This window comes from Paenarthrobacter sp. MSM-2-10-13, from assembly GCF_011605365.1.
Taxonomy (GTDB): domain Bacteria; phylum Actinomycetota; class Actinomycetes; order Actinomycetales; family Micrococcaceae; genus Arthrobacter.
Map to the genome: position 1 here is coordinate 57,105 of NZ_JAAOXO010000015.1, position 56,625 is coordinate 113,729.

The 56,625-nt window shown below is 63.3% G+C and carries 56 protein-coding genes, 1 pseudogene and 1 riboswitch (2 of these 58 running past the window's edge); of the genes and pseudogenes, 25 read left to right on the top strand and 32 right to left on the bottom strand.

Translation table 11 applies throughout. The annotated features are described in order from the left end of the window. Positions 1–619: the 3' portion of an ATP-binding protein gene (locus tag HAV21_RS20625; protein WP_166842971.1), read on the top strand. 551 nt of this gene lie to the left of the window's left edge; the window shows 619 of its 1,170 coding nt (coding positions 552–1,170); the start codon falls outside the window, past its left edge; its stop codon occupies positions 617–619. After that, a complete protein-coding gene (locus tag HAV21_RS20630) occupies positions 612–1,658 on the top strand; it encodes a hypothetical protein (RefSeq protein WP_166842972.1) in 1,047 nt (348 codons plus the stop codon). The genes HAV21_RS20625 and HAV21_RS20630 overlap by 8 nt, the downstream gene beginning before the upstream one ends. A 61-nt stretch (positions 1,659–1,719) precedes the next feature. On the opposite strand, the gene HAV21_RS20635 is transcribed toward HAV21_RS20630, so the two are convergent. Next, complete coding sequence (locus HAV21_RS20635) at positions 1,720–6,627, bottom strand: DUF4082 domain-containing protein (protein ID WP_166842973.1); 4,908 nt, start codon at positions 6,625–6,627, stop codon at positions 1,720–1,722. A gap of 518 nt (positions 6,628–7,145) precedes the next feature. On the opposite strand from HAV21_RS20635, the gene HAV21_RS20640 reads away from it, so the two are divergent. After that, a complete protein-coding gene (locus HAV21_RS20640; RefSeq protein WP_243753408.1) occupies positions 7,146–7,595 on the top strand; it encodes a hypothetical protein in 450 nt (149 codons plus the stop codon). 74 nt (positions 7,596–7,669) lie between these two features. Here HAV21_RS20640 and HAV21_RS20645 read toward each other — a convergent pair whose 3' ends face one another. The 6 genes from HAV21_RS20645 to HAV21_RS20670 form a co-directional block, all read right to left on the bottom strand. Further along, a complete protein-coding gene (locus HAV21_RS20645; protein WP_166842974.1) occupies positions 7,670–8,281 on the bottom strand; it encodes a copper resistance CopC family protein in 612 nt (203 codons plus the stop codon). A 71-nt stretch (positions 8,282–8,352) separates the two neighbouring features. Beyond that, positions 8,353–8,961, bottom strand: a complete 609-nt coding sequence (locus HAV21_RS20650; protein ID WP_166842975.1) for a hypothetical protein — start codon at positions 8,959–8,961, stop codon at positions 8,353–8,355. Positions 8,962–9,057: 96 nt separating this feature from the next. Further along, positions 9,058–9,753 carry a thioredoxin domain-containing protein gene (locus HAV21_RS20655; RefSeq protein ID WP_166842976.1) on the bottom strand — a complete coding sequence of 232 codons (696 nt, stop codon included), beginning with the start codon at positions 9,751–9,753 and terminating at the stop codon, positions 9,058–9,060. Next, complete coding sequence (locus HAV21_RS20660; RefSeq protein ID WP_166842977.1) at positions 9,753–10,670, bottom strand: cation diffusion facilitator family transporter; 918 nt, start codon at positions 10,668–10,670, stop codon at positions 9,753–9,755. Before HAV21_RS20660 ends, HAV21_RS20655 begins: the two co-directional genes overlap by 1 nt. Beyond that, entirely contained in the window at positions 10,667–11,035 is a 369-nt protein-coding gene (locus tag HAV21_RS20665) for a metalloregulator ArsR/SmtB family transcription factor (RefSeq protein WP_166842978.1), read from the bottom strand. The genes HAV21_RS20660 and HAV21_RS20665 overlap by 4 nt, the downstream gene beginning before the upstream one ends. A 70-nt stretch (positions 11,036–11,105) precedes the next feature. After that, positions 11,106–13,214 (bottom strand): cytochrome c oxidase assembly protein, encoded by a 2,109-nt coding sequence (locus HAV21_RS20670; protein WP_166842979.1) that lies wholly within the window; start codon positions 13,212–13,214, stop codon positions 11,106–11,108. 221 nt (positions 13,215–13,435) lie between these two features. Here HAV21_RS20670 and HAV21_RS20675 point away from each other — a divergent pair, with 221 nt between their 5' ends. From HAV21_RS20675 to HAV21_RS20695, 5 genes are all read left to right on the top strand, one after another. Next, positions 13,436–13,858, top strand: a complete 423-nt coding sequence (locus HAV21_RS20675; protein WP_166842980.1) for a metalloregulator ArsR/SmtB family transcription factor — start codon at positions 13,436–13,438, stop codon at positions 13,856–13,858. A gap of 45 nt (positions 13,859–13,903) precedes the next feature. Beyond that, a complete protein-coding gene (locus HAV21_RS20680; protein ID WP_166842981.1) occupies positions 13,904–14,872 on the top strand; it encodes a cytochrome c oxidase assembly protein in 969 nt (322 codons plus the stop codon). Further along, complete coding sequence (locus HAV21_RS20685; protein WP_166842982.1) at positions 14,869–16,497, top strand: cytochrome c biogenesis protein ResB; 1,629 nt, start codon at positions 14,869–14,871, stop codon at positions 16,495–16,497. The genes HAV21_RS20680 and HAV21_RS20685 overlap by 4 nt, the downstream gene beginning before the upstream one ends. Further along, positions 16,487–17,344 (top strand): SURF1 family protein, encoded by an 858-nt coding sequence (locus HAV21_RS20690; RefSeq protein ID WP_166842983.1) that lies wholly within the window; start codon positions 16,487–16,489, stop codon positions 17,342–17,344. The genes HAV21_RS20685 and HAV21_RS20690 overlap by 11 nt, the downstream gene beginning before the upstream one ends. A gap of 278 nt (positions 17,345–17,622) precedes the next feature. Further along, a riboswitch (cyclic di-AMP (ydaO/yuaA leader) is annotated at positions 17,623–17,796 on the top strand. An 82-nt stretch (positions 17,797–17,878) separates the two neighbouring features. Beyond that, complete coding sequence (locus HAV21_RS20695) at positions 17,879–18,628, top strand: M23 family metallopeptidase (RefSeq protein WP_166842984.1); 750 nt, start codon at positions 17,879–17,881, stop codon at positions 18,626–18,628. A gap of 34 nt (positions 18,629–18,662) precedes the next feature. Here HAV21_RS20695 and HAV21_RS20700 read toward each other — a convergent pair whose 3' ends face one another. The 6 genes from HAV21_RS20700 to HAV21_RS20725 are packed head-to-tail and all read right to left on the bottom strand — an operon-like array spanning position 18,663 to position 23,615. Then, the gene (locus tag HAV21_RS20700; protein WP_166842985.1) at positions 18,663–19,334 is read right to left on the bottom strand and encodes a vitamin K epoxide reductase family protein; all 672 of its coding nucleotides are present in this window, start codon (positions 19,332–19,334) and stop codon (positions 18,663–18,665) included. A 40-nt stretch (positions 19,335–19,374) separates the two neighbouring features. After that, positions 19,375–19,986: a TlpA disulfide reductase family protein gene (locus HAV21_RS20705; protein ID WP_166842986.1), complete on the bottom strand. Its 612-nt coding sequence runs from the start codon at positions 19,984–19,986 to the stop codon at positions 19,375–19,377. A 45-nt stretch (positions 19,987–20,031) separates the two neighbouring features. Continuing rightward, positions 20,032–20,781, bottom strand: coding sequence for a cytochrome c biogenesis protein CcdA (locus tag HAV21_RS20710; RefSeq protein WP_166842987.1), 750 nt, complete (start codon positions 20,779–20,781; stop codon positions 20,032–20,034). A 4-nt stretch (positions 20,782–20,785) separates the two neighbouring features. Further along, complete coding sequence (gene lspA / locus HAV21_RS20715) at positions 20,786–21,277, bottom strand: signal peptidase II (protein WP_166842988.1); 492 nt, start codon at positions 21,275–21,277, stop codon at positions 20,786–20,788. Continuing rightward, entirely contained in the window at positions 21,274–23,226 is a 1,953-nt protein-coding gene (locus HAV21_RS20720) for a cation-translocating P-type ATPase (protein ID WP_166842989.1), read from the bottom strand. Before HAV21_RS20720 ends, lspA begins: the two co-directional genes overlap by 4 nt. Then, on the bottom strand, positions 23,223–23,615 hold the full coding sequence (locus HAV21_RS20725) for a metalloregulator ArsR/SmtB family transcription factor (RefSeq protein ID WP_166842990.1): 393 nt from the start codon (positions 23,613–23,615) through the stop codon (positions 23,223–23,225). Before HAV21_RS20725 ends, HAV21_RS20720 begins: the two co-directional genes overlap by 4 nt. 196 nt (positions 23,616–23,811) lie before the next feature. On the opposite strand from HAV21_RS20725, the gene HAV21_RS20730 reads away from it, so the two are divergent. Both HAV21_RS20730 and HAV21_RS20735 read left to right on the top strand, forming a co-directional pair. Then, positions 23,812–24,123 carry a thioredoxin family protein gene (locus tag HAV21_RS20730; protein WP_166842991.1) on the top strand — a complete coding sequence of 104 codons (312 nt, stop codon included), beginning with the start codon at positions 23,812–23,814 and terminating at the stop codon, positions 24,121–24,123. Positions 24,124–24,303: 180 nt separating this feature from the next. Continuing rightward, complete coding sequence (locus HAV21_RS20735; protein ID WP_166842992.1) at positions 24,304–25,041, top strand: metal-dependent transcriptional regulator; 738 nt, start codon at positions 24,304–24,306, stop codon at positions 25,039–25,041. A gap of 11 nt (positions 25,042–25,052) precedes the next feature. Here the strand turns inward: HAV21_RS20735 and HAV21_RS20740 are convergent, their stop codons facing one another. Further along, a complete protein-coding gene (locus HAV21_RS20740; protein ID WP_166843024.1) occupies positions 25,053–26,303 on the bottom strand; it encodes an Nramp family divalent metal transporter in 1,251 nt (416 codons plus the stop codon). A gap of 113 nt (positions 26,304–26,416) precedes the next feature. Between HAV21_RS20740 and HAV21_RS20745 the strand changes: the two genes are divergently transcribed. From HAV21_RS20745 to HAV21_RS20760, 4 genes are all read left to right on the top strand, one after another. Then, complete coding sequence (locus HAV21_RS20745; protein WP_243753409.1) at positions 26,417–26,875, top strand: SOS response-associated peptidase family protein; 459 nt, start codon at positions 26,417–26,419, stop codon at positions 26,873–26,875. A gap of 71 nt (positions 26,876–26,946) precedes the next feature. Beyond that, entirely contained in the window at positions 26,947–27,129 is a 183-nt protein-coding gene (locus tag HAV21_RS20750; protein ID WP_166842993.1) for a DUF1508 domain-containing protein, read from the top strand. A 1,050-nt stretch (positions 27,130–28,179) separates the two neighbouring features. Next, the gene (locus HAV21_RS20755; protein ID WP_166842994.1) at positions 28,180–28,707 is read left to right on the top strand and encodes a hypothetical protein; all 528 of its coding nucleotides are present in this window, start codon (positions 28,180–28,182) and stop codon (positions 28,705–28,707) included. Positions 28,708–29,102: 395 nt separating this feature from the next. Next, positions 29,103–29,468, top strand: a complete 366-nt coding sequence (locus HAV21_RS20760; RefSeq protein WP_166842995.1) for a hypothetical protein — start codon at positions 29,103–29,105, stop codon at positions 29,466–29,468. Positions 29,469–29,768: 300 nt separating this feature from the next. Here HAV21_RS20760 and HAV21_RS20765 read toward each other — a convergent pair whose 3' ends face one another. From HAV21_RS20765 to HAV21_RS20795, 7 genes are all read right to left on the bottom strand, one after another. Then, the gene (locus HAV21_RS20765) at positions 29,769–30,167 is read right to left on the bottom strand and encodes a hypothetical protein (protein ID WP_166842996.1); all 399 of its coding nucleotides are present in this window, start codon (positions 30,165–30,167) and stop codon (positions 29,769–29,771) included. Then, positions 30,167–30,481 (bottom strand): hypothetical protein, encoded by a 315-nt coding sequence (locus HAV21_RS20770; RefSeq protein ID WP_166842997.1) that lies wholly within the window; start codon positions 30,479–30,481, stop codon positions 30,167–30,169. The genes HAV21_RS20765 and HAV21_RS20770 overlap by 1 nt, the downstream gene beginning before the upstream one ends. 29 nt (positions 30,482–30,510) lie before the next feature. After that, positions 30,511–31,809, bottom strand: a complete 1,299-nt coding sequence (locus HAV21_RS20775; RefSeq protein WP_208097294.1) for a Y-family DNA polymerase — start codon at positions 31,807–31,809, stop codon at positions 30,511–30,513. Then, positions 31,802–32,233: a translesion error-prone DNA polymerase V autoproteolytic subunit gene (umuD, locus tag HAV21_RS20780; RefSeq protein WP_166842998.1), complete on the bottom strand. Its 432-nt coding sequence runs from the start codon at positions 32,231–32,233 to the stop codon at positions 31,802–31,804. The genes HAV21_RS20775 and umuD overlap by 8 nt, the downstream gene beginning before the upstream one ends. Before the next feature lie 1,109 nt (positions 32,234–33,342). After that, complete coding sequence (locus HAV21_RS22405; protein WP_243753410.1) at positions 33,343–33,744, bottom strand: hypothetical protein; 402 nt, start codon at positions 33,742–33,744, stop codon at positions 33,343–33,345. A 132-nt stretch (positions 33,745–33,876) separates the two neighbouring features. Beyond that, the gene (locus tag HAV21_RS22080; RefSeq protein ID WP_208097296.1) at positions 33,877–34,194 is read right to left on the bottom strand and encodes a hypothetical protein; all 318 of its coding nucleotides are present in this window, start codon (positions 34,192–34,194) and stop codon (positions 33,877–33,879) included. A gap of 45 nt (positions 34,195–34,239) precedes the next feature. Then, complete coding sequence (locus tag HAV21_RS20795; RefSeq protein ID WP_071416464.1) at positions 34,240–34,590, bottom strand: metalloregulator ArsR/SmtB family transcription factor; 351 nt, start codon at positions 34,588–34,590, stop codon at positions 34,240–34,242. A 97-nt stretch (positions 34,591–34,687) separates the two neighbouring features. Here HAV21_RS20795 and arsB point away from each other — a divergent pair, with 97 nt between their 5' ends. The 7 genes from arsB (at position 34,688) to HAV21_RS20830 (ending at position 40,790) form a co-directional block, all read left to right on the top strand. Then, a complete protein-coding gene (gene arsB, locus HAV21_RS20800) occupies positions 34,688–35,788 on the top strand; it encodes an ACR3 family arsenite efflux transporter (RefSeq protein WP_071416465.1) in 1,101 nt (366 codons plus the stop codon). Positions 35,789–35,833: 45 nt separating this feature from the next. Continuing rightward, positions 35,834–36,508: a metalloregulator ArsR/SmtB family transcription factor gene (locus HAV21_RS20805; protein WP_071416466.1), complete on the top strand. Its 675-nt coding sequence runs from the start codon at positions 35,834–35,836 to the stop codon at positions 36,506–36,508. Between the two features lie 136 nt (positions 36,509–36,644). After that, entirely contained in the window at positions 36,645–37,067 is a 423-nt protein-coding gene (locus tag HAV21_RS20810) for an arsenate reductase ArsC (protein ID WP_079941747.1), read from the top strand. Between the two features lie 32 nt (positions 37,068–37,099). Further along, positions 37,100–38,101, top strand: a complete 1,002-nt coding sequence (gene trxB / locus HAV21_RS20815; protein WP_079941746.1) for a thioredoxin-disulfide reductase — start codon at positions 37,100–37,102, stop codon at positions 38,099–38,101. A gap of 180 nt (positions 38,102–38,281) precedes the next feature. Next, positions 38,282–39,664, top strand: coding sequence for an FAD-dependent oxidoreductase (locus HAV21_RS20820; protein ID WP_079941745.1), 1,383 nt, complete (start codon positions 38,282–38,284; stop codon positions 39,662–39,664). Positions 39,665–39,717: 53 nt separating this feature from the next. Beyond that, positions 39,718–40,374: an arsenate reductase ArsC gene (locus HAV21_RS20825; RefSeq protein WP_071416470.1), complete on the top strand. Its 657-nt coding sequence runs from the start codon at positions 39,718–39,720 to the stop codon at positions 40,372–40,374. After that, entirely contained in the window at positions 40,374–40,790 is a 417-nt protein-coding gene (locus HAV21_RS20830; RefSeq protein WP_071416471.1) for a low molecular weight phosphatase family protein, read from the top strand. The genes HAV21_RS20825 and HAV21_RS20830 overlap by 1 nt, the downstream gene beginning before the upstream one ends. Positions 40,791–41,105: 315 nt before the next feature. Here HAV21_RS20830 and HAV21_RS20835 read toward each other — a convergent pair whose 3' ends face one another. Further along, complete coding sequence (locus tag HAV21_RS20835; RefSeq protein ID WP_071416472.1) at positions 41,106–42,629, bottom strand: SulP family inorganic anion transporter; 1,524 nt, start codon at positions 42,627–42,629, stop codon at positions 41,106–41,108. 178 nt (positions 42,630–42,807) lie between these two features. Here HAV21_RS20835 and HAV21_RS20840 point away from each other — a divergent pair, with 178 nt between their 5' ends. Next, a complete protein-coding gene (locus tag HAV21_RS20840) occupies positions 42,808–43,188 on the top strand; it encodes a MerR family transcriptional regulator (protein ID WP_071416473.1) in 381 nt (126 codons plus the stop codon). A gap of 270 nt (positions 43,189–43,458) precedes the next feature. On the opposite strand, the gene HAV21_RS20845 is transcribed toward HAV21_RS20840, so the two are convergent. From HAV21_RS20845 to HAV21_RS20865, 5 genes are all read right to left on the bottom strand, one after another. Continuing rightward, entirely contained in the window at positions 43,459–43,860 is a 402-nt protein-coding gene (locus HAV21_RS20845; RefSeq protein WP_071416474.1) for a hypothetical protein, read from the bottom strand. Further along, on the bottom strand, positions 43,857–45,902 hold the full coding sequence (locus tag HAV21_RS20850) for a hypothetical protein (protein WP_079941738.1): 2,046 nt from the start codon (positions 45,900–45,902) through the stop codon (positions 43,857–43,859). Before HAV21_RS20850 ends, HAV21_RS20845 begins: the two co-directional genes overlap by 4 nt. Then, positions 45,899–47,524: a hypothetical protein gene (locus HAV21_RS20855; RefSeq protein ID WP_079941737.1), complete on the bottom strand. Its 1,626-nt coding sequence runs from the start codon at positions 47,522–47,524 to the stop codon at positions 45,899–45,901. Before HAV21_RS20855 ends, HAV21_RS20850 begins: the two co-directional genes overlap by 4 nt. A 104-nt stretch (positions 47,525–47,628) precedes the next feature. After that, positions 47,629–49,056: a site-specific integrase gene (locus tag HAV21_RS20860; RefSeq protein WP_197521583.1), complete on the bottom strand. Its 1,428-nt coding sequence runs from the start codon at positions 49,054–49,056 to the stop codon at positions 47,629–47,631. 143 nt (positions 49,057–49,199) lie between these two features. Next, the gene (locus HAV21_RS20865; RefSeq protein WP_166842999.1) at positions 49,200–49,670 is read right to left on the bottom strand and encodes a hypothetical protein; all 471 of its coding nucleotides are present in this window, start codon (positions 49,668–49,670) and stop codon (positions 49,200–49,202) included. A 98-nt stretch (positions 49,671–49,768) separates the two neighbouring features. Here HAV21_RS20865 and HAV21_RS20870 point away from each other — a divergent pair, with 98 nt between their 5' ends. Both HAV21_RS20870 and HAV21_RS20875 read left to right on the top strand, forming a co-directional pair. Beyond that, the gene (locus HAV21_RS20870) at positions 49,769–50,875 is read left to right on the top strand and encodes a site-specific integrase (protein ID WP_279539031.1); all 1,107 of its coding nucleotides are present in this window, start codon (positions 49,769–49,771) and stop codon (positions 50,873–50,875) included. Continuing rightward, positions 50,872–53,367, top strand: coding sequence for a tyrosine-type recombinase/integrase (locus HAV21_RS20875; protein WP_166843001.1), 2,496 nt, complete (start codon positions 50,872–50,874; stop codon positions 53,365–53,367). The genes HAV21_RS20870 and HAV21_RS20875 overlap by 4 nt, the downstream gene beginning before the upstream one ends. Positions 53,368–53,378: 11 nt before the next feature. On the opposite strand, the gene HAV21_RS20880 is transcribed toward HAV21_RS20875, so the two are convergent. Together HAV21_RS20880 and HAV21_RS20885 are read right to left on the bottom strand one after the other, a co-directional pair. After that, complete coding sequence (locus HAV21_RS20880; protein ID WP_166843002.1) at positions 53,379–53,894, bottom strand: DUF2269 domain-containing protein; 516 nt, start codon at positions 53,892–53,894, stop codon at positions 53,379–53,381. 7 nt (positions 53,895–53,901) lie between these two features. Then, on the bottom strand, positions 53,902–54,159 hold the full coding sequence (locus HAV21_RS20885) for a hypothetical protein (RefSeq protein WP_166843003.1): 258 nt from the start codon (positions 54,157–54,159) through the stop codon (positions 53,902–53,904). Between the two features lie 105 nt (positions 54,160–54,264). Between HAV21_RS20885 and HAV21_RS20890 the strand changes: the two genes are divergently transcribed. After that, entirely contained in the window at positions 54,265–54,849 is a 585-nt protein-coding gene (locus HAV21_RS20890; RefSeq protein ID WP_166843004.1) for a TetR/AcrR family transcriptional regulator, read from the top strand. 2 nt (positions 54,850–54,851) lie between these two features. Here HAV21_RS20890 and HAV21_RS20895 read toward each other — a convergent pair. The 3 genes and pseudogenes from HAV21_RS20895 to HAV21_RS20905 all read right to left on the bottom strand — a co-directional run. Further along, a pseudogene (locus HAV21_RS20895) lies at positions 54,852–55,262 on the bottom strand (four-helix bundle copper-binding protein). Between the two features lie 127 nt (positions 55,263–55,389). Continuing rightward, positions 55,390–56,268 (bottom strand): F510_1955 family glycosylhydrolase, encoded by an 879-nt coding sequence (locus tag HAV21_RS20900; protein ID WP_166843005.1) that lies wholly within the window; start codon positions 56,266–56,268, stop codon positions 55,390–55,392. 71 nt (positions 56,269–56,339) lie between these two features. Next, positions 56,340–56,625 carry the final stretch of a DUF305 domain-containing protein gene (locus tag HAV21_RS20905; RefSeq protein WP_166843006.1) on the bottom strand. The gene runs 338 nt beyond the window's last position, so only the last 286 of its 624 coding nucleotides appear in the window; the start codon falls outside the window, past its right edge; it ends in the stop codon at positions 56,340–56,342.

Genomic DNA, 56,625 nt, shown 5'->3' on the forward strand with positions numbered 1-56,625 from the left:
CGCCGCTCTCCTGAGCGCCCAGCACCTGGCCGGCCAACGCGAATGGCCTTTCTACATCGCGGGGGCAGGGCTGCCCAATCTGCCCTCGGTACTCAGCGAAGCACGCTCCTACGCCGAAAGGATCTTCAACTACCGCAGCATCGGAGCTCTGTCGAGGGAAGCTGCCGAGGCGGCACTGGTCGTCCCGGCCCGAAGGTTTGGGGCATCGTTCGTACCCGAGGCCCAAGACCTCCTCCTGAGCGCCTCGGGCGCCTACCCGTACTTCCTGCAGGAGTACGGCTACGCGGCCTGGGAAACAGCACCAGAGAAGACCGTGACCTTCGACGACGCCAAAATCGCGGTGGAAATCGGCCGCGCGCAACTGGACCAAGGGTTCTTCCCGTCACGCTGGAAACGGGCCTCGAAGGCTGAGAAGGAATTCCTCCGCCTGATGGCGATCGACGGTGATGAAGGATCCAGCACCGCTGAACTTGCCGAACGGGCGCACAAGAAGCAAAGCTCCATGACCATGACCCGCGCATCCTTGATCGACAAGGGGATCATCTACGCACCAGCACTCGGTGTCGTGGCGTTCACCGTTCCGGGCATGGCTGACTACGTCAAACGCCTACATGAATAAGACGAGCGCAGGAACCGGGACCATTGCAGGTGGGAGGTTGCGGTGGGGAATTCTCTTGGCTGTTACCGCGCTGGTCCTTGCCGGGGCCGGGATCTACGCGGTGGGAGCGTACCAGCGCTTCGAGGAGAGCCGCAGGGCGGCCTCGTCGGTAGAGGTCACTGCAGGCCAGCCCCAACCGGGGGTCCCTTTCGTTCTTTTCAGGAACACAGCCGATGGGCAGGGGTATGGCAATGCGGCCACGGTGCCTCTTTCTGCCCCTGGCGGCACGCGTGCCGTCAGTGACCAGGCCTGCGACCGGGTCTATGGCGCTGCCGCCACGGTGGTCTGTCTCAGATCCAACCGTGGTTTGGTGACTACTTACGAAGCATCTGTCCTGAACCGGGAATGGCAGCAGGAGCGTTCGTGGCCTGTGCCCGGCATTCCGAGCCGGGCGCGTGTTAGTGCGGACGGGTCCCTGATCGCCACCACGGTGTTTGTCTCCGGTCACTCCTACACTCAAGCGGGGTTCTCCACAGCAACCGAGATCACGTTGCCCGGCGGCGGTACAGGAAACCTCGAAGACTTCGGCCTCATCGTGAACGGCGACCGGCTGATTGCCAGTGACAGGAACATTTGGGGTGTGACGTTTGCACCCGGTCGGAGTGATGTCTTCTACGCCACGGCCGCGTCGTCAGGGCGGATCTGGCTGGTCCGGGGGAGTGTCGCGGCTAGGACGCTGACGGCCATCCATGACAACGTTGAGTGCCCGTCGGTGTCGCCGGACGGCACCAGGATCGCGTATAAGAAGAACGTCGGCGGGCCCTTGGCCGCGCATTGGAACGTGGCGCTGCTTGACCTTGCAACCGGCACTGAAACGGTGCTGTCGGAGAAACGCAGCGTCGATGACCAGATTGAGTGGCTGGATGATCAGACTCTGTTGTATGGTCTGGCGGACGACACCACAGAAGGTGACAGCAACATCTGGAAACTGCCAACCGATCCCGCGTCCCAGCCGAGCCTGTTCATTGAGCACGCGTGGTCGCCGAGTGTGGTCCGCTGACGTCCGGCCCGGAAACCGGGGGAGTGGCCGGACGTCAGCGGTCTGAATGTCCTTCCACGCCTCAGCAGGTTCCCAGCAGGCCGCACAGCAGGCCGCCGGACTGAGTGGGGCTCGGCGAGGGGCTGGGTGAGGGGGTGGCGGTCGGACTGGGTGAGGGTGTCGCTGTCGCCGTTGCGGATGGGGCCGGCGTTGCGGTCGGGGTAGGCGTGGGCGTTGGGCCGGGCGTCGCCTGTGCCTGTGCCGGTGCCGTAGCCGAGTAGAGGACGTCGACGAAGTAGTTCGTGGAGTTCCACGAGTTCGTTGGGGCAGCACCGCCGGAACCGTACAGGTAGCGGCCGTTGTTGGGACCGGCGGCGGTGAACACGCCGCTGGCCCAGGTTTGGGCGAAGAACGCAGGCGTGTAGGCGTAGCGGCCGTTGGGAGCCAGGTATGAAACAACGTATGTTTCCCCCGGAATTACGGCTACCGGGGAGGACAGCATCGCGGTTTGCCAGCCGTTCGCTGTTTCATTCGCGAAGGTCACTTGGGCCAGCCGCGTTCCCGCGGCGTTCCACAGGGAGCCAACATGGGTTCCGGTGTTTCCGGTTCCCTTGTAGAACCGGATGCCGGTGACATTGCCGGCTTCGGAGACCGTGAACGCCGTTCCCAGTTCAACCGATGACGCATCATCGGAAGCTGCTGTCTGGGGTTGGAGTTCCCCGAACATGGAGGTTTGCGCGGCATCAGGGTCGGCAGTGGTGAATTGCCAGGTCGTGGTCGGCAGCGTCTGGCCCTGACGGGATTCGACGTTGCTGACGTTCACGGAGATGGCGGTGGTGCCCGGCAGGACGGCCGCCGGGGTGAACGTCAGGGTGCGGCCGTCGGTGGACAGTGCAGCACTGCCGTCAACAGGTGCCCCGTTCGCTCCCAGCGTGAACGAGGCACCCGGCTTGATGGCGGAGGAGAGCGTCAGCGCTGGTCTGACATCAACAGAGACTCCCGTGGCGTCCGGTGCAGGGGACCGGTCGGTTATCGTCAGCGGGGGCACGGCGGCCATGAAGACCAGGTCCACCAGGTAACTCGCCGTCGAGGCCGTGCCGGGGAAGTCTGCGCTGTAGCTGAACGCGCCGGAATCCGGGGCCGTGCGCAGCGGCCCGCTGGCGAATCCGTCCCCGAAACCAGCCGGAGTGTAGGAGTAGGTTCCGGCGGGAGCTTTGTACGCCACGACGTATTCGGTGTTGGCCGTGATCTCGACCGGTTGGCTGAACGTTGCTGTCTGCCAGCCAACACTGGTTTCGTTGGTGAAGGTGACGGTGGCCAGAAGCTGCCCGCCGGCCGTGTACAGGGAGCCGGTGTGCGTTCCGGTGTTGCCGGCGGCCTTGTAGAACCGTACGCCGGTGACTTGGCCTGCGGTGTCGCTGGCGAACCGGACGCCCAGGGTCAGGGGCATGCCGTCGTTGACCTCCGCGACGGTGGGCGTAACGGAGTCCTGGTAGAGCGTGCAGGGGCACGTCCCGGGCGTCCTTGGGGCAGGGACAGTGGCAAACGTCCAGGAAGCGTTGCTCAGTGGTTGCCGGGACACGGCGGTTGCCGTGACGGTGGATGTGTACGACGTCCCTGCCGCCAGCGGCGCTGCCGGGCTGAACGTGACCTTCCGTGTCTGGGTGTCGTAGCTGGTGGACCCGGGAACGGTTGCACCGTCGGCGTCTTTTACCGTCAGACTGACGGAGGATGCCTCAGCCGGTTCGGACAGTACCGCACTGAGCTGGCTGTCCAGCGGAACGCTGGACGCGCCCGGATGCGGGGACTGGCCCGTCGGGGTGAATGCCGGTGGTGGGACCATCACGATGACATCCACCAGGTAGCTTGCTGTTGATCGTGCTCCAGGAAAGTCGCCGCTGTACGTGTAGGCGCCCGCATCCGAGGCAGCCCGCAACGGACCAACGCTCATGCCGGAACCGAATCCATTGGCCGTAGCAGAATAGGTGCCTGTCAGTGACTTGTAGGAGACGATGTAGTCCGTGTTCGCAGCCATCTGGACCGGTTGGCTGAACATCGCTGTCTGCCACCCCGAGGCGCTTTCATTGGTGAACGCCACCGTGGCCAGTTGCTGCCCGGCCGCCGTGTAGAGGGCACCGTTGTGGGTGCCGGTGTTTCCTGCCGATTTGTAGAAGCGCATACCGACTACTTCACCGGCGGAAACGCTGGAGAACCGTACGCCCAGCGTCAAGGGAACGCCGTCCTGAATCTGAGCGATGCCCGGCGTGACGGAGTCGTCAAAGAGGCTGCACGGGCAAGATCCCGGAACCGGCACTGTTGCCCCTGTCGTGAATGCCCAGGTCCCGCCTGCTGTCACCGGACCACCGAGGGTGTCTGTTCCGGCGAGCGTTGCGGTGTACTGAGTGCTGAACGCCAAAGCGTTCGCCGGGGAGAAGGTTGCCCGCCGGGTGGCAGGATCGTATGCCGTCGTGCCGCTGACAGGGCCGTCGGGGGACTGCAGGGTCAGCTGGATGCTGGAGGTGGTGACGGGTTTGGAGAACACGGCACTGACCTTGGTATCCACCGGAACGCTGGATGAGGAGGGGAACGGTGTGTGCCCGGACACCGTGAGCGGGGAGCTGTCCACGGTGCTGAACAGGGCATCGGTGAAGTAGTTGCCGCCGTTGTAGCTTGATGTCGGGAATCCGGAGGAGGTGGCATAGACGCCGGCCGGCTCGGCCCCGAAACCGCCGGCCACCTTCAATGGCGCGTCCGTGGCGCCAAAGCTCGCCCACTGGAAATTCTGGATCGAGTATCGGCCGTTCGGTGCCCAGTAGGACACCGTATACTTTTGGCCCGCTGCGACGGGAACGGCCTGGCTGAACAGCACGGATTGCCACCCGGAGGGGGTTTCGTTCGTGAACGTCGCCGTGGCCAGACGCTCCCCGGTGGAGCTCCACAGGGACCCGGTGTGGGTACCGGAGTTGGCCGCGCTCTTGTAGAAGCGGACGCCGGTGATGAAACCGTCCACCGAGGGGGTGAAGCGCATCCCCATCTCGTACGCGCCGCCGTCGCCCGAGTCCGCGACAGCGGGAACGGTTTGGCCGAAGACGCTGTAGGGGCCGCTGAGGGCCAGGTTCCTGGTGGTGGCCACGCCGATGTTGGCGCTGTCGTCTATGGCCCGGGCCTGGATGGTTGCCGTAGCCAGGCCCTTCTGGATGTACGTGTACGTCCAGTTCTGCTTGCCCTGGGCCGGGTGCCACGTGGCGCCGCCGTCGGTGGAGACCTCGACGCCGGCCACAACACCGCCGGTGTCAGCCGCGGTTCCGGAGACGGTGACGCTGGTCCCGTGCGGCACGGTCGCCCCGTCGGCCGGGGCAGTGATCGCTGCGGTGGGCGCGGTCAGGTCCGTGCTCGGGGCGGCAGCAACGAGCCCGGCGGCCCGGGTGGCGGGTTGGGCGCCCATGTCGGCCAGGAGGTTGACCTGGGCCTGCCGCATCCTGGGGTCGGCGGGTGCACCGTCGCCGTCGTGCACTTCGTCCAGGCCCCACGTCCATTGGACGCTGCCGGCAGAGAACACCAGCGCGCCGCTGGCGGCACGGTAAAGGGTTACGTTATGGGTTGTGGTGCCTGGCAGGACGGTGTTGCCGAAGTCCTGGAGGTATTGGGGGACCTCGCCGACGGTGGTGGAGAGCCGGACCAAACCCGGTGGGCGGAACCCGTTGTCGAGGTCTTCATCCGATTCATACCCCACGGTGTGGGGGGCCAGCGCCGCTGAGCTTCCGGCTGCCAGTGATGTGAGGGTGGTGTTGCGCCACAGTCGGGTCTTGCCTTCTTCGGAGGAGACCGTCACGGGCAGATCGGAGTAGTTGGACATGTAAATGGTTCCGGTCAGCCCGTTTTCGGGCAGCCCGCCGCCGTTGGCCTGGGCAGCGAAGCGCGGGTCACGCCAGGTGCCGGTCCATTCGGGGCTGGGGTCGATCTTTTCGTTGGCCCAGGTTTCCTTGTAGGAGGTCAGGGTCCGGCCCGCCGAACCGTCCACGGGGGAAGGTTCGAAGCGGGTGCGCCAGTACCCCTCATTACCGGAGAGGAACTGCAGGTTGACCCCGGCATCGCGGGCGGCGGTGATGTTCGCCCGTTGCGGGCCTGACCAGTATTCGTCATGCCCGACCGAGAGGAAGACCTTGTGGTTGAGCAACTGGGCCCCGCTCCGGTCGGTGTCGAGGCCGCTGATGTAGCTGACGTCATAGCCGTTCTGTTCCAGGAACCGCACCATCGGGTATTCGTTGGCGAAGAAGAAATCCCGGCCGTCCGGACCGCCCCGGGTTGCCACCGGCCGGTTGTAGCTGACCTTGTAGGCGCGGCCGTTCACGCCCTGATAAAAGTCCGAGCCCCCATAGGAGTTATACGCCTGCCAGGACGGATCCGAAGTCTGGAAAACAACGTCCGAGCGGCTGCCGTCGGCGCGCACAATAAAGGTGATGTGGCTTTGCCCGCCCGTGTCCGGCCTGGTCAGCAGCGCGACGTAGACCCCGGAGACGGCCGTGGTCGGCACCTGCCACGTCGCCGAGACCGCCCACGTGCCGCAGTCGTACAGTCCGGTGGTGAGGTCGTTCAGGCACGGGGGCTGGTTTTGGCGCAGGGCCGACGGGGTCACGTCGGCAATCTTGCGTGCACCGTTGCCGCCATACCAGCCGGTGCGGTATATCGCGATGGTGTAGCTGGGCGCGGGTGTGTCGATCTTGAAACGGATGGGCTGCCCGGCGTTGACGCTGATCTCGGTGGAGAAGCCCTGGATGCTGTCATCGCCCGGGCCGGTAATGTCCCACTCCGAGGCCGGGTTGCCGGGCTTGGAGTTCTCACACACTACCGGGTTCACCACAGGATCACACGGACCTGCCGCAGACGCCGCCGGAACCGTGAACGGAAGCAAAGCGGCAACCAGCATCAGGACCAAGGGCACGACCAAACGCTTCAGGACTGGCTGCGGGGTGGCTGAAGGACCGGACATAGGAACTCCTGGAGTGGACACGCCTGTTGCGAGATGAGGCCGCGCTGTCCGCGCGGTCCCTGCTTGCCGCTCCCCAGCCAGGGTCAAACCAAGATCTTCAGTTACGAACACTCAGGCACTGTGCTTGGCTCGTCGTCCCGGAAGAACTGGACCGGATCCAACCTCAACCACGAACATCAGGCCAAAGCCGGATCACCGGAGCGAATCCGCCAAGTAACCCTTGGGACGCAGTGTAGAGGTCCGCCCGGCCGCCTCACAAGGCCTCCCGGAACAAACCCACGCTCTGAGGAACCCCCTGGGTGCGGCATCCGGGTTGATACCGGCCAGGACTCCAACTAATCGTCGTTTTTTCCGTCACCGGGGAGCGAACCACGAGGGGGCATTTCATCTGCAGATATTCCGGTTTTCTCACTGCTGCCGCGACCCGGGGATCATCCGCCAGAACATATGAAAGTATGCTCATATATTGTTCCTGCGGTTGAACCGCAGCGCCCATTCTTGAGGAGCCACGTAACCTGATGATTTCCAATACCGACGCGAGTCTGCCCGCGGCACCGGCGGAGGCCGCCAGGATGCCGATTGGAGCCCGTCGCCTCGTGCTCATCGGAGGGCTCTGCATTCCCGTAGGTCTGGTTGCCGGCCCGTACCTTTTCGGACTGCAGCTGGTGGCAGTTGCGGGGGCCGTCGCGGTGGCTGTGGCCTTGTCCTATCGGCGGGGGCCGGTATGGTTTTCCCGCTGGTCCTGGCTGGCAGCGGCAGCCGGTGCTCTCTGGGTGATCGCCACGGTCGGGTACTGGCTGAGCATCATGGCTGCCGTGGACGGTACCTCGGCGCCGTCCAGCCTACCTACGGTGTTGTTCTATGTAGGTTTGGCAGCCCTGGGAGTCATGGCTGTGGGTACCATCGCGGGCTGGATCTCACGCTTCCTGGCCGATCGGCACGCCCACGCCCCGGCCGCAGGGCAGTAGCACATCCGCCCCTGGGTCCGGGGATCAGTTGCCCGGAGCCCAGAGGCGGGTGTCCTCAGATTTTGTTCGGTTCGCTAAGCTCCCGCGCCCTTATCCCTGCGCCTGCGGATGATGAAGAAGGCGGCGGCGACAACCGCAAGGATGGCCGCGGCAATGCCTACGGCTACGGGAGCGTTGCTGTCGTCGGGTTTGATCTGCTCCGGTGCCGTTTGGGCCGCCGGCGCAGGGGTGCTGGTGGCCGTTTCCGCGGCCGTGGTCGGCGTCGTCGATGGTGTGGCGGCAACGGCCTGGGCAGGATCCTGGACGGTGAAGGAGTAGTTGCCTTCGATGGGGTGCCCATCGGAGGAAACCGTGCGCCAGAGGACCTTGTAGACGCCATTGGCTCCTGCGGTGATGGCGGTGGAAATGGTCGGACCCTCCACGGTGACCTTGCCGTCACTGAGGGTCTTGCCCGTCTCATCGGTGACGGTGATGACGCTCAGGTTCAGCTGCTCTGTGTCCAGGGGAGGCTCCGAGAGCGTCAGGGACACGCTGCCGGGGGCTGCGGTGACCGTGGTGTCCTTCGCCGGCACGGTGGATTCCAAGGCGTCGTGGGCCAGCGCCGGCGTGGCGGCGAAGGCCGGGATGAGGAAGGCAGCGGCGACAGCCAGCCGGAGGCGGAGGCGTCGGGGATTATGGGGTTTCATGATGGATTCTGCAATTCTGCTGGAGCTAAAAAGGGGACCGGGCAGTGGCCGGGACGTCCTGAAACGCATGCTCAGTACGTGCCGGCGAACGCGCACAGCGGAGGTCCCCGCACGGGCGGTCGGAGCAGAACCTTCCACCGCAGAGAGAGGGCCTCGGCCGCAATGAGCGGAACATAACGGCACGCCGGGATTGCAGACGGTTCAAGCGTTTCCACCAAGGGCCGCAGCCAGGCGGCCAGGGCCCATAGTGCAGATTCCCCCCGCGCCATCAGAAGAGCGGTAACGAGAACCGCGGCCACGTGCATGCCGAGCATTCCGAGGCTGGCATCTGCGCTCAGGTGGTCATGCGGCGCCCCGGCGGCGACGCTTCCCGTGCCGCCGGGCAATTCACCGTGGTGGGCGACGGCGGGTGTGGGCGTCCCGGGTCCGGACAACGCCGAGAAGGCCAGGTGCAGCGCCGCCTGACCAATGCCAAGATATGCGGCCAGGACGGGGGCCGTCATTTTCCGGCCCGCCAACATTACTGCCGACAGCGCAACGACAGCTGCCAGAGCGGTTATCACCGGAAAGGCCGGGAGTTCACCGCCGGCCAGGACATGCGCTGCGGCCGCCAAGGTCAGGACCGTCACCGCAACCGCAGTGGCTCTGGGGATGCGGAATGGTGCACGCGCAGAAGTCATCGCGCACCACTCCTTTCGGGGAAACTATTTGTTCTACGTTATGTAGAATGCCGATTTTGGGGGCAATAATGCCCGGTACACCTGTGCTGCTGGCCTCTATTTTGCGGCGTCTGCGAGCAGCTGCCGGAATTGTTCTTCGGTTTGCAAGGTCAACATTTCGCCGTTGAGGAAGAACGTCGGAGTTCCCTTGACCCCGAGAGCGGTGCCGTCGGCGATGTCCTTCTTGATCCGTTCCTTGGTCTTGTCATCGGCCACGGCGGCGTCATAGGCGACCAGGTCCAGTCCGAGCTCCTGGGCAAAGGTACGGAACAGCGGCGCCTGGGACTCGGTCTTCTCGCCCCATTGCGGCTGGGTTTCGAACATCTTGGCATACATTTGCTCGTACTTGCCCTGCTGGGCGGCGGCTTCCACAGCGAGGGCTGCGGTGGCTGAGTTACGGTGCGCCGGCAAGGGGAAGTAGCGGTTGACGAAGGTGATCCGGTCACCGAATTCCTTCTTCAGTTCCTCCACTAACGGCTGTGCGGCAAGGCAGGCTTCGCATTCGAAGTCCAGGAATTCCACCAGCTGGGCCTTTTCGGTCGCCGGGGAGGTGACGCGGTGGCTGTCGTCGCGGACCAGTTGGGCTTCCGCGGCCGCGGACGGCGCCGGGGCGGCCGGGGCGGGTTTGTTCAGCGTGAACACGGTGTACCAGATCACCCCGACGGCGACGAGGACGGCCAGCAGGACCCAGATGAAGACCCTGGCTTTCTTGGCGGTGTCCATGGGAGGGGGAGGGGTTTTGGTTTGTGTCATCAGTGGTGGATGCTTTCCTGGTCGCGGTGGGAGGCGGGTTCGATCTGGAAGGTGGAGTGTTCGACGCTGATGTCGAAGTGCTGGGCCACGCAGTCCTGCAGGTCCGCCAGAATGCTGGCGGCATGCCCGTCGGTCATGCAGTTGTCCTCGACGGTGACGTGGGCGGACAGGACCGGGGTTCCGGAGGCCACGAGTGAGGCATGAAGGTCGTGTACGTCGATGACGTGGGGCAGGGCCAGGATGTGCTCCCGCACCTTGGCCAGGTCCAGGCCTTTGGGAGTGGATTCCATGAGCACGTTCACGGTGTCGCGAAGAAGCTTGAGGGTGCGCGGGATGATCAGGACGCCGATCAGCAAGGACACCAGGGCGTCAGCCTGAAGCCATCCGGTCAGAGCAATGATGATGGCGGCAGCGATGACGGCAACGGACCCGAGGGCGTCGTTGAGGACCTCCAGGAAGGCTGCCTTCATGTTGAAGTTGTGGTTCCGGCCCGAGGCAAGGATGAGCAGGCCGATGGCATTGCCGACCAGGCCAATGATGCCGAACCAGAGCATGGTGGATTCGCCGATTTCCGGGGGTTCGAAGAGCCGGCGGATGCCTTCGACGATGACGAAGCCGCCGACAGCCAGCAGCAGCGCGGCCTGCCCGGCGGCGGCAATGATTTCGGCGCGCTTGTAACCCCAGGTGCGCTTCAGTGTGGCCGGTTTCAACGCCAGGGACGCGGCAATGAGGGCGATCAGTAGTCCGGCCGAGTCGGTAAACATGTGGCCGGCGTCGGCCAGGAGCGCGAGGCTGCCGGTCAGCGCGGAGCCGATGATCTCGGCAATCATTACGGTGAAGGTGATGGCGAAGACCGCGATGAGTTTGCCGCGCCGGGCAGTGGCTTCGGCGGCGTGGTCGTGCTCGTGGCCGCTCATGAGCGGACCCCGGCGGAAGCGAAGGGCCCAGTGGTGGTGTCCTGGTCATGCGCTGGTTCGGCGCAGCCGCAGATGGTGTCCACGGTCAGGATGGTGCCCAGCAGGTCATCCAGCGCGTGGGCCAGTTTCGCGTCGGCGAGTTCGTAGCGGACCCGGCGCCCGGCCGGCTCCGCGGCGACCAGGCCGCAGTCCCGCAGGCAGGCCAGATGGTTGGAGAGGATCTGGCGGCTGACCCCGATGCTCTCAGCCAGATCCGAGGGGAACGCCGGACCGTCCTTGAGCTGCAGCAGGACCGCGGCCCTGGTCGGGTCCGCGAGGGCTTTCCCGAACCGGGCCAACACGTCAATCGTGGAAAGTATGCGCATACCCGTTATGTTACAGAATTTCTTGGATTCAGGAAGTTCTGTACTGATTCTTTTCCACGCTTTGCCCTGGCTAGGCGTTTCTGTCATGGCCCCGGTTCCTGGTGTCGCGTTCCTCCAGTTGGGCGAGCATGGCATTGTAGGCGTCCAAGTCGGCATCGTTGGTGCGGATAGCCGCCCTGTCACTGCGCCGCATTTCGCGGGCGTCCGAACGTGACCACATGACGGCCACGCCAATGGCAATCAGCAAGGTCGGGACTTCGCCGATGCCCCAGGTAATCGCACCGGCCATCTGCTGGTCCTCCAAGGGCGGGGCGCCCCAGTCGCGGCCCAGTTCGGTGAACCACTCGGGTTGGATCAGGGTGGTTGACCCCATTAACGTGACGCCGAAGAAGGCGTGGAAGGCCATGGTGGCCAGGAGCAGCAGCAGCCGGAGCGGGTAGGGGGCGCGGCGCGGGACGGGGTCGGTGCCGATCATCGACAGGACGAACAGGTAGCCGGTAATCACGAAGTGGACCGTCATGAGTTCGTGCCCGACGTGCTCCCTAAGTGCGAAGCCGAAGGCGTCGGAGTAGTAGAACAGGACGATGGATCCGGCGAAATTGGCGGCGACGAACAAGGGGTGGGTCACGATGGCCGCCACCCGGGAATGGATCAGGACCATGAGCCACTCGCGTGGTCCGCGGGAGCCGTCGCGGCGGGGTGTCAGGGTCCGCAGTGCCAGGGTGACCGGGGCTCCGAGGACGAGGAAGACCGGAACGACCATGGTCAGGGCCATGTGGTCGAGCATGTGGGCGCTGAACAGGATCCGCCCATACACGGACGGCCCGCCCGAGGTGAAGAACACCAGCGCTGCCAGGCCCACGAGCCAGGCGACGCTGCGGATCCACGGCCAGCTGTCCCCGCGGCGGCGCAGACGCTGCGCCGCGCGCAGATAGAGGTACGCGGCGAACACGGCGAATGCGATCCAGAGCCAGTCCGGCCGCCAGATGGTGAACCAGCGTTCGGGTGTCAGTTCCGGTGGCAGGAGGTATCCGGTGAGAATCTCCGCGGGCGTCAGGGCCGGCCGGATGTCTTCCCCGGCCGGTGGCGGGGTCCGGCTCAGGGCGGCGGCGAGCCCGCTGACGGCGCCCATGATCAGCAGTTCCACCACAATGAAGCGCCACAGCAACCGGTTGGCTTGGCCGGTCCGGTTCTTCACGCTGAGGGCGGGAATAAGCCGTTTCCGGTGCAGGTATCCGATGGCCCCCAAGGCGATGGCCGCCGTCGTCTTCGAGATGAGCAGAACCCCGTAGGGGGAGGCAAGACCGGCCGGCAGCTCGATGCGGATGGCGGCATTGATGATTCCCGAAGCCACGACGAGGACAAAGGCGAAGCCGGCCAGGGTGGAAAACCGTTTGAGGACTTCTGCGGTGTCTTTGCCGAAGGCCGTCCCGCCCACGGCCAGTGCGATCAGGCCGCCCAGCCATAGGCACACCCCGACCAGGTGCAGACCCAGGGAGTTGATGGCCTGCTCGTGATCGTTGCCGCCGGCGGCGTGGCCGATCAGCACCACCGGCACTAGGCCGCCCACCGCGAGCAGGGCTGCGGCGGCCAGGCCGGCGCTGGAGCGCACGCCAAAGGTCAAGGTGGCAACGACCGCGGCGATGATAACGACCCACAGCCAGGCCGCACCGTTGGGAAGCTCAGTGATGTAGGAGACGATCTGGGCCGCGAACTCGCGGCTGCCCGAAACCGGAACGCCGGCAATATCAGCGAAACTGAACACCAGCACCGCCCCGGCCGAAAGAGTCCAGACCAGGCTCGCCACCGAGGCCAGCACCATGATCCGGCTGAACGCCGGATGCTCATCAGCGGCCGCGATCTCCGCCGCCGATATGCCTGTCGTACGGGACCCGGATCCGCCGCCCCTGCGGCCCCGCAGTACCGGCGGCACAATGAAGGCCGCGAAGACCAGGGCGCCGATGGTGGCCGCCGCTGCTACGTTCTGCACTGTCTGGGCCACGCCGTAGCCCCACCGGACCAAAGCGCCGGGATCCCGGGTTTCCGCCGGCAAGGTCCCCCTGCCGTAGGCCGTCGCCACCAGGACCACGACCACGGCGATCACGCCGGCCGCGGCCAGCCACCGCAATTTCGGCGAGGTGGTTGGGCTGCCGCTGGCAGCGGGGGCTTTCAAAGCCACAATGGTTCCTTAACGCTGGTCCCGTACCTGCCCCTCCATGGCCTGGGAGTCAGGCGACGCCGATGCAGTCCGGCGCCATTCAAGATTATCTGTAGAGTTGTTCAGACGTTAATCGGTGGCCGACGGACACTTCCTGATCCAGGCAGTACGACCCGTTCAGGGACGGACCGCACGTCAGAAGGCAAATGCGACGCATTAGCAGGTAGAGGTAGTCTTTATGAATGACCGGAACAGCACAGGCAGCGCCGACGCCCAGCCAGCCGGGCAGCGACTGCGCCGTTCGGCTGGTCGATGCCGAAAAGGTCGAGGCCGTCCGGTCCCGAATGCCAGCGGACACGGACGTGACGGATCTTGCGGAGATTTTCGGGCTGCTCTCGGACCCGGGACGGGTCAGGATCCTTATCGCGCTGCTCGAAGGGGAGATGTGCGTGTGCGATTTGGCCGCCACCACAGGGTTGAGCGAATCAGGTGTTTCCCATGCGCTGCGCCTGCTGCGCGGCCCGCGGGTGGTGCAGGTCCGTCGGGCCGGCCGTATGGCCTACTATTCATTGGCCGACTCGCACGTGCGCATGCTGCTCGATCTTGGTCTCACTCACGTCGGACATGCCGGTCAGGACCGCCTGAAGATGGTCAGCAACAACTAATTCCCGCCCCTGACCAGGCCACCACGGCCGGACGGGGGCACTGACATGGCCGAGCCCGGAGTCGAGGGCCCGGTCTGGCTTCCCTCGCTGCCGCCGTCGCTGGGGGAGTATCTCGCCCCGAACCTGCAGCCTGTTCCGCTGATCCCTGCCTTGACGCTGCTGGCGGCGGTCTTCTATCTAGCTGGCGCGATCAGTCTCTGGCGGCAGGGCCGGCACTGGTCCCCGATACGCACAGCATCGTTCCTGTTCGGCTGCCTGGCCATCATCGTCGTCATGGGAGCAGGTATCGAAGGGTACGGGCTGCGGATGTTCTCCATTTTCATGTTCCAGCAGCTGACCCTGATGATGGCTGTCCCGCCCCTGTTGGTCATCGGCTCCCCCGGCACCTTGCTGCTGCGGGCGACCCCGCACGGCCTGTTGGGCCGACCGGTCCTGAAGGTTGCCCTCTGGGGCCTGCGGTCCCGTTGGGGCCGGTTGGCCATTCACCCGGCTTTCATGGTGCCGCTGTTCCTGCTCAGCTTCTACGGGGTCTATTTTTCCGGGCTCGCGGACCTGCTGTTGCCGAACTGGTACGGCCACGTCGGGTTGGAATTGTTGTTCCTTGCCGCGGGCATCCTGTTCACGGTGCCGCTGATTTCCGCTGACCCGCTGCCGAGCAGGCAGACGCATTTCGGCCGGCTGTTGGACATTTTTGCCGAGATGCCGTTGCATGCCTTTTTCGGTGTCGTGATCATGATGGCCACCGCGCCGATGGTTAAGTTCTTCGCTGCGCCGCCGGAAAGTTGGAACGTGGATCCGATGCAGGACCAGGGACTGGCCGGCGGGTTGGCCTGGTCGTACGGGGAGCTGCCGGGAGTGCTGTTGTTGATGTTTATCCTGGTTCGCTGGCAACGGGACGAGGCCAAGGGATGGGTCAGGTCCGAGCGTAAGGCGGCCGTCGACGGCACCCCGGACCTGGACGCTTACAACGAGTACCTGCGTCAGCTGGCCAACCGTCCGGTGCGCCGGCGATGACAGTACCTGACACTTCAACGCCGCCCGCCGATCAGGTGCCGGACCCCGTACTGCCGGCATTGGGACCCGTTGGCATGCTGCGCTGGGCCTGGCGGCAGCTGACCAGCATGCGCACGGCCCTGTTCCTGCTGCTCCTGCTCGCAGTGGGCGCCGTGCCGGGCTCGCTGTTCCCGCAACGATCAGCCAATCCTGCCCTCGTTACCCGGTACATCAAGGACAACCCCGCCTACGGCCCGGTCCTGGACGCGTTGCAGATGTTCGATGTCTACTCCTCCGTGTGGTTCTCAGCCATCTACATCCTGCTCTTCATCTCCCTGATCGGCTGTGTCGTTCCCAGGGCCCGCACCCACTACAAAGCCTTGCGCTCCCAACCCCCACGTACCCCAAAGCGCCTTTCGCGGCTGCCGGAGTACGGCACCCTGGTGCTGCCCGCCGACGCCGGCATCCACGCTGCCGCCGCTATAACTGAGGCCGCCGGGGTGTTGAGGAAGCGCGGCTACCGGGTCGAGGTCAGGGACCGGGATGGGCTGCGTCCCTCTCTGGGTGCCGAGCGGGGGTTTTTGAAGGAGGCCGGCAACCTGGTGTTCCACACCTCGCTGATCGGGGTGCTGGTGTGTGTGGCCATCGGCGGGATGTTCGGCTACCGGGGACAGAAGATCCTCATCGAAGGCGGCACTTTCGTCAATACCCTGGTCAGCTACGATGCCTTCACCCCGGGAACCAACTTCAACACCGCCTGGCTGGATCCTTTCGCCGTCACTTTGGAGAGCTTCGAGGTCCGTTTCGACAGGGAATCACGCCAGCAGTTCGGCCAGCCGATCGACTTCACCGCCGAGCTGAGCACCAAGGACGGAGCGGAGTCCCCGGCACGGGAACAGACCCTGAAAGTCAACGAACCGGTCTATTTCGGCGAAACCGGGGTGTTCTTGGTCGGCAACGGCTACGCCCCGGTCGTCACCGTCAAGGACGGCACCGGGAAAACCGCGTTCAGCGGTCCCGTGGTGTCCATCCCCAACGACGGGGTCTACACCTCTTCGGTGGTCCTCAAGGTCCCGGACGCCGCACCATCCCAGCTGGGCTTTGTCGGGTTCTTCCTGCCCTCGGCCATCAAGAACGACCAGGGCGTGTCCTACAGCTTCGACCCCGATCCCCTGAACCCGCAGCTGAGCCTGAACTCGTACTACGGGGACCTCGGGCTGGACACCGGAGCGCCGCAAAACGTGTACGTCCTGGACGTGGCCAAGCTGACCCAACTCAACGGCAGGGACCTTCCCGCCGGCGGCATCACGCTTCAACCCGGTGCCACGTACACGCTGCCCGAAGGCAAGGGAAGCATCAGCTTCGACGGGCTTAAACGCTACATCGGGGTGGATGTACGCAGTACCCCCGCCCAGGGCTGGGTGCTGGTATTTTCGCTGCTGGCCGTGGCAGGGCTCATGGTCTCCCTGTATGTGAACCGGCGCCGGGTATGGGTCCGTACCGGCACTCACGAGGACGGCAGGACGATGGTCGAATACGGCCTCCTGGCCCGCGGAGAAGACCACCGCCTTGCCGCCGAGGCGACGGCCATCCGGGCACTGTTAGCAGGTCAGTGGCAGCTTCAGGAGGAACAGGGTGACGTATAGGTTCCTTCTGTCCTGGCGTTGGGCGGGTTGGCTGCTGCTGGCCGCACTTTTCGCCGCAGCGTGCATCGGGCTGGGGAACTGGCAGATGGAGCGCCGGAATCAGACCGTGGCCGAAATCCGCAGGGTCCAGCAGAACTACGACAAAACCCCGGTGCCGTTTCAGGATGCCCGCGCGTACTTCAACGTCGCCGACCCCGACGCGAAGTGGACGACCGTGGCAGTGTCCGGACGGTACCTCGCCGAGGACCAGAGAATCGTCAGGAACCGTCCCAACAACTCCGTTGCCGGATACGAAGTAGTGGTCCCGTTCCGTCTGGCCTCCGGTGAAACGATCGCGATCAACCGGGGCTGGCTGCCGATCGGCAACGCCCGGCCCGGATACCCCGATGCCGTGCCCGCCCCGCCGACAGGCGAGGTCTCCGCGGTCGTGCGCATCAAACCCTCCGAACCCGATCTTGGCCGTGACGCCCCGGCGGGCCAGTTGGCCAGCATCGACCTGCCCTACTACGCGAGCCAACTGGAGTACCCGTTGATGGCAGGCAGCTACGGGGTCATGGCCTTGGAGTCCCCGCAACCCGCTGTCGTTCCCCAACAACTCGCCCCGCCTGCCGTCAAGGAAGGATCGAACCTGTCCTACGCCCTGCAGTGGATCACCTTCGGGATCCTGGCGTTCGTGGGCTTCGGCTACATGGCACGTCAACAGGCCCGCATCCACCGCGAAGAACGGGAAACCCTCGACGAATCCGCGGAGACAGCAAGCACCGTCCAGCACGCCCGTCATCCCTCCCCGCGCAAACGCTCCCGCGCCGAGGAAGAAGACGCCCTGCTGGACTCAATGGGACTCTGAGCCCGGCACCGGGCAGCGCCCGTGCAGGGCGGTCAGGGATATCCCGTACGACAGAAAGCGCGGCACTCGGGAACCATCCTCCGGGGGGACTCGTTGACCCGTTGGCTGCACATCTGAAGAGATGCTCAACAGTTCCATGCCGCCCACCAAACAGCGGCGACTCTTGCGCGACACGGGAAAGTAGTGTCACGAAATTGTAACGATGACGTTTTGCGGCTACTATTAGTTCAGGTTTTTCTGTACTGAGACCCTTGATGCCCCACGCTGGACCCCGCCGGGGGCATCAAACGACTATCCCTTTTTAACGGCGGGGGTGGAGGACCCAGAATCGGCAGCAAGCCTGCCTTGGGGTGAAGCCGTGATGTCGGTGGCCTGAAAGCCGCCGGGCACGGCCGGGCTTTTTCCTTGGCCCGAACCCGACAGCTAACTTCGCAGGCGAACCGAAAGGATCGATCCCCCTTGCCTTCTGTATCCCCCCATGGCCGCCGCCGAAAGCCAACCTCCGGATTCGCGCCCCGCACGGCCGTCCCGATAATGTCCCCCACTACCGGCCGCCACCGGCCCCTGCCAGAGGCAGGGACGCGGGCGAGCCGGCGCAAACAGGTCACCGCAGCGGCCACACTGAGCGTGGCCGCGCTTTTGACTGCAGCGCTCACCGCCGCCCATGCCGGCCCGGCCCCCAGCAGTACAGTTCCTGCCGTGCAGGCGTCGGGGACCGTCACTGCCGGCGCCCCCGTCCAGGCCCCCGTGGGGGCTTCAATCAGTTATGAACGGCCGGCTGTCACCACCAAGCAGGCGCCGTTGCCGGTACCGGCCAAGACCGAGGTGGCTGCTTCCGGTGCGGTTGCACCCAAGTCCGTTGCTGCGGCTCCCGCTCCCGCGCAACCTGTCTCAGCCGCCCGGCTCGGGGCGCCCCTGGCCGGCATGTCGGTCAGCTCACCCTTCGGTATTCGCACGTCCCCGATCTCCGGCGCCGGGGAGCTGCACACCGGCCTTGACCTCGTGGCGGCCTGCCAGACCGCAGTGTTCGCCGCCGGAGCCGGGACCGTCGTGGAGGCCGGATGGTCCCCCTACGGTGGCGGGAACAGAATTGTGGTGGACCACGGCAACGGCCTGAAGAGTACTTACAACCACCTGGCCTCCATCGAAACCTCAGTCGGCGCGACCGTAACCCCCGGCCAGCGGCTGGCCGCGGCCGGAACCACCGGCAACTCCACCGGTTGCCATCTGCACTTCGAGGTACTGCTCAACGGTCAGACCGTGAATCCGCAGGGATGGATGTAAGCCTCGACCATCGCCTCGCCTGGATGTCCGACCCTCAGAGTCCTGATGTGCCCAGGAAGACGTGGCTGAAGGCGAAGAAGATGGTTGCGGTAGCAGCCACGTAGAGCAGCGCGGTAATGATCCAGCCGAATTCACCGACAACGCTGGCCGTGCCGGCGGGTACTTTGATGACTCCATGGTTGATGTTCCGGGCCGTGACCCAGACGAACAGGGGAATCATTGCCGACCAGACAATCATGCAGAAGGGGCAGAGGATGTGGATCGAGTACAGGGCCTGGGACCATAGCCACACGACGAAAGCAAAGCCAAGCGTGACACCGGCCTGCAGCCCGGCCCAGTACCAGCGGGCGAACGTTGCGCCTGAAAGCAGTGCCATGCCGGTGGTGATGATGACGGCGAACGCCACGATCCCGATGAACATGTTGGGGAACCCGAAAACGGAACTCTGCCAGGTCTGCATGACCTGGCCGCAGGAAATCCAAGGATTGACGTCGCAGACGGTTTTATAGCCCGGGTCCTTGAGTACTTCGAGTTTCTCCAGGACCAGGGCGCCGGAGGCGAGCCAGCCGATGACGCCGGTGATGACCAGGAGCCAGCCAAATGGCTTGTTGCGGGTCATGCGGGGAATATCCGGCCCCGCGGCAGCTGAAGCAACGGCATGGTCGGCGGGTTTCACGTTCGCAGCGGATTTCGCGGTGCTGGTCATGGCAGTAGTCCTTTAGGTGTTCTGGTGGCGGGCTTGGTATTCATGATCCCGCAGCTGCGGTAGTGATCAGTGCCTTCAGGGTTCCTTTTTGCGAGATCCCCAGGATCCGGGCACTGACGCGGCCCTGAGTGTCCAGTACCAGGGTGGTGGGGACTGCACGGGGCGGGACGTACTCGGTCATGGCCAGCAGGATGCCGCCGTCACTGTCATCAAAGCTGGGGTAGTCGACCTTGAAGGTCCGTTCGAAAGCTGCGGCGGTCGCGGCATCGTCGCGGACGTTGACGCCGTAGAACAAGACGCCTTGGTCTTTGAATTCCGTGTGCAGGGCGGCCAAGTCCGGGGCCTCCGCCCGGCACGGAGCGCAGGCCGCGTACCAGAAATTGAGGACCACGACCTTGCCCGCCCAGTCCCGGGCATCAACTTCCTGCCCGTCAAACAGCCGGCCTTCCAAGGCGACCGCGACCCCGCGTGAGGCGGGCGGGTATTCGTTGACCGACCCGTCTCCGGCGATGTAGTTCTTGTCATCGCCGGCCTTGGCCTGCTGGGCCAGATCGTCCGGGGCTGCACAGCCGGCGGGGGCAAGTACTGCCGCGCCCAGGCCCAGGATGGTGCGGCGTCCGGGACGCCGCAGCGGTTCTGGTTGGTTGATCATGCTCTCAGTCCTTGCTTGTCGTGTCTGTGTGCGGGGTTGCGGTGGCTAGACGGGCATCAGGAACGTCCCTGCCAGGTTCTGCAGCTGGTAGATCCATTGAACCCACACCCCGGTAACCATCAGGACGCCCAAGACGATGAGCATGACGGCGCCGCCGATGTTGATGGCCCGAATATGCTTCCGGACCACCGACAGGACCTTGGAGACCCAGTTCAGGCCCAGAGCAACAAGGACGAAGGGGATGCCCAGCCCCAGGCAATAGATGAAGGCCAGCAGTGCCCCGCGCCAGGCACTGCCCGCGGTGACGCTCAGGCTGAGCACGGCGCTGAGCGTTGGCCCCATGCAGGGGGTCCATCCGAGGCCGAAGACGATACCCAGGAGCGGGGCGCCGGAGAGCCCGCCGCGTCCCGGACCCTGGAATTTGCGGGTTTGCTGGAGCCATGGAAACCGTCCGAGCAGGACCAGGCCCATGATGATCACCACCACGCCCAGTCCCCTCATGAGCAGGTCCTGCCAGCGGATCAGCCAGGAGCCGATGGCTCCGAAAGCTGCCCCGTAGAGGGTGAAGACGGCGCCGAAGCCCAGGATGAACAGTGCCACCCCCGAGAGGACGCGCCGCCTGTTCCGCGGCTGGGTAGGGTCCGTGAGCCCTGAGACGAAGCCCAGGTAGCCGGGAACCAGCGGAAGGATGCACGGGGAGAGGAACGACACCAGACCTGCTGCGGCGGCCAGGGGCAGCGCCAGGATCAGGGCCCCGGAGGTCACCGTCGAGGCAAAGTACTCACCAATGTCCAACGATTCAGTCCTCTTCCCTGCGCGCGGCGGGGAACAGTATTGTGCCCAGAATCAGCAGGCCCACTCCGCCGACGACGAACACGTCAGCCAGGTTGAAGGTCGGGAACCATCCGGTATGCAGGTAGTCAACGACGCCTGCCCCGTCCATCCGGTCCACGAGGTTGCCCAGTGCACCGCCGAGAAGGAAAGCAGCGCCGGCGCGGGAAAGCGTGCCGAACCGGGGGACCGCACGGAACAGGAATACCGCCAGCGCCGTCACGATTACTGCCGTCGCAACGACCACAATCCACGGTGACAGGGTGGCGCCGAGGCTTAACGCGACACCGGTGTTGTAGCCGAGCTTGAGGTTGAACAGACCGAAGTCCAAGACCCTGCCATCACCTATTGTCTCGACCACAACGGTCTTGACCAGCAGATCCAGGGCGGCCAGGGCGAGGGCGCCGAGCCCGAGGACGGCCCGTCCTGTCCGGGGCCGCGTGATGTTCGTGGCACTCATGCGGAGACCCGGGAAGTGTCCGTCAATGCCGGTGCGGGATTTACCACCCGTGAGGCTTTGATGCGGCCAGCCCGGACGCCGTTGCCGATCACGACGATTTCGGCCAGTTCGTGAATCAGGACCACTGCGGCCAGGCCGAGGATCCCGAACAGTGCCAGCGGGATCAGTACCGCGATCAGCAGAAGGGACAGGCCCACGTTCTGCAGCATGATGGATCGGGTACTGCGGGCGTGGTCCAGGATCTGGGGCAGGTGGTTCAGGTCCTCGCCCATCAGGGCGATGTCCGCGGTTTCGATCGCGACGTCGGTGCCCATGGCCCCCATCGCTATTCCGGTGTCGGCGGTGGCCAGGGCCGGGGCGTCGTTGACGCCGTCACCGACCATGGCGGTGGGCTGGCGGGATTTCAAGGTCCGGATGATCTCGGCTTTGTCTTCCGGGCGGAGGTCGGCGTGGACTTCGGTGATGCCGGCGTCCTGGCCCAAGGCTTTGGCGGTGATCGCGTTGTCCCCGGTGAGCATGGCCGTGGTGTATCCGGCGGCGCGCAGCCGGGCGATGACGTCCCGGGCTTCGGGACGCAGCTCGTCACGGACGGCGACGGCACCGATGACTTCCCCGGCGGATTCGATGAGGACGGCGGTGGCACCTGCCTTTTGCATCCGCTCGACCTCTGCGGCCAGCGGGCCAGGGGTGATCCAGCCGGGGCGGCCCAACCGGACGGTTTTGCCCTCGAACATTCCTTGCAGTCCGGCACCTGGCACGGTGTCGACGTCGGTGACCTCTGCCCGGATAGGCGATGCGGCCAGGATGGCGCGGGCAAGGGGGTGTTCGCTGCGGGCCTCCAGCCCGGCCGCGAGGGCGAGGACATCTTCGCGGGTCGCGGTACCGGCTGGGACGACGTCGATGACTTCGGGCTTGTTCCGGGTCAGGGTGCCGGTCTTGTCCAGGGCGATGGTGCGGATCTTGCCGAGGGTTTCCAGGGCCCCGCCGCCCTTGATGAGAACACCGATACGGCTGGCAGCGCCTATGGAGGCGACAACGGTGACCGGGACGGAGATCGCCAAAGCACACGGTGACGCGGCAACCAGGACGACCAGGGCGCGTTCAAACCACAGCAGCGGCTCACCGACGATGAAGCCGAAGGCGATGATCAGTGCCGCGGCAATAAGAATGCCGGGGACGAGTTTCTTGGCGATGTTGTCGGCCAGGCGCTGGCCCGGGCCCTTGCGGGACTGTTCAGCCTCGACGATGTGCACGGTCCTGGCCAGCGAGTTGTTCTCCGCGGTGCTGGTGACCTCGACTTCCAGCGGTCCGGTGCCGTTAATGGCCCCGGCGTAGACATCACTGCCAGGCCCGGCCTCCACGGGCACCGATTCGCCGGTCAGGGCTGAGGTGTCCAGCGACGTGCGGCCGGTGATAATGCGACCGTCGGTAGCCAGCCGTTCACCCGGGCGGACCACCATCCGGTCACCGGGAACGAGTTCGGCCGGGTCTACGGTGACCTCTGCCCCGCCGCGCAGGACTGTCGCTTCGGCCGGAACCAGATCCAACAGCGCACGCAAGCCGCGCCGGGTTTTCGCCAGCGAGTATTCTTCCAAGCCTTCGGAAATGGCGTAGAGGAAGGCGAGCATCGCCGCTTCCTCGAACTCGCCCAGCGCAACGGCCCCGGCTGCGGCGATGGTCATCAGGGTACCGACACCGATTTTGCCCTTGACCAGGCGACGGAGGGTGGAGGGAACAAACGTCCAGGCCGCGACCAGCAGCGCACCGATTTCCAGGACGAGGCGCAGCCATTCCGGCCCGCCCGTCAGGGACAGGACCCAGCCGGTCAGGAGCAGCACACCAGCGACCGCTGCGGCCCTGATCTCAGTAACCTGCCAGAACCCGACTGCTTCCTCGGCCTCTTCGGCCGCAGTTTCGGGCTTGTCGTCGCCGCAGCAAGCGTCACTCATCGGGTGTCCTCCTTCATCAGTTCCACGTTTGCCAGTGCCGTCCCGGTGCCATAGTTCGGACACAGGCTCACAGCGTTGCCGGTTGCGGCAAGCAGGACCTCGGCCTGGGCGAGCATGTCCATCAGTTCCGGGCGGGACAGGGAGTAATACACGCTGCGGCCTTGGGCCCGGCCCTCCACCAGCCGGCAGTCCCGCAGGCATGCCACATGCGCTGACACCGTCGATTGAGCCAGTCCCAGCTCACTGGCCAGCTCACCCACGCGGACCTCACCACCGGCCATCCGCTTCACAATGCTCAGACGCGTTGGATCGCTGAGGGAATGAAACAGTGCCGCCGCAGGATCCAGCGGAGCGCACTCGTCCATGGAACCGCCATATCTAATCGTCATATGGCGATGATAGCGTAATGAGCGGATGTTATCGGCGTACTGCCAAGCTATCTTCGTCCAAGGACGCAGGCGGCGCGGCGTGCGCCAGCAGGCATCGTGAGTACCGCAGGGAAACCCGACACCAGGGCTTAGCGGCTTCGCCATGGCCCCGTACACCCGGGCCATAATTCGAACTCAGCGCGTGGACAATGGAGTCATGAGGATAGAACTGCTCCATATCGATGATTGCCCCAACACCGCTGAAACTCAACAGCGCCTTGAAGCAGCCCTGAAGGTCCTGGGACGCAGCGAGATTCCCGTGTGTATGCGGCAGCTGAACTCCGCCTCCGACATCAGGGGAACGGGATTCGCCGGTTCCCCGACCATCACTGTTGAGGGCAACGACATCTTCCCGACCGGCTCGGTCGCCGATGATCTCGCGTGCAGGGTGTACGCCACCCCGCATGGACTTGCAGGCCTGCCGACCCTTGAGCAGGTCACCGAGGCCCTCAAAAACCATGGACTCTGACGCTTCCGGCACCTGCTCCTGCTGCGGCAGGAGCATGGCCCGGAAAAAGCTACACGCCCTGGAGGCAGGGGCGGCCTTTATTTGCCGCCGTTGCGGCTTGTGGGTTGCCTTCCGACTCACCGCAGATCACCCGGACCCAGATCCGCCATCACAGCAAGCCCGACCATAGGAAACGTGCACATGGGCACCAGCAACACAGCATCCCGGACGGTGAGCACGCCCAAGGCGGCGGACCTGACGGCCGTCGCCCAGGACTACTTGAAGTCGGTCTGGTCCGCGCAGGAATGGTCCGACGAGCCGGTCACGGTTGGTTTGATCGCTGAGCGACTCGGAGTGAGTGCTTCGACCGCTTCTGAAGGCATCCGTAAGTACACAGCCCAAGGGTTGCTCAGGCATGCCCGCTACGGCGGAGTCGAACTTACCCCGGTCGGCACGGAATATGCGCTGATGATGGTTCGCAGGCACCGGCTCCTGGAGACTTTTCTTGTCGAAAAACTCGGCTACCGCTGGGATGAAGTCCACCATGAGGCCGAAGTACTCGAACACGCTGTCTCGGACACTTTCATCACCCGGATCGATGCGCTCCTTGGGCAACCCCGCCACGACCCCCACGGCGATCCAATTCCATCATCGGGCGAATATCCCGACACCGAAAACATGATGCAGTTGAACACAGTGCCGACAGGGCTGACAGTGGTAATTCGTCGGGTCTCGGATGACAGTTCCGAGATGCTCCGCTACTTCGCCCACCATGGCCTCATCCCTGGGACCGGACTATCCGTCCAGGAACCCAAGGCGTTCACGGCCGGAATTCCCGTCCACGTCGCTGATACCGGGAAAGACGTTGTCCTTGGCAACGAGGCGGCAGCGGCCCTCTGGGTAGAAATCACGACCCCAGGTTCGGACGCCTTCAGCTGACGAACCGGGTCTCAGGATTGGCCACTGAGGGTAAGCGTGATGAGGACGATGTTCAGCCCGACAATCAAAGTCGCGCTGGTCCAGCCGGCGATCTTCAGGGCTTTACCATCAGTATGGATGCCCATCACCTCACGCTTGCCGGTGAGCCGAATCAGGGGGATCAAAGCGAACGGAATGCCGAAGCTCAGCAGCACCTGGCTCAACACCAGGGCGAGGGTCGGTTCGATACCTGCTCCCAGAATGATCAGCGCCGGAATGAGAGTAATGACCCGGCGGGTCAGCAACGGGATCCGGACCTTCAACAGCCCGCCCATGATCGTGGCCCCGGCGTAGCAACCGACGGACGTTGAGGCAAGGCCCGATGCCAGCAAGCCAACGGCGAAAATGACGCCAATGGCCGGACCCAACGCTGAAGTCACTGCAGCGTGGGCGCCGTCGATGGTGTCTGTTCCCTCGATGCCACGCAGGCTGGACGCTGCCAACAACAGCATCGAAATGTTAACCACACCAGCGAGCAGCAAAGCTCCCACGACGTCGAAACGGGTGGCCCGGATCAGACGCGTCCTCACGGCCGGATCCTCGGAAAAACCATGCCGGTCCCGCGCCAAGGCCGAGTGCAGGTAAATCGCGTGCGGCATGACCGTAGCGCCCAGCATGCTCGCTGCAAGCAGGACAGTGTCCGTGCCCTCAAAACGAGGAACCAACCCGCCCAGAGCGGCTCCGCCGTCAGGCGGGTTAACGAACAACCCCGACATGAACCCAACCGCGATCACGCCAAGGAGCACCAAGATCGCGTATTCAAAGGAACGCTGGCCCCGATGCGACTGCAACGCCAGCAGCAGCATGGAGGCCACGCCAATGATGACACCTCCGGCCAGCAACGGAAGCCCGAACAGCAGGTTCAGGGCGACCGCGCCACCGATGACCTCGGCCATGTCCGTTGCCCCGGCGACGATCTCAGCCTGCACCCAGTACAGTCGGCGCCGCTTCGTCCCGAGCCGCTTGCCCAGAATCTCGGGAAGGCTCATCCCCGTGGCCAGGCCCAGCTTCGCCGATTGGTACTGCACGAGAACGGCCATGGCATTGGCCACCACCAAAACCCACACGAGCAGATACCCGTAGTTCGCGCCCGCGGTGAGGTTCGCAGCCACGTTGCCGGGGTCCACATAGGCGATCGCGGCAACGAAGGCCGGACCGAGCAGCAGGAGCCGTGACCACACCTTTCGGGGCGCTCGTTTGATTTCAAGAGTGGGTGCGGCCATCATCAGTCCTCATCATCGGGGCGTTCTGATACGAGGATAACGGAAAGTTAGGCGTACCGAAAAGTATTATTTCGGCTGACCAGCAGGCTCGTTGAAGACGTGTCCTAAACGAGTTGAACTGCGACGAAGGAATTACAGCCCCTGAAGTACCGGATAATCCCGCTGAGGGCTACTACGAATGGCAGAAGACCGAGGACGGTAAGAAGATCCCGAACTACCTGTTCTCCGAGAAAGAACTGTTGCTGGGCTTCGCCGGCCTGTACGAGTTCTGGCCCGATCCCGAGCTGCCCGAGGACGATCCTGAACGGTGGCTGTTGACCTGCACGGTCCTGACCACAACAAGCCAGGACGCTTTGGGACACGTCCACGAGCGGTCCCCGGTCATCATCCCGCAGGAGCGCTTCGCGGAATGGCTCGACCCGGACCTGACCGACAAAGCCGACGTCCAACACCTGCTTGATTCCCTGCCGGAACCAACCCTGACTCCGCGCATTGTCAGCACCCGCGTCAACAGTGTCCGGAACAACGGACCCGAGTTGATTGAACCGGATGAGGAGGGTGCCCGCGGTTAGGATGGGCCTCGTTAGGGCAGTTCCCCATATTTGCCGCCCGTGGGGGTGGGCATCATGAAGGAGGATCACGCATGGCAGGAAAGTTTGAAGTCTACAAAGATAGCGCTGGAGGGTTCCGGTTCCGTTTAAAAGCCGGCAACGGTGAAGTCATCGCCACGGGCGAGTCCTACACAACCAAGTCCGCCGCACTGAAGGGCATTGAGTCAGTGAAGACCAACGCAGGATCCGACGTCGTGGACCTCACCAGCTCCTAAGGTCCACCGTCCGATCTGGACGAACAGCGAGGCCCCCGCAGCTGCCAAAGTAGCAGTGGGGGCTTCACTGCGTAATGGAGTGCGAGAGCAGCCAGACACCCGCAACCTTTGTAGAGGTGTGGACGTTTCATCAGCAGAGTTATCCGCGACTCCACAGGCCAAGTGGCAGGAACACGCGTTGGGCGGGACGCCGATGACGACATCCACGCCAAGAAGGGCCGTGCGAACAACGTTCGCCCAGCCCTTCTCAGTAGTTCGGTGGTACTAAAACGGGCCCCTGACGAACCAAAGAACCACGTCCAAAATCAGACGTGTCACCGTGAAAATGCAGTTCGTCATTGCCCAACGATCGTTCTTCTTGCGCCTGCTCATGCTGTGCCTTTCGCCGCATTCAGATGGCGGCAGGGCCACTCATTCCCTAACCATGGTTAAGAAAATGAGCTTTTGAGCTACGCTTGAAGTGTTCAAACTACAAGGAATGTTGCTCAAACGGCCCCGCCGATTGACCAAGCTCCTGAAGATCACCCGGCCCTGGCAGGCCGGGTTTTCTTTTTGGAACCCGTAAGGGTTTTGCCCTCACATTAAGTGTACTGTCCCGGGTCACACGAGCCGGGGCTTAAGTCTCTCACCAGTCCTCAAGACGCTGCTCAACGCCTGTAGACGCGTCCAGGCGCTCCCCGAAGTTCCCTGTAGAACTGAAACATTCGCCGGTACAAGGCAATCTTTCGATGTCCGGGAAAAACGTGTGGCAGACCGTCCTCCACCAGAGTTTTTAGGCCCATCCACCCGTTCCTCCCCACACTGGAGCTGGCCACAACATGCCGAGTCGCCTTCTGAAAATACGCTTTAGTGGACGATCCGCAGATCGTGGAAGATAACTGCGGTCATCCGGATCGTCAGCCCACGGCTGCTCTCTTCCAGGCAGCTCGCTCAGTCCAGGTCTCGATCTCCCTCCCCGGCTATATCGTTAGGCCTGCCCGGCCCCTAACAATTGTCGGAGGTCTCTGAGAGACTTACTGTCAGGAAACCCTGACAGTAAGGTGTACACGCATGGGATGGACATCCAACGACTACAACCACGAGGGCTATGTTGCTGCGATCGCCCCGGACGGGCGTCTCTCGTCGGGTTCGACCGGAGCAGGAATGTTTGTCCACGGGATCACCGGAAACTACCCGACGGCAGGGGAGTTTTACCCCGATGAGGAGATTGTCCCGAATGATCTGATCATGAGCTGGCGTGGTGCCTGCACGTGCGGGTGGCAAGGAGAGCTGTGGCAAAGAGTTCTTACGGCTGCCGACGCTGACCTTGCTACCCGCAAGGAGTACGTTCCGATCGGCGAGTTTGCCGACGTTTCGGGCGAGGTGGAGGAAGCCGTCCGAGAGGAATGGCTTGTCCACATTGCACCGTCTGAGGCGATCCTCGGTGTGGAGGCAGCTGCCAGGGAGCACCGTCAGGCCGGGCACCGTCTGGATAAGACTGTCGCGGCCGCGAAGGCGGCCGGTGCCTCCTGGACCGACATTGGGCGGGCCGCTGGGATCAGCCGCCAAGCTGCGCACGAACGCTGGGCCGACAAGTAACCCTGCCGGTGTCGTCCGGGTCTAGGGTGGGCAGTTCCCTTCGGGCAGACGTGCGTTGAGTTCCCTGATGCGATGAGGGTATTGGCGCTTCTTTGCATGGACCCGTTGTCTGGCGACCCAACCGGCCAGTGCCCGTTCTTTCGGGTCCCAGGCGCTGCGGTGCGGGTGCCTTCCGTTCTCCTTGACCCATTCGATGAATTCGGTGGCACGTTTTGCCAGTGGCGTTCGACGTTGAGCGTGATTCCATCTAGCCACCCAGGGAAGGCGGCATTGAGCGTCTGAATGGCTTCTTTGGCGAGCAGGCCGCGCCTCTGTTGGTTCCGTAGAACTAACAGAACTCCTGCAAGGCGTTCGGCTTCGCTCCCGCTCTTGCCATCTGGGGCGGGCAATGTGCCATGTTCTTGAACGTAGGCAGCTATCTGCTGCGCCGATTCGACGTAGGAGCGCCTTTCCTGCTCGGAAAATGTCTCACGCCATTCAGGCAATCGGGCATCGAGCTCACGCACGCGGGCCGGGAAGCGTTCCCGGCGTGCATCATGACGCTGCCGAAACAACCACCGGCTCAGGAAGCGTTCTGCCTCATCGTCAGAAGACGCGCTCGGGAACCGGCCGTTCTGCTTGACCCAGGCAATGAAGTCCTCTGCCGTGCGTTGCCAGCGTTCACCGGCGTGATCAGCCCGGGCGGTCCACTTCGGATAAGCCTGATCCAGGATTCGGGCGGCATCTTCGGGGAGGTCTCCAGCGGCTTTGAGTCGGCGTAGCCGCTCAAGGACCAGCGCGAGGCGTTTGTGTTCCCCGGAGGAAGGCGTGCGCTGTGTGGGCAGGTATCCGTGGTCTTTGTAGAACTTGGCTATCAGCTCGGCGGACTGTTCCGCGGTTCGCTTTTCCTCGCTCTTAAGGCGCGATTTGCCAGACCGTGCGGATGGCAATGGCTTTGGTGCCTTCAGGGATCAGTGCTTCGGCGGCTGCTTTGGCTTCTTCGTATGTCTTGCCTTCGGCGTCGACGTAGCTTTGTTTGCCGTCGGCGGCCTGTACGGTCAGGTCACTTTCACTCCCATATCCTAGGCTGCCTCAACGGTGAAGGTTCGTTCTAAGCCTGTGAGCAACGCCGATGCCTCGGCGCTGCGGCGTAGGTCCACCGGTCGTGCTCCTTGCAGGGCGGGTGATGGGACCATCATCCACAGTGCGAAGTAGTTGTGAGGGACCCGCAGCTCCATGGCCCGCTCGAAGAGCGCCACCACCACCGGCTCCAAAGTCTGATCAGGCCGGAACTGGTAACCGGGGCAATACGTACCTCCGTCCAGGAAGATCCGGACGAGCTGTTGCATGAGCGGTTCGGGATTCTCGTGCACGGCTGAGAGCCGTTCGCGGACTTGTTCCAGGCTGGGCAGATGGAACTCGTTGCGGATCCGCTCCCACAATTGTTCAGGGACCGGGGAGCTGTACAGGTCAGCCGGCATTAGCTGATGGATTCGAGCTGCCACACGGTGGCCATTGGTTCCCGCCGCAGCGTGAACGTGCGCAGTTCGGCGTTGGCCGAGGGCAGCTTGGCTTGGACCTGCCAGTGTTCGACGCTGACCAGATCGCCGGTGCCGATCGCGGCCCGTGCCCTGGTTTCCCACCATGCGTTCCTGGTGAACCAGTGAGCGGTGTGGACGTCGGGATCGACCATCCAGATCCGGCCGTCGTGACGGATCGCCAACGGGGTGCCGTCGGGGCTGAACCGGACATCGACGTCATGGCCGGTCGTGGGGGATTCGGGTGCAAGTGTCATTTGTGGTTTCCTTTCTTCCTTGGCGCCGGTCAGGCGGCCTTGACGAGGGGGAGTTCGTCCCAGTGGGTGGTGTACCTGGGGGAGAGCATGTCGCGTTTCATGGACCAGTCCGGTCCGCCCTTGAGCCCGGCATGGCCGAGCCCGATGGATCCGCGGCCGTACCGTTTGGCCACGTCCTCGAGCAGTATCCCGATGCCGCGTTCTTCATGGGGGTTCTCGAACAGTTCCAGGGGTTTCTGGTTCCCGGAGGGGCGCAGGTCGGTGACCATGATCCCGACTCGGACGTACTTCACGCCCTCATGGACCTGGGGGAGCAGTGCGTGGGCTGCCCGGGTCAGCAACACCGGGTCAGCGGTGGGCATTGGCAGCGCCAGGCACACCGAGGGGAAGGATTTTTCGTTGGGGTTGAAGTGCGATGTCGCGGCGAACGCGGTCAGCACTTTGGCTTGCAGGTCGTGTTTGGCCAACCGTGCGGAGGCCATTTGCGCGTACACGCTCATGACCTGCCGCAACCCCGCGGTTGTGGTGATGGGTGTGGAGAAGGACCGGGAGAAGATCAGCTGGTCCCGGCCGATCCGTTCCTCTTCCATCGGGATACACGGGGTGCCTTGCAGTTCCAGGACGGTGCGCATCATGACGATGGAGAACTTGTCCCTGATCGCGACCGGGTTCGCGCGGGTCAGGTCAGCGATAGTGAAGATCCCCATCGCGTTCAGGCGTTTGGTGAGCCTGGTGGCCACGCCCCAGATTTCGATTACGGACAGCTTGGCCATCAGTGCATCGCGCTGCTCGGCCGGAACTGACTCCCACCGGCAGACACCGTTGAAGGCCGGGTTGTTTTTTGCCCATTTGTTGCAAAGTTTGGCAAGGGTCTTCGTGGGTGCGATCCCGACGCAGACCGGCACGCCGACGTGCCGCCGGCACGCGGCCTTCATCTCCCGGCCCAGGGCCAGCAGTTCGTCCGGTTCACCTTTGACGCCAAGGAATGCCTCATCGATGGAGTAGACCTCCAGCCAGGCCGAGTAGCGGCCCAGCAGCTCCATGACGCGTGAACTGACGTCTCCGTAGAGCTCGTAGTTGCTCGACAGGGCCACGAGACCCCATTCCTTGGCACGGGGTCGGAGCTTGAACCACGGATCGCCCATGGCGATGCCCAGGCGCTTTGCCTCAGAGGAACGGGTTACGGCGCAGCCGTCATTGTTGGAGAGCACAATGACTGGTTTACCCTCTAGGGAAGGGTTGAACGCCCGTTCGGCCGAGGCGTAAAAGCAGTTCACGTCCACGTGCGCGATTTCCTGCATCCGGCGCATCACCGCGGGCTTAGACATGGTGCAAACACCGTTCAGCCACCCCAAAGATGCTCAGGTCTGCCGAAGCTGGCACCTTGATGTCGGGGAAGGTCGGGTTGTCGGCCTGCAGGACAACGCCCGAGGGCGTAATCCGCAGCCGCTTGATTGTCAGCTCACCATCGAGGACCGCGACGACCACGGAACCGTCCGTCGGTTCCAGTGCCCGGTTCACCACGAGCTCGTCACCGTCGCTGATGCCGGCCTGTTCCATGGATTGGCCGACAATGCGGACGATGACGGTGTTGGTGACGTCTTTGAACAGATGTTCGTTGAGGTCGATCCGATCCTGGAAGTAGTCCTGGGCGGGCGAGGGATAGCCGGCGGCCACCGCTACCGGTGCCAGCGGAACCCCCACCGGAGAGAGTCCCGCGCTTATCACACGGGGGCCAACTATCACGCCCACAACACACCCTTATTCGAAACTATGTTCTATTAAACTACGATACCCCCGGCCTCCGACAACATAGCGCTCAGGGTGAAAGCGAGGGGGTCTGAGGGAGGGTGTGAGGTTCGCTGCCTAGTTGCTTGGCCTTGCCCGGCGAGGCGGCTATGGCCGGTTCGGCCTGCGAGCTCGGCGGGGGTCGGGCCACCGACCCCCGAGGGCTGAAGATGGCTCCGAGTTCGTCAAGTAGCGCAAATAGCGAGTTTTTATGAATGAAGTCTGACGTCGAGGACGGGACCCGCTGAATTCACATTCTTTGCTATTTCCCTAAAGCTCAGAATGGGTTTATCATTGTCTTACCCCAACTCCTTGGGGCGAGGATAACCCGCCATCCTATGGCGGGTTCTGGCTGAAGGGGGGTGGGTCTTATCTGTGTCGATCCGGAGCTAGCCAAAACGCAAGCAGCCGTGCGGCGCCTCAAGTTGCTTAGGTTGGCAATAGGCGTCTGCACGGCTGCTGTTGTTCTCGCTACCGCAGTGAAAGACTTGATCGGTTAACCCATCAAACGTGTGGTGGTCCAGTTCCCGCTGGGCCACCACGCTGTCTTTCCCCAAATAATCCGGCGGTGTAGGTCTCTCATCGCAGGATCATAGGGTTGCGCGGTACTTATAGAGTATCGCAATCATGTGATCATGCAATCATGTTCTACATGAAAAAATAAACATGAAAGCTCATGGGATTATTTTTCATGATTCTAATAACATGATGATCCCCTAATTTTCCGTGAACTTATGGCTCACTTTTTTATGGTGTAAGAAGCTACGGAACTCTTGTGCTGCAGGAAAGTTGGAGCGCAGAAGTTTCATACTGTAAGAAAGCTATGGCTCAAAACTTTCGTAGTGTACGAGAGTTGTGCCGCAGAGTTTTCCTGAGTAAGTAGTTTTTGGCTTGCATCTCTTGTCCGCCCTGATCTGCAGGCCTTGCCATCGGCCAGGCCGGATAACCCAGTAGCCCTATCGCTGCAACGCTCTTCTGTCCGAATTCCGACAGCTCAGTTGCCAATGGGCTCGTGTGGTGGACCCGTCAACGTCTAGTTACTGATGGGTTGTGCCCACTGCGACGAGGTGGCTTCAGCCGTTTTGGAGGTGCGGCGGGAGTTCGACGTCGGCGGGGTCCAGCTCCGGACGTACACGAACGTAGGCGACACCGTGTCTGAAGGATTTGCCGGTCCATGCGACGTCGGCCGATATCTCGACCACGATCGGTTCAACCAGTGTCAGGTGAACCGGTCCTTTGTCTTTACTGAATCTGTTCAGCGAGGTGTCGCTGATTTCTTCCGGCCAGGGGTGCCCGGGCTGTGCCGGGCGGAGCTGGCGGCCCAGCTCACGCCCTACCCGTGTGGAAAGCGCCGTGGAACGGCCTACGATTCGCAGCTGCCCATCGACCGGCAAGCCGACGATGATCGCCTGCGGTTGCGTGATCGGGCCGATGACGGCCGCGCAGACCGCATCAAGAGTGGTTTTTGTCTTCAACTTCAGCCAAGAGCGCGAGCCATCATATGGCTGCGATCCTCCCTTGAACTTCCCTGTCAAGTTCAACGTGTTGAATCTATCCGGGCGGCCGCATCCCGAATGGCGTCACGCTGATGGACTACGTCAAGTCACTCAGGTTCGGTATGACGGTGCCACAGGACCACACGGCCTCGGTGAGATCTGATGATTACCGGCTGCTGCTGACGGCGGCCGCGCGAAGGGCCGCGAGGTCTGGATGGCGATCCAGCCGCGGCTCCGACGGACGGTCCCCCGGGCCGCGAAGTCGGCCAGGGTTTTGCTGGCGATCACCCGCCGGGTCAGATGAAGGGTTGTTTGGGCAACTAGCCGTTGCGCCTGCAGCCAGGACTCGTTGAAAGACTCCCAGACGGGAGCGCTCGATTCGAACGCGGCCTGCCCCGTGTCGATGCCTTCCTGTAAGATCCGCTGCACGGCGGGCCAGTCGTCGGCCGCATTGGCCGCATCCAAACCCTGCCCTCATAGGGCCGCGAGGATCCCGGCAACGTCGTCCAGCGCTCCGGGAATCAACGAGTAGTAAGCCCACGTGCCGCGCTTTTCGCGGTGCAACAGTCCGGCGTCGACCAGGATCTTCAGGTGATGGGACACGGTGGGCTGGCCGAGGTCCAGAGGTTCGGTGAGATCGCAGACGCAGGATTCACCGGAGGCTTCGGCCTTGACGATGGAGAGCAGCCGCAGCCGGTTGGGATCTGCCAGCGCTTTGAAAACCAAGGCCTTCTGCTGTGCTTGTTCTGCAGTCAATGCCGGTGTTCCTGCGGGTACGCAACAGGAGGCGTCGACTGCGGGTTCAAGAGTTTGCAGAGTGTTCATGTCTCCCATTATGCACAAAAATTGACAACCATCGATATGGCTGGGAATACTTCATATCGATCATCATCAATTTAACGCCGAGATTCACAGGAGACCCGTGAGCACCCGGACAGATACACCATCCCTTCGTCGGGACGATGCCGCCGTCGTCGGCAAACTTTCCACCCTCGACCGGTTTCTGCCTGTGTGGATCATTGCCGCCATGGCCCTGGGCCTGCTTCTTGGGAGCTTGATTCCGGGGTTGAACATCGCGCTGGAGGCCGTAAAAGTCGGGGAGGTATCACTGCCGATCGCTATTGGCCTGCTGGTGATGATGTACCCGGTCCTCGCCAAGGTCCGCTACGACCAGGCGCACCGCGTGCTGGCCGATCGGAAGCTGATGATTACCTCGCTGGTGATCAATTGGGTCCTAGCGCCGGCATTCATGTTCGCATTGGCATGGATCTTCATCCCGGACCTACCTGAATACCGGACCGGCCTGATCATTGTGGGCTTGGCCCGCTGCATCGCAATGGTGATGATCTGGAACGATCTGGCCTGCGGGGACCGCGAATCAGCGGCCGTTCTGGTGTTCATCAACTCCGTCTTCCAGGTGTTCGCCTTCGCTGCGTTGGGCTGGTTCTACCTTCAGTGGCTGCCGTCACTCCTGGGATTACCCACGACAAGCGCGGACTTCTCCTTCTGGGCCATCACTCTCTCGGTCCTGATCTTCCTGGGCATCCCCTTGCTGGCAGGGTTCCTCACCCGCGCCATCGGCGAGAAAGCCAAGGGCCGGGACTGGTACGAGAACAAGCTCCTGCCGAAGCTCGGGCCCTGGGCTCTTTACGGACTCCTCTTCACTATTACCCTCCTCTTTGCTCTTCAAGGTGGCACGATCACGTCGCGACCGCTGGACGTGGTCCGCATCGCAGTGCCGCTCCTTGTCTACTTCCTCGTAGTTTTCGGCATCGGCATGGTCCTTGGCCGACTGCTGAATCTGGGATATGCCAAGACCACAACACTGGCTTTCACTGCCGCCGGCAACAACTTCGAGCTCGCGATCGCTGTTGCGATCGGCACCTTCGGGGTCACGTCCGGGCAAGCCCTCGCCGGCGTCGTGGGCCCATTGATCGAAGTTCCTGCCCTCGTTGCACTGGTCTACGCAGCACTTTGGGCACGGAAACGGTTCTTCCGCAACGAAGCCACCGCCACCGTTTAGGCGGCCGCATTGACCGAACGATTTAGTTCAGTCATGATTGAATCAATGAATACTGAACAAATCTCCCGGCTTCAGCCCAGGGTCGCCAAGTATGCGGCCCTGGCCGACCCCGCACGGTTACGCATCGTGGACCTTCTGACCCTGGGGGACCTGTCACCCAAGGAACTGCAGTCGGAATTGGGAATGCCCGCAAACCTGCTGTCACACCACCTGCGCACCTTGGAGGATGCCGGGCTGGCTGTACGGCGGCGCTCGGAAGCCGACAAGCGGCGCAGCTATGTCCGATTGGCCCCCTCGGCACTGGAGGGCTTGGCCCCTGGTCGGGAACACGATGCCCGCCGGATTCTATTTGTTTGTACCCGCAACAGCGCCAGGTCCCAGCTGGCAGCTGCGCTGTGGCGACAGGTAAGCGACATCCCGTCAACGTCGGCCGGAACCCACCCCGCCGACCGCGTAGCCCAGGGGGCTCTTGACGTAGCGCTCCGCAATGGCCTCGACCTCAGCAGCTCGTCGCCCCGCCTGATCGACCAAGTGGCACACAGTGAAGACCTCGTGGTCACCGTCTGTGACAACGCCCACGAAGAACTCCCGGGACTTCGCGGCATCCACTGGTCAGTGCCGGATCCACTGCGTCTCAACAGCGCGGAAGCGTTCGAGGATGCATTTGCCGACATTTCACTCCGCGTCCACGACCTGGCGCCCCGCCTGCGGGCAGCCTAGCCCCAAGTTTTTCGAATATTGACAACCGTCAATATATAGGTCGATACTCAAAGCATCGATGAATCTCAATATCCTTCATCTCGGCATTGGTCGGCCTCTATCCCAACCAGAGCAATCAATTGATCCAGGAGACTCCATGAGCACCGAAACCACCAAGAAGCCTTCCGTCCTGTTCGTATGCGTCCACAACGCCGGGCGTTCCCAGATGGCTGCAGCGTTCTTGACCACCCTTGGCAAGGGTGAGATCGAGGTTCGTTCCGCCGGTTCGCAGCCCGCTGACAAGGTCAACCCCGCCGCCGTCGAGGCCATGGCCGAGCTCGGCATCGACATGTCCGCCGAGATCCCCAAGGTTCTTACCACCGAGGCCGTGAAGGAATCCGACGTCGTGATCACTATGGGCTGCGGCGACGAATGCCCGTACTTCCCCGGCAAGCGCTACGAAGACTGGGTCCTTGAAGACCCTGCCGGCCAGGGCGTCGAGGCCGTCCGCCCGATCCGCGATGAAATCAAGTCCCGCATCGAGGGCCTGATCGCCTCGTTGGTCCCGGCCGCCAAGTAACCCACCATTTTCGAGCACCAGGAGAGACTTTCGTGAGCACCGACGCCAGTACCGACGTCCACAGCGAACAGCTGATCATCATCGGCTCCGGCCCCGCCGGCTACACCGCAGCTATCTATGCTGCACGCGCAGGCCTGAATCCGCTGGTTCTGGCCGGTTCGGTCACTGCCGGCGGCGCGCTGATGAACACCACCGAAGTGGAGAACTTCCCCGGCTTCCCCGGCGGCGTTCAGGGCCCGGAATTGATGGACGGGCTCCAGGAACAGGCCGAGAAGTTCGGCGCGAAGATTGTGTTCGACGACGTCACCGAGGTCAATCTGAAGGGTCACCTCAAGCGCGTAATCACCGGTGCGGGCCAGACCCACGAAGCACCGGCGGTCATCCTCGCCACCGGCTCGGCCTACAAGGAACTCGGGCTGCCGGAAGAGAAGAAACTCAGCGGCCACGGAGTCTCCTGGTGCGCCACCTGCGACGGGTTCTTCTTCCGTGAGCAGGACATCATCGTCGTCGGCGGCGGCGACTCCGCCATGGAGGAAGCCTCCTTCCTGACCCGCTTCGCCAAGACCGTCACCGTCGTGGTCCGCAAGGACGAACTCCGTGCCTCACGAATCATGGCCCAGCGCGCCAAGGACAACCCCAAGATCAACTTCGCGTGGAACTCCGCCATCACCAAGATCCACGGCGACAGCAAAGTCACCGGCGTGACCCTGACTGACACCCGCACCGGTGAAACCCGTGAACAGGCCGCCACCGGCATCTTCGTCGCCATCGGCCACCTGCCCCGCACCGAACTGGTCACCGGACAGGTCGACCTGGACGACGAGGGCTACATCAAGGTCGACTCACCCACCACGGTCACCAACCTCCCCGGCGTTTTCGCCTGCGGAGACGCCGTCGACCACCGGTACCGCCAGGCCATCACCGCCGCGGGAACCGGCTGCGCGGCCGCATTGGATGCCGAACGGTTCCTTGCCGCCCTGGATGATGCCGACAGCATCGCCACGGCCCTGGTCGAAGAACCAACCCACGCCTAACCAATCGGACACGGGAGGGGGTGAACTGGATGGACACCGGATGCTGCACCGACACGGGCTGCTGCGACGAGGACGATCTGGACTGCTGCTGAACAGCACCGTCCCGGCCTGCCGGCCCCACAAGGACCGGCAGGCACCCTGACCGAACCGCTACACCAACGGATGAAACAAGAGGACAGCATGGATTCACTGAAGAACCTTCCCATCGCAGTGATCGGCGCAGGCCCGGTAGGACTGGCCACCGCAGCCCACCTGCTCGAACGCGGACTCGAACCGGTCATCTTCGAAGCCGGCCACACCGCCGGCGCCGCGATCGAACAATGGCGCCACATCCGGCTGTTCTCCCCATGGCGTTTCAACCTCGACGACGCCGCCGTCCGTCTACTCGAAGCCACCGGCTGGGAATCACCCCGCCCCACCGCCTTGCCCTACGGCGGCGAACTCATCGACAACTACCTCACCCCGCTGGCCGCCACCGCGCAGATTGCTTCCCGGCTCCAGACCGGTGCACGTGTCATCGCCGTGACCCGGCAAGGTATGGATAAGACCCACGTATGGGACCGAGACACCACCCCGTTCGTTGTCCGGGTCGAGCACGACGGCGGAGAAACACGGGACCAGACCGTGGCCGCCGTCATCGACGCCTCCGGCACCTGGTCCACCCGCAACCCGCTCGGCACCTCTGGCCTGCCCGCCATCGGCGAGACCACGGCCAATGACCGGATCTCATCGCCCCTGCCCGACGTTGTTGGCCGCGACCGCGTCGCTTTCGCCAGCCGCCGCGCCCTCGTCGTCGGGGCCGGTCACTCTGCAGCGAACACCCTGATCAATCTCGCCGACCTGGCCAAGGAAGAACCCGGCACCCGCATCCTCTGGGCTGTCCGTGGCGCGTCCGCGGAGAAGGTCTACGGCGGTGGGGACGCTGACGGGCTCCCGGCGCGTGGCCAGCTCGGCTCCCGCCTCCGTCGCTTGGTCGAAGCCGGGACCATCGAGCTGCACACCGGTTTCGGGATCGCTGCCCTGAAAAACCTCGACTCCCACGTGAGCGTCGAAGCCGTCGATGGACGAACCATCGAGGCTGACGTCATCGTCCCTTGCACCGGCTTCCGCCCGGACCTGGAGATCCTGCGGGAACTGCGCCTGGACCTGGACCCTGCCGTTGAAGCGCCCACCGAACTCGGCCCGTTGATCGACCCTGAATTCCACTCCTGCGGCACCGTCCCAGCGCACGGCGCGAAGGTTCTGGCCCACCCCGAAAAAGACTTCTACATCGTCGGAATGAAGTCCTACGGCCGGGCACCGACCTTCCTGCTCGCTACCGGCTACGAGCAAGTCCGTTCCGTCGCCGCAGCCCTCGCCGGTGACCAGCAGGCCGCGGACACCGTCCACCTCGAACTGCCCGAAACCGGCGTTTGCTCCAGCGACGCCGGCACCAGCTGCGACGTCCCCGCAGCAGCCACCACACAAGAGCCCGAGGACCAGGGTGGTTGCTGCGCTGCACCGGAACCGGCGTTCGTCGGCTTCCCGACCGGGCTCGCACACGGCCGCTCCGGCGAAAACTAACCACTCATCGCGACAGTCATCATCGAGCCGGACCCACCTCAAGGAGTACTGCCATGACCGACCACCAGGAACCAACGCTGGGACTGCGGGACAACACCGAAGTCCTGCACCGTATCAGCAACCGCCTCGCCGACCGCTACGCCGGAACCTTCGCCGCCGAAACCGTCGAACGCTACGTCTTCGAGTCCTACACCGCCCTGGCCAGGACTGCCAAGATCAGCGCCTACCTGCCCGCCACCACCGAGCACTTTGCCAACGACAGGCTCCATGCACTGGCAAAATCCAAGGGCGCCATCGTCTCCGACGTGGCCGAAGTGTTGTTCGTCTGCGTGCAGAACGCCGGCCGGTCGCAAATGGCCGCGGCGCTGCTCAACGTCGAAGCCAAAGGCAGGATCCGGGTCCGCTCGGCCGGGTCCCTGCCTGCATCCGAACTGGACCAGACGGTCGTCACCGTGATGTCAGAAATGGGTTTGGACCTGGGCAAGGAATACCCCAAACCACTCACCGATGATGTCGTTAGGGCTTCCGACGTCGTCATCACCATGGGCTGCGGTGACTCCTGCCCGATCTACCCCGGCAAACGCTACGAAGACTGGGACCTCACCGACCCCGCAGGCCAGTCCCTGGAAACCGTCCGAGACATCCGCGACCAGATCCACGACCGGGTCAAGGATCTGGTCGCCTCCCTCACGAAAGAAGCAGCACTCTAATGGCAACCGAACACCCCGCGGTCCTCTTCGTCTGCAGCAAGAACGGCGGCAAATCGCAACTCGCCGCCGGGCTCATGCGCGACCTCGCCGGTGACAGCATCACCGTCTACTCCGCAGGCACCAAACCAGCAGAGTCCTTGAACGGCCAAGCCGTGGACTCGCTGACGGAATTGGGCATCGACGTCACCGGGGAATACCCCAAACCGGTCACCGACGAGGTCCTAAACGCCGTGGAAACTGTCATCGTCCTCGGAACCGAAGCCAAGCTCGACCCGCCGGCCGGCAAGCGATTCGAAATCTGGGAAACCGATGAACCCTCAGAACGCGGGATCGAAGGCATGGAACGCATGCGCCTCGTCAGGGACGACATCAAAACTCGCGTCCAAGCCCTCTACAGAGTCCTCACGACAAACTAACCCGTAAGGACTCCATCCCAGGTACCGCGAAACCGATCCTCACAAAGCAATGGTGGCCTCTTCCGCGTTAGTGGAAAGGGGCCACAGTCATTCCCCCCGGGGCCACAAATACTTGACGCAGCCACTGCTGGGAGGCCTTCCAGCTTCAGTGCAGTAGCAAACGGCCCCGATGCCGACGCCGCGTGTGGATATTCCGGGATGGTCAACAGCTCTGGGTCCGTAACTCCATCATCCGCCTATGTCTTCTGTTGTGCTCTGGGCCGGGGACATGTGCCGGGCAGCCGGCGCTGGCGGCAAGCCAGCGCCGACCAGTGGTCAGTGTCCTGCGCCGAGCTTCCCGCCAAGGCGTTCCTGCATCAGCAGGCTGGCATCGTTGAGGCCGATGATCTTCACGTCCGTGCCGTGCGCGTGGTACTTCTCCGTAATGGCATCCAGCGCAGCAATGGTGGAGGCATCCCACAGATGGGAGGCATGCATGTCGATCACCACATGCGCCGGATCGTGTGCATATTCGAACTGCGTATAGAGATCGTTGGAAGAGGCGAAGAACAGTTCACCGTCCACCACGTACGTTGCGGTTTCCCGGCCGTCCACGGCCTTGACAGTCCGCTCAACGGTGACGAAGTGCGCCACCCGGCGGGCGAACATCACCATGGCAACCAGCACGCCTACGCCTACGCCGATGGCGAGGTTGTGGGTGGCGACGGTGACGACGACGGTGGCGAGCATCACGGTGGTTTCGCTCTTCGGCATCATCTTCAGGGTTCCGGGACGGATGCTGTGCCAGTCAAACGTGGCCACGGATACGAAGATCATCACGGCCACCAGCGCTGCCATCGGGATCACTGAGACGACGTCGCCAAGGACCACCACCAGAATGAGCAGGAAGATTCCGGCCAGGAAGGTGGAGATCCGGGTGCGGGCACCGGAAGCCTTGACGTTGATCATGGTCTGGCCGATCATTGCGCAGCCGCCCATGCCACCGGTGAATCCGGTGACGATGTTCGCCACACCCTGGCCCCATGCTTCGCGGGTCTTGTTGGAGCGGGTGTCTGTGACGTCGTCTACCAGCTTGGCGGTCATCAGGGATTCCAGCAGGCCAACGAAGGCCATGGCCAGGGCGAACGGGAAGAGAACCTGGAAGGTCTCGAACGTGAACGGAACATTGGGGATGAACAGCATCGGCAGCGATTCAGGCAGCTCGCCCTTGTCCCCTACAGTCGGGACCGCCACGGATGCGAAGACGGTGATGAGCGTCAGGACCACGATTGCCACCAGCGGGGCCGGGACGGCTTTGGTGAGTTTGGGCAGGCCAAAGACGATGGCCAGGCCAAGAATAACCAGCGGGTACACCAGCCAAGGAACGCCCAGCAGTTCAGGGACCTGGGACATAAAGATCAGGATGGCCAGGGCGTTGACGAAGCCCACCATGACCGAGCGCGGGATGAACCGCATGAGCTTGGCAACACCCGAAAGGCCCAGAATGATCTGGAAAACACCGGCCAGAACGACGGCGGCAATAAAGTAGTCCACACCGTGGGACTTCACGAGCGGGGCAATGACCAGGGCGATGGCTCCGGTTGCTGCCGAAATCATGGCAGGACGGCCACCGACGAACGCAATGGTCACGGCCATGGTGAACGAGGCGAAGAGTCCCAGGCGTGGATCAACACCGGCGATAATCGAGAAGGCGATGGCCTCAGGGATCAGCGCCAACGCCACGACCAGGCCGGCGAGGACTTCAGTCTTGAGCCGACGCGGTGACATCAGGGTGCTTCGCACGGATTGCAGTTGCTCAGGGGTGTACGCCGGAGGATGTTCGGCTTTTGTGGCGGCCATTGCTGGCTCCGTTCATGGTTGAGAAGGCGGGCTTCTGAGGCCTTCGTTTGCTAATGATCAGGGGACGCCGCACTGCGTCAGGGAGGTGGGGAACCAGGTCGGAAGGTCTCATCCCACGTCCCAAACTCTACCCTAACGTGATGGTAGAGTTTAAGCGAAACCGAGAACGGAGGCCCTGATGACGACCAAGGCCAGTAGCACCAACACCATGCACATCGGCGAACTGGCAGAGCGGACAGGCCTGTCCCTGCGCACCATCAGGCACTACGACGATGTCGGGTTGCTGCCTGCAACAGGGCGCACCGAGGGCGGGTTCAGAGTGTTCTCCTCAGCGGATCTGGAACGCCTGATGGTCATCAAGCAGATGAAGCCCTTGGGCTTCACTCTCGAGGAAATGGCGGAAATTCTTGAGCTACTGGACTCGCCCGACGGGACATCCACCACAGGGTCCGCCAGACTGGCGACGTTCCTGGACAGCGCGCTTCACCAGCGCAGCAAGATCGCCCGAAACCTGGCCCAGGCAGACGAATTCATCCAAAGACTCAGCTGCCGGAGCTAACTAATCGTGCGTGTCGGGTTTTGAATGACTCCTCTTCCCGGCACGCACCCACGCTGGCAGCATGGGCCACAGGGGCGGGGGAATATCAGCTTCCATTCAGAGGCGGAAGCCCGCTTGTTGAGTTCTCAGTCGAGTCATTGAGCGCCAGCACGACACGCAACCCAATTGTCCGGTCGCTACACTCCAAGACTTCCCCATGTGCAAAGCAGGATCCAACTTCTGAACTACCGGGCCAACGGAGGTAAGGCTCCTGATTTCGGACGCTCTTTCTCAACTCGTTCTGATGGCGTGGACGATCCCTCCAGACTCTGCCAGCCGCCGTCGGAGTTCTTCATTCTGGAGCTGTGCAAGGTGAAGGGTCCCAACGAGGGTTTCATTGTCTGCTTTGAGTTGCCGGATCAATTTTTTATCGTCCTCCCGCAAGCGTTTCAGTCTGGCGGTCTCCCGCCGTAGGCGCCGTTCGCTGTCTGGTGTCCCGCCGTTCGCTCGAACCTTCTCGTAGAAGAGGTTCTTGAGGTCGAGGTGCCGTTGGGTGAGTGCGTTTCGCGGTACGTCTGCCTCTGTGGCGAGGGCCACGATGGTCAGGGCCCCGTTGGACTTTTCCGGTCTACCGGAAATAATTCGTGCCATGGCCGCCTGGATGCGGGAGCGTTCGTCGTGCGCGGGGCTCATCTGGTCTCCTCGAAAATGATACGGGAACGCTCGTGCTGCTCGGCTTCCTGACGAAGCCGCTGGGCCCGGGCTTCCATCCGGTGTCCGAGGGGCTCGGGTACCATCTGGACCTGCTTCTCCAGGGATTCGGCCTCTTGGCGCATCAGGTATGCATGATCATCGGTTCGTGCGATGTTCGCGCAGGAGGGGACACAGCGGTCCAGGCGCGGTGCTTCGCGTTCGGTGATCCTGTTGCAGAGTGCGCGGTCTGGTTTGTAGACGCACATGAGCATCGCGGACGGATTATCGTAGACGGTCAGCGATGGGTTTTCCAGAAGGGCGCGGGCCTGCCTCGCGTTGACAATCGCGCCAACGAATTCGGGGGCCTGCCTGGCGGCGTTAATGGCTCTGCGTGCCGCCGGGCCCGAGATGCCTGTGCCGTTCGTGAGATCTTCGTTGAGCGAGGCGAGGGTGTCGGCAGCGGCGAGAGCCGTTTCCAGGTCGAGCAGGTCGTGCATTCCGTTCCGGCTCCGGGACGCGTAGCCGGCACTCATGGCGGTGCGCATGTGGCCATACTGGACGGCGAGTGCGACGAGCCCGCCGGGGCGTCTGGCGATGTGCCATGCCAGCGTCCGGCGGAACCGCGAGACCCCGATCGAGCCATACCTGTCCTCAGGGATCATCTCGTGAGGCCGGTCCAAGGTCCTGGCCATGGTCGAAGTCCATGCGATGAACTTCTCGACGCGCAGATTCATGGTGTCCGGCGGCAGGCCGCCGAACAGATACTCGTCGGGGTTGATCCTCTCTACTGTTCGGATTGCCCGGACCACCGGTTGGATGGCCACCCATGGAACGTCGCGGATGGTTCCCTGCGGTACGTGGTTCCCGTCGTCGTTGACGGCTGTCTTGTAAACGCGTCCGTGGATCAGGTAGCGCCCTGATTCCGGCTCCGGGCAGCAGCCCCTTTCGAGTCCTTGGATTTCACGCGGCCTCATTCCCGTCAGGTATGACACCACGATGTAGGCCGCGGTCGTCAGGTGGGTCTTGAGTGTGCCCACTTCGGAGTAATCGATGAATTCCTTCCAGGGACGGCCATCGATCGTGCCGGAAAGCTCGGTGAGAACCGGAGCAGGACCATCGGCGGACAGGAGCCGTTCCCGCCAGCGCCCTGTGATTACCTGGTGGTGGACCTGGTGTATCGCCGCACCCGTTACGTAGGCGATGTATGTTGCGGCGAGTCCGCTCCTGTTCCCGGCTGCCAGGCTCGGCAGCGCTGTGCCGGCGGCGATGAAGCGCCCTAGGTAGTCCTCTAGCATGGCCCGGCCTTCTGGCGTGGCGCGGTTCTGCTTGCTTCTGGCGAGCATCTCTTCCTTCCGTTGGACAGCGGTGAGGATGTCTTCGGCGAAGTCGTCGACAACGCGTAAGGCCCAGGTCAGCAGTGGGCCCATAGTTTCGGGAGTGATTGGCTCCGTCGAGTTCTCTCCCATGGAAGACCCGGCAGGGAGGAAATCATCGGCACCTTCGGTCAGCCATGGTGGTTCGCAGAGGCCGACAGGGAAGGGGTTCGAGGAGTCCAGTGCCCAGAGCCGTGTCAGGGCGGCGAGGACTTTCTGGACGGGGTTGCGCGACATTGCCCGGTCCATTGCGAGGTGGAGGGCGTAGGCCTTCAAGTCTGCCGGAGTGCAGTCGCGGAGGGATGAGCTTCCCCTCTCTTCCAGCCATTGGCAGAATGCCCTCCATGCGGCCACGGTGGGATACACGTGTCGGGGTGACACGGTGGTCCGCCACCGGGGGTGTCTGCCGATCAGGAAGGTGGCGGGCAGCGAAGTGTTGATCAGCAGCCATGTCAGGTGCCGCAGTTCCTCCCGGAAAGCCGCGGGCACAGTCTTCCAGTGGATCGTCGTGCGCGATACGCCAGGACCGTGCGCCAATGCGTTCAGGCTCCAGGACAGGTCCCCGTATCGGGGGACCGGGCCGGTGAAGCCTTCGGAGACCAGACCGGGCAGGATGGCGTGGGCATGAGGTGCCGGGCGCGAAGCGGCCTCTTCGATTGCTAGGGTCACAGGTCGTACTGTCCTTCCAAAAGGCTGCTAATGGTTGCTCTGTCGGTGGAGGTCACGCTGGCCAGGGCGTTCGCCCAGACCTGGTCACCGAGCCTGCGTCTGAGGTCCTCGAGACGCGTGAACGGGTTGCCCCAGTCCGGTGCCCAGATCTCTTCGCCCAGGACAGAACGCAGGCTGGCCAGCGAGCGGTGCAGGTATGCCAGGCGGGGATGGTGCATCGGGTGTATCCGCGCGTTCGGGCAAGCCGTGCACATCAGAAACGAGGCCCGACATCCCATTCCTTGGGGACTAAATGGACTGCTCTTGTAATCGCAGCAGGCGACGGTGGGGGTCTCCTGGGAATCCGGGCGGACCGTGTCGGCAAGCTGAGCGCGCAGGACGGTGTGCTGTGCCTGGGCGAGTGCGCTCTCGGCGCCCTCGGCGATGATCGGGACGTATGCCTGCTGCACCTGGGGCTCGGGGAGGACGTAGACCGCGTCGTGGGTGTCCTGGCTGTTCTGGCCGGGCTCCCTGCGGTGCAGCACATTGACCGTCTTCCGCAGTCTTTGCAAGGGAGCGCCTGTTAGGCCGGTTTCCCGGAACCAGGAGTCTGCCGCGTTCTTCGTCAGGCCGATCCCGAATGGTGTCACGGGGGACGCGTTCCTAGGCCCCGGCAGGGAATTCCGCCAGATGAGCAGGAAGTCCAGGGTGCTGTCGGCGGCAGTAACAAAAGCCCGCGCGTGAGAAGTCGCTTCCAGAGCCTTCGAGATCAGCCGCCCCGGAGTGTCGGCGCCGGTGTCCGGGACATTCCGGGTCTCGAAGTGGCGGCCGGCTCCCCGCCGCCGCTTCTCCAGCTCCAGCCGGTAGATGGGGAATCCGTCCGATCCGCCGTGCTGCAAGGCCCGCGGCGTGCGCATTTCCGACACCACGGTCGCGTTGAGTCCGAACTCCATCACGAGCAGTACGGCCAGCGCATACACTTCGGACCGGCTCAGGAAGAGCCGCATCCATGTGTACTGCGGGGCCTCTCCGCCGAGGACGGCGACGTAACGGTGAATAGTACGTTTGGTCCCGCTTTCGCGAAGCTTATAGGGGACATATCCGGTGCGGGCGAGTGAGTCAAGGGCCTCTCCAATGATCCAGTCGCGGCTTTGCTGCTCGAAGGATCCCTCACGCCATCGCCGTAGATGTTCTGTGTTGGCCCAGATCCTCAGGTGGGCGGAGCGGAACATCTTCCGGGCTGCAGCCCGCACTTCCTCGAATTCGTCCGGGGCCAACGCCCTTCCCGTGGACGTGACCAGGGGAAGTCGCTTGGCCATCGCGGACCTCGTCGCCTCGCTCAGCTCGTCGTGTCTCCTGAGGAAGCCACCCAGTGCAATCACCTGTGAGTAGCCGTAGATGCCTTCCGGCCGGCGCATCCGCCACCTGTTCCACAACGCCGGTGTGATGTCGACGAGGCGCTGGGGCGGATTGTCCTGTTCGGCGCAAAAGCGCCCGAATGCGGCAAGGCGGAACCACATGGCTTTACTTGACGGGAGCGAGTCCCACCCACCGCCCGGAGCGCATTTCTCGGCGAACCACCGGGCAAAGGCACGCTGCAGCTCCGGGCCCACCGGGATTTCGTCGAAGTTGAACGCGCCCACCCGTCCCTTCCTGTCACGGTGCTCGACCTTCAGCCCATCATGGGGCCGAGGGACCGGCCGGTGGTGGGGTTCCAGCGGCAGGGCAGCACGCTGCCCGCGGCCGCTCACAGGACAGTCTCGTCGTCAACCAGGTCCTGGATCGCGCCCGTTTCGGCTGCGAGCCTGGCGAGAATCCAGGAGACATCGTCGGCCGCCCCGCCCTCCGGGACCCCCGAACCAGGCGCAGGCGAGGAGATCAGCGAGTGGAGCTGAAGGTCGGAGACCGGGGCCAGATAGATCCGGCGAGTGGTTTCGACGTCCGCGTGACCGAGAAGGTCCTGGACCATCCGCCAAGGATCCCCGTAGAGGAGGCGGAAGTCGCGGCGCTCCTTCGGTGTCAGGCCGAGCCGGACATCCATCGCGTGGTGGAGCGCGACCAGCATGTAGAGCGCGAAGGAATGCCGGCACATGTGCGGGGTGCAGAACGGAGCATCACCCATTTCTCCCGACAGGGTCTTCTCGCACCGTTCCGTGGCGGTCCGGAACACGCCCTCCCAGGATGTCGGCTGAAACGGCAGACCGGACTCGTTGAGCCACAGCCACAGGGGTTCAGGCCCCTCGGGTCCTTCAGTGAAAAGAAGTGCCCGCTCTTCGACACTTGCCCGGGCCAGGGCCGTCTCACCGAGCATTCCGTCGCGATCACGCCAGTGGAGGACCTTCATCCGGCGCCCGGAAACCGACGTCACCAGACGCATCCGCGGCAGAACGTCATACCGGCCCTGCCGCTGGGCACGGCGGATCACCCTCGCCCGGCCCGCATCGCAGTAAGCCTCGATCTCGCCCACCACCGGTGCTGCCATATAGAAAGTGCGGGCACGCTTTGACTTCGTCACCACCGGCGCCAGCCGGCCCGAGTAGTACCGTCGGTGTCCTACCTCGGGCTGCGGGACCTCGACGGTGAGAAGCGAAGCGGCCTCAGTCAGCCGCAAACCCGACGAGAACAACAGATTGGCGAAAGCCGAATTCCGATCTTCCATACGCCCGCCCCACGCCGCGCCCGGCCCACCATCCGCGGAGAACCCGCGCAAGCCCACATCCACCCAATGCCGGAACATCCGCGGCGTCAGCCAGCGCACATCACTGGACCTCGCATCCTTCGCCCGGGCGGCAGGCACCTCCACCGCCTGCCCGTGCCGCCCGATCGCCTCCCGCGTTTCAATCGGGCTCGCGGACACATATCCCTGCTTGACCGCCCACGAGTACAAGCGGCCCAAAGCCGCGAGGCCCCGATTCCAACGGGCACCACCGACCCGCCGCGGGTTGCTCAGCGACCTAGTGCGCCAGTCCTCGAAATCCCACAGGTCATCGGGGCCTGCCTCATCCCAGTTCTTGTCTCGACGCCACAGGAAGTCGAAGAAGATGCAATAGTCCGTCGCATAGTTCCGCTTCGTCTCCTGCTCCAGCCGGGCGAACGATGAACGGACCAGGAAACTGGCCAACCGTCCATCGACCTGGCAGTCCGGCGACAGCAGGATCGGCGTCCCAGGACGCACACCCGCCCGCTCCTCGTCCTCCGCCAGGCCACCCCAACCGCCCAAGACCGGCAATCGCTTCGACTCGACAGACCGCCCCGCCGGCACCCAAAAAATACGCCATTCTCGCACCACTCACACCCCTCTTGAACCGCATCAACACGCTAATTCAACAGGGAATTGACCACCAGCCCTTCCACCCCCGTGGCGGGTAGGTCCTTCAACCAGGTCTTGGCCACTTCCATGTCCGTGGTGGTGGGGGAGAGGTTCAGCGGTGCGGTCCAGTCCCGGGCCAGTTCCTCGAGCAGCTCCCGGCGGCCCGTGAACGGGACGCGCCGGATGTCCTGCCCGGCAACAGCCAGCACATCAAAGGCCGCGAACGATGCCGGCAGATCACGCACCATTGCCGGCAGAGCCGCCCTGGAACTGACCATGCGCCGCTGCAGCGCCTCGAAGTCCAGCCGGTCCCCGTTCCAGATGACCGCCTCGCCGTCCAGGACTACACCGGGCGGGACCTGGGCCCGTACAGCTGCGCATAGCTCAGGAAAGAGCCTGGAAAGTTCTTTGCTTTGCCGGCTCCACAGGGTCACGCCTTCGGAATCACTCAGAACTATCGTCCGGCATGTTAACTGCACTTTGAGTTGGTCTGCTGGTCATCGTCGGAGTGAAGGATTGGGGCATGGAGCAGCTGGGGCGGGTCGTGGAATCGAAGCAAGGTCTTCCGTACAGATTGATGTTCCCGGATTCAGAGCACTTGGCTGCGTCGTCATTTCTCCGGGACCTGTCGGCCTCTGATTGTTCTCCGGCGACTTTGCGCAGTTATGCCTACGATCTCCTGCGGTGGTTCCGGTTTCTTCATGGCAGGTCAACGCCATGGGAGAAGGCGGAAAGGTTAGATGTCAGGGCGCTGGTGGAGCACATGCAGGTAGCTCCGACGGCTAATTCCCTTCGCAAAGGATTGAACGAGCCTGGAACTCTGAACGTGATCACGCGTAAGCGGGGCTCAGGCACAGCGTTCTCGGCGAACTCCATCAATCATCAGCTCACTGTGCTCTCAAGTTTTTACGACTTCGCCATGGAGATGGATCTGGGACCCTTGGTGAACCCAGTACCTCGGCAGCGGCTAGCTGGAGGCCGACCGTATGCCCACCACGACCCGATGAAGCCGTTCACCCGATCCCGACGTGGAACATACCGGCAACGTGTGCCTCGTCCGGCGTGGCGTGGCATTCCTGACGACTCTGTCGCGACTATCTTTGCCGGCTTGAAGCACCACCGCGATCGCGCCTTGCTGTCCTTCTGGCTGAGCAGTGGCGTCCGCGCAGAGGAGCTACTCGGCCTCAGACACGGTGACTATGACTTTGGGGAGCACACGTTCATAGTGACGAGCAAGGGAACCAGGAACCGTGACACCGTCCCAGCCAGCGCGGATGCCTTCGTCTGGCTCGCCCTGTACATGCGGGAAGGCCAACCAGCTTCACCAGGTGACCCGGTCTGGTGGACCCTTGCCCCAAAAAACCGCCGACCCCTCACCTACGGCGCGGCCCGCCGCATGTTCACCCGCGCTCAACATGCTCTGGGCTCGAACTGGACCCTGCACGATCTGCGGCACACAGCGGCCGAACGAATGATCGCGGATCCGGCATTCACACTAGTCGACGTCCAAACGGTACTCCGGCACGCTCACGTAACCACCACTACCATCTATACACAGCCACGGATGGAAGACGTGCTGCAGAAAGTCCTGGAGCACTACGCCAGACCCCGACCTCCAGCGCCCACTATCGAGCCGGAGTACGACGGTGCAGCGACCCGTGAACTGCTCGGACTTGGCGAATGATCACTACCGAGAACTCAACGGACCCGAGATCGCCAGCGGGAATCGCAGCGGCCGAGACCTACCGGAGGGGTAGAGAACTTCGTCTTGCCGCCGATAGTGCACTCACTACCGTTAACAGGGCCTGGCCGCGCCAAGCGTTCGACGGTGGGCAGCCTGCACCTGGTGGCCAGGACGAGCAGTTTGTGCGTCTGCAGGATTTGGGAGTGGAGGAAGCCATCGAATGGGCCCGCCAATCGAATCTTGCCTATGGCTTGGCACCAGCGAGCTCAAGACGACGGGTCGCTGCCGTCGAGCATGTCCTCCGGTGGCTGAATGGCTTTCCAGGCACTACCTGGGAAGAACGGTGGCTTGCCTCCGGCATGGATCAAGCCCCGAGGGAAGGCCTCAAAGAACTGAGCGTGCGGTTGTCGGTCGCTCAGGGCTATCTCTGTTCTGGCCTTAGTGCGCTCGTCAGGGCCCGACTCATACGTCCCTCCTATGAGTGGATGTTCTCGGCCAAAAACTGGAACCAGAATCAGGCCCGAGGTTCGTTGTCCTTTCTGGAAGTTTCCGAACCCGTCGAGACCGCACGGTTGCGCGCTCTGCCGGAGTACCAGCGCGGGCATGACCTGATCCGCCGCAACGCCGAGAACGCCATAGCCCGGATTTTGGTTCGGACCGGCAAACGAATTTCCCAGCTGACCGGCGATGACGTCCTGGCTTACTCGCACATCGCCCGTTCCAGGGGCCATGCCAAGGAACACTTGGCATGGGAATTGCTCGTTGCCTTGGGACCCCTCGCTGGGGAGCCGCCGACACTTCGCGCCGCTTGGCATGCGAGTGTCTCTTCCCGCCGCCACACCGTCAAAACTTTGGTGGAACGATATCGGATCCCGGAGTCCGGTGTCCGGAGCCTTTTGATCGACTATCTCGAAGAACTCAAACCCAACATGGACTACGGCTCACTTGAGGGGATTGCCTACCGTCTCGTGCGGCTGTTCTGGGCTGAAGTTATTGACATCAACCCTGACCAAAAAGACCTACGGCTGGCTCCGGAAGTAGCCGCCGAATGGCGTGAACGCGTCCACCGCACTCTAATAGGACGCCCCCGCAACGACACAGCATCAACCTACTTTGCCATCAGAGCCCTCTACCGGGACATCGCCGAGTGGTCCCACGATCAGCCCGAACGCTGGGCCATCTGGGTAGCACCCACACCCTTTCCCCGCACCGAATCCCGGAGCGTCTCCAAACAGCGCAAGCATGTCCAAGCCCGGATGCAGCAACGCACCCGTTCCCTCACACCTATGCTCCCCGGCTTCATGCGATCCGCTACCGCGCTCCGGGAACGAGGCACGGCTCTCCTGGCGGCGACGCTGTCCGCAAGCCACGGCGAGGTCTATTCGGTCGAGGGAGTAACGTACCGCCGACACGACCCACCCGTGGTCAAACCATCGAACACCAGAGCCCGTGTCTGGGCTGAGGTGCTCGCCGCAGATGAGGGCTGCGTCCCGCCCACGCAGGTTGGTAAGAAGACGGATGTCACTGCCGTCGAGGCCGACGGATTCTGGGGTTGGGCGGTCGCATCAACACTGAAGGAAACGGGCATACGCCTTGAAGAGCTCCAAGAACTAACCCAGCTCTCCTTGAGGCACTACGTAGCACCGACCACGAACACGATTGTGCCGTTGCTGCACATCGTCCCCTCGAAAACAGACCAGGAACGACTCGTTCCGATGTCGCCGGAGCTGGTCAAGGTGCTGGTTGACGTCCAACGGAGAGCACGAGGAATCGGCCAAACCGTACCGCTGTCCGTTCGCTATGACCCGAATGAAAAGACCTTCAGCGATCCGCTTCCTCATCTGTTCGCACGGCTGGTAGGGCCCACCCAGAACGTTCTATCCCACACCTACATCAGCCGGGTGCTGAACGCCATCGCGGCCCACGGGCACCTCACAGATGCCGGCACGCCGGTGACTTTCACGCCGCACGACTTCCGCCGGCTCTTTGCTACCGAGCTCGTTGGAACCGGCCTGCCGCTACACATCGTCTCCACGCTTCTGGGTCACCTCAACCTGGAAACAACCAGAGGGTACACGGCGGTCTTCCCCGAACACGTGATCCAGGCGCATCACGCCTTCATCGAGCGCCGCCGACAGGCCCGACCTGATTACGAGCTCCGCTCGGCATCAGCTGAAGAGTGGAAGGAATTCGAGCAGCACTTCCTGCTTCGGAAGGTCGCACTCGGTACCTGCCACCGCCCTTACGCCACGCCCTGCGTGCATGAACATGCCTGCGTGAAATGTCGATTCCTTCAGGTCGACCCTTCCCAAACGGGGCGGCTGGAGATCATGACCGAGAATGCCGAGCAGCGTCTCACTGAAGCGCGCGAACACCAGTGGCTCGGGGAAGTTAGTGCTCTTGAGGAAAGCCTCGTCCACATCCGTAGGCGCCAGGAGGAGGCAGCACGGATGAGGGACAGCACAGAGGGCCAGAAGCTCGCCTCGATGTGACCCCTATTGGATCAACGCGCTGCTGGGATGCCGGTCTTTCGTTGTCTTCTCTGCCCGTAACGGGTCATTCCGCGGGGTTTGTACACGGCAAGGATGGTGGCCAGAACCAGCACGACGAGCGCCCCGCCTGTGTGCAGCAAGGCAGAGGGCATGTGCGTGTCCGACAGGGCGGGGTCGGCAGCCATCTTCGCCAGCGGGGCAATGGTGTTGGTGTAGAGGACGAGTACAGCCGTGGCGACGAGGGTAAGGACAAGCTTCAGCAGAACCCAGTAATGCTGAAAGAGTCCCCACTTTGTCCCAAGGGCCAGGACTGTCCCGGTCAGGAGGGAACCCAGGGCCAGCGGGACAAGCAGCGACCACACTGTCGCTCCCAGACCCAGCCATAGCAGCCGTGCCAGCTCTGGCTGGTCTCCGCGCTGCGCTGCGATGTCGAGCACAACGAACACGGCAACCGAGCCGGCCCATCCCAGCGAACAAATGACGTGCAAAGTCAGCAGAAACTTCCTGATGGCGGCGCTGAGTACCATCAGCGGATCACACTGCACCAACAAAGAACCCCGGTCTGGCGGGGCGGCCTCCTGATGTTGCGCTTGTTGAACTCTCCTGAGTGCCGAGCCCGAATCCGTGCCTTCCCGGTCCGTGCTCTCCACCGCTGAGGATCATGACGGCCACGACAACCAAAAGCAGGATGCCAGTGACGATGGCAGAGACTTTCACCCAGCGCGGCGGCCCGGTGAACGTCTCCAGGTTTTTGCCCTGATCTCCTGCCGGAGGTCGTAATTCCTTGCTCATTGTGCTCTCCTGAAGCCGGGTCCCTTACGCTGCAACTACTTTACGAGACAGTATGTCTCGACAGAGTCAATCTGTCTAAGTAGCGACGGAGCGTATGATCTGTGCATGCCGAAGCTGTGGAATGAAACCATCGAAGAGCATCGAGGGGCCGTGAGGGGTGCGATTCTGGATGCGGTTGCAGGCTTGGTTTCCGACCGGGGAGTGGCTGCGGTGACGATGTCGCAAATCGCCCAGGACGCCGGTATCGGACGGGCGACGCTGTATAAGTATTTTCCTGATGTTGAGGCGGTCCTGGATGCCTGGCATGAACGTCACATCAGCTCCCACCTGCAGCAGCTCGCCCGGATCAAGGACAGCACTGCCGGGGATCCATGGCGGAAGCTCGAAGAGGTCCTGGGCGCGTACGCGTTGATTGCTCATACCGGACGCGGCAGTGACCAGGCGGTGCGGCTGCATGCCCGTCCACACCTCGGCCACGCCGAAGAACACCTCACTGCTTTCCTGGCAGATCTGCTGGCCGAGGGCGTGAAAGAGGGCGTGGTCCGGAATGATACTGCCCCTGAGGCGTTGGCGGCTTACTGCCTGCACGCCTTGGGGGCGGCAGCGGGGATGGCCCCTTCTGCTGTGGGGCGACTCGTTGAGATCACCATGACCGGGCTACGGCCCGAGGCACAGCCCCCTGGCACTTGAGACTAGGCCAGTGTGGCCAGAAGATCGGCGCAGGCGGCCTCGCAGCGCCGGCAGGCCTCCGCGCATATTTTGCAGTGTTCGTGCATGCTGGCGTGCTGCTCGCATTCTTCGGCGCAAACGGCGCAAGCAGTCCTGCAGGCTTCCAGCATTGCCCGGACAATCTCCGTGCTCGTGCCGGTTTGGCGGCTGAGGACAGCGCCCGTCGCGGCTCAGATATCGGCGCAGTCCAGGTCCGTGCGGATACAGGTGGTCAGCTCGGCGACCATGTCTTCACCAAGACAGGCATCGGCGCAGGGGCTGCATACTTGGGCGCATTCAAAGCAAGCCGCAATACATTCGGCCAGCTTCTCCCTGTCCGCGATGGTTGTTGGCTTGGGGTGGGAATCGATCATTGCGCTGATGTGGTGGGTCATCGCCAGCTCCTGTCCGGGGTGGGTGCGAGGGTCGGCCTGCCCGGCCATCACGCCCACCCTAGACCCGGTCCACGTAGCCCGCCAGATACCAGCGGGCCTCCGTTTCGCCCGGAAGCGCGGTCAATGGTCAGGCAGCGTCCATGGGGCGGAAAGTGGTGCCACCGTCCGTGGAAACAACAACCCCATCAGGGGTGGCAACCCACACCCACGGGTTGCCATCTGCGCCCTTAACCGCTGCTATGGCCATCACTTCGGCTTCGATCCGGCCCTTCTTTGTCCAGCTCGCTCCGGCGTCTGCCGAGTAGTAGGTGGTTCCGTCAGGGGCGACCCCAGCGGCCTCAACAGGCGTCGCAAAGGCGGCGTACTGGATTACCGGCGCGGACTTATCAAGAGACCAGGTCTCTCCACCATCGGTGGAGCGCTGGATTCCCGCGGTGGTGGTTCCCAGTATCGTGTCACTGTCGGGGTGGCCGGCCAACACCGCGGGTGCGAACCCCGCCGCCACAGTGTTCCATGCCTTTCCGTCGGGGCTGTGACGCAGCTCTCCGTCGTATGCGACGATTCCGGTTTTGGTGGCTGTCATGGCGTGAAAGTCCGACTGACCTTGCCGGGAGAGTTTCTCCCAGGTCTGCCCGCCGTCGGAGGACTTGATGAGCCCGAGCGGGTTGGGCAGGTCCGAACCTGCGCCGGGGTGTCCGGAGGCGTAGAAGACGCCGTCCCTCCCGACGGTGAATCCCATCAGGTCGTTCGTGCCACCGATCTTGGCGGCGGGTTGTTTAGTGACGTCGAAGAGCCCGTCATGGGTAGCCAGGAGTACTTGGCTGGTGTCGGGACCAACGCTCAAACCGTGGACGTGACTGCTGGGCAGGGCCTTGCCGCTTAGTTCAATGGATGGGGTCGTGGTCGTGGGTGGGCTGGCCGGGGTGCAGGCTGCCATGGTGAGGACAAGCGCCGCGCCGGAAAGTAGAACGCCGCGTCGTGAGGCAGCGCGGGTGAAAGAGTGCATGGGAAAGCTCCAAGGGGTAGAGGAATGCGGATACTCCGGCCCCGCCCGTGGGCGGGGCCGGAGGGAGCGGGCTAGAGGCTGGCCAGCAGTGTCTGCATTTCCTTGATCTCGGCTTCCTGGGCGCTGACGATGTCCTTGCTCAGTTGAACGGCTGCGGGTTCTTTGCCGTCCGTGGATTCGGTCCTGGCCATCGTGACGGCGCCCTCGTGGTGGGCGATCATCTGGGTCAGGAACAGTTTCGTGGCTTCAACACCTTGTGCGGCTTCGAGCTTCGTCATGTCCTCAGCGCCCATCATGCCGTCCATGCTGTGCCCGGTGGGTATCTGAGTGGACTCGCCCCAACCCTGCAACCAGCCG

Coding starts and splice junctions, on each gene's coding strand:
- lspA (WP_166842988.1), bottom strand. CDS start 21,277: ATGAGTGCCACGAACATCACGCGGCCCCGGACAGGACGGGCCGTCCTC.
- HAV21_RS20765 (WP_166842996.1), bottom strand. CDS start 30,167: ATGCCGGCTGACCTGTACAGCTCCCCGGTCCCTGAACAATTGTGGGAG.
- HAV21_RS20695 (WP_166842984.1), top strand. CDS start 17,879: ATGTCCCCCACTACCGGCCGCCACCGGCCCCTGCCAGAGGCAGGGACG.
- HAV21_RS20875 (WP_166843001.1), top strand. CDS start 50,872: ATGATCACTACCGAGAACTCAACGGACCCGAGATCGCCAGCGGGAATC.
- HAV21_RS20700 (WP_166842985.1), bottom strand. CDS start 19,334: ATGACCAGCACCGCGAAATCCGCTGCGAACGTGAAACCCGCCGACCAT.
- HAV21_RS20635 (WP_166842973.1), bottom strand. CDS start 6,627: ATGTCCGGTCCTTCAGCCACCCCGCAGCCAGTCCTGAAGCGTTTGGTC.
- HAV21_RS20795 (WP_071416464.1), bottom strand. CDS start 34,590: ATGAACACTCTGCAAACTCTTGAACCCGCAGTCGACGCCTCCTGTTGC.
- HAV21_RS20810 (WP_079941747.1), top strand. CDS start 36,645: ATGAGCACCGAAACCACCAAGAAGCCTTCCGTCCTGTTCGTATGCGTC.
- HAV21_RS20825 (WP_071416470.1), top strand. CDS start 39,718: ATGACCGACCACCAGGAACCAACGCTGGGACTGCGGGACAACACCGAA.
- HAV21_RS20725 (WP_166842990.1), bottom strand. CDS start 23,615: ATGACGATTAGATATGGCGGTTCCATGGACGAGTGCGCTCCGCTGGAT.
- HAV21_RS20835 (WP_071416472.1), bottom strand. CDS start 42,629: ATGGCCGCCACAAAAGCCGAACATCCTCCGGCGTACACCCCTGAGCAA.
- HAV21_RS20665 (WP_166842978.1), bottom strand. CDS start 11,035: ATGCGCATACTTTCCACGATTGACGTGTTGGCCCGGTTCGGGAAAGCC.
- HAV21_RS20750 (WP_166842993.1), top strand. CDS start 26,947: ATGGCAGGAAAGTTTGAAGTCTACAAAGATAGCGCTGGAGGGTTCCGG.
- HAV21_RS20755 (WP_166842994.1), top strand. CDS start 28,180: ATGGGATGGACATCCAACGACTACAACCACGAGGGCTATGTTGCTGCG.
- HAV21_RS20630 (WP_166842972.1), top strand. CDS start 612: ATGAATAAGACGAGCGCAGGAACCGGGACCATTGCAGGTGGGAGGTTG.
- HAV21_RS20890 (WP_166843004.1), top strand. CDS start 54,265: ATGCCGAAGCTGTGGAATGAAACCATCGAAGAGCATCGAGGGGCCGTG.
- HAV21_RS20830 (WP_071416471.1), top strand. CDS start 40,374: ATGGCAACCGAACACCCCGCGGTCCTCTTCGTCTGCAGCAAGAACGGC.
- HAV21_RS20840 (WP_071416473.1), top strand. CDS start 42,808: ATGACGACCAAGGCCAGTAGCACCAACACCATGCACATCGGCGAACTG.
- HAV21_RS20820 (WP_079941745.1), top strand. CDS start 38,282: ATGGATTCACTGAAGAACCTTCCCATCGCAGTGATCGGCGCAGGCCCG.
- HAV21_RS20645 (WP_166842974.1), bottom strand. CDS start 8,281: ATGAAACCCCATAATCCCCGACGCCTCCGCCTCCGGCTGGCTGTCGCC.
- HAV21_RS20655 (WP_166842976.1), bottom strand. CDS start 9,753: ATGACACAAACCAAAACCCCTCCCCCTCCCATGGACACCGCCAAGAAA.
- HAV21_RS20760 (WP_166842995.1), top strand. CDS start 29,103: ATGTTCTTGAACGTAGGCAGCTATCTGCTGCGCCGATTCGACGTAGGA.
- HAV21_RS20660 (WP_166842977.1), bottom strand. CDS start 10,670: ATGAGCGGCCACGAGCACGACCACGCCGCCGAAGCCACTGCCCGGCGC.
- HAV21_RS20885 (WP_166843003.1), bottom strand. CDS start 54,159: ATGAGCAAGGAATTACGACCTCCGGCAGGAGATCAGGGCAAAAACCTG.
- HAV21_RS20805 (WP_071416466.1), top strand. CDS start 35,834: ATGAATACTGAACAAATCTCCCGGCTTCAGCCCAGGGTCGCCAAGTAT.
- HAV21_RS20870 (WP_279539031.1), top strand. CDS start 49,769: ATGTTCCCGGATTCAGAGCACTTGGCTGCGTCGTCATTTCTCCGGGAC.
- HAV21_RS20770 (WP_166842997.1), bottom strand. CDS start 30,481: ATGACACTTGCACCCGAATCCCCCACGACCGGCCATGACGTCGATGTC.
- HAV21_RS20650 (WP_166842975.1), bottom strand. CDS start 8,961: ATGACTTCTGCGCGTGCACCATTCCGCATCCCCAGAGCCACTGCGGTT.
- HAV21_RS20730 (WP_166842991.1), top strand. CDS start 23,812: ATGAGGATAGAACTGCTCCATATCGATGATTGCCCCAACACCGCTGAA.
- HAV21_RS20685 (WP_166842982.1), top strand. CDS start 14,869: ATGACAGTACCTGACACTTCAACGCCGCCCGCCGATCAGGTGCCGGAC.
- HAV21_RS20640 (WP_243753408.1), top strand. CDS start 7,146: ATGATTTCCAATACCGACGCGAGTCTGCCCGCGGCACCGGCGGAGGCC.
- HAV21_RS20735 (WP_166842992.1), top strand. CDS start 24,304: ATGGGCACCAGCAACACAGCATCCCGGACGGTGAGCACGCCCAAGGCG.
- HAV21_RS20775 (WP_208097294.1), bottom strand. CDS start 31,809: ATGTCTAAGCCCGCGGTGATGCGCCGGATGCAGGAAATCGCGCACGTG.
- HAV21_RS20720 (WP_166842989.1), bottom strand. CDS start 23,226: ATGAGTGACGCTTGCTGCGGCGACGACAAGCCCGAAACTGCGGCCGAA.
- HAV21_RS20675 (WP_166842980.1), top strand. CDS start 13,436: ATGACCGGAACAGCACAGGCAGCGCCGACGCCCAGCCAGCCGGGCAGC.
- HAV21_RS20900 (WP_166843005.1), bottom strand. CDS start 56,268: ATGCACTCTTTCACCCGCGCTGCCTCACGACGCGGCGTTCTACTTTCC.
- HAV21_RS20680 (WP_166842981.1), top strand. CDS start 13,904: ATGGCCGAGCCCGGAGTCGAGGGCCCGGTCTGGCTTCCCTCGCTGCCG.
- HAV21_RS20845 (WP_071416474.1), bottom strand. CDS start 43,860: ATGAGCCCCGCGCACGACGAACGCTCCCGCATCCAGGCGGCCATGGCA.
- HAV21_RS20740 (WP_166843024.1), bottom strand. CDS start 26,303: ATGGCCGCACCCACTCTTGAAATCAAACGAGCGCCCCGAAAGGTGTGG.
- HAV21_RS20880 (WP_166843002.1), bottom strand. CDS start 53,894: ATGGTACTCAGCGCCGCCATCAGGAAGTTTCTGCTGACTTTGCACGTC.
- HAV21_RS20705 (WP_166842986.1), bottom strand. CDS start 19,986: ATGATCAACCAACCAGAACCGCTGCGGCGTCCCGGACGCCGCACCATC.